The organism is Bacteroidales bacterium (genome assembly GCA_021648725.1).
Taxonomy (GTDB): Bacteria; Bacteroidota; Bacteroidia; order Bacteroidales; family JAADGE01; genus JAADGE01.
In genome coordinates this window covers 1-57,671 of record JAKISF010000005.1, presented here as the reverse complement: position 1 = coordinate 57,671, position 57,671 = coordinate 1, and the positions used below count along the sequence as shown (strand labels likewise).

Below are 57,671 nucleotides of genomic sequence, written 5' to 3'. Positions count from 1 at the left end.
TAGCAACAGCTGCTCCTACTCCTCCGTTTTTTTTGTGATTTATTAAAATAATTCGGTCTTTTTCTTGATGCTCATTTGCAATTTCGGAAGATGTAAGATTATTTTTTTCTTTTTCAAATATTTCCTGAACTACAAAATCAGCATGATTATACAGTGTTTTAACTAACTCAGTTTTTTTAATTTTAGGATGAGAATAATCTCTATTGTTATCTTGAATATATTTTTGAACAACATCGGAAGTTTTATCTTTTGAGCAATCATTTATTACAATAATTCTGTCAACAAAATTGGGCATATTTTCTATAACAATACCTATTTGAGTTTCTTCGTTATAAGCCGGAACAACAACTGCAACTGTTTTATCATTTATCATTTAAAGATTTTTTTTTATAAGCTTGTTTAAAAATCTAAATTTAAAGAAAAATAAAAAATTCGAGGTAATAACACACCGCTGTCATATCCTCTTGCCCAATCTAAGCGTACAAAATAACCGAAAACTTTACTTCTCAGCCCAAAACCGTATCCGTAAATAACGGGCCATCTGTTTTTATCAATAATTACCGTAACAGGACCTGTTTTTACAGTTTCAGTATTGTAAGCATTTAAGGGGTCGAAAGGAGATAAGCCTGACCATGCAGCACCTGCATCTGCAAAACCGATTATTTGAAAATTATTTAAAAGAGCTGAGTTTAAAGGTCTGTTTGCTAAATATCTTACTATCGGAAACCTAATTTCATTATTAATAACTGCGAAGTTTGTTCCGTTTCGTGCATTTTGAATAAAACCTCTCATATTTGTAGCAACTGCCTGATAAACATATTGTTGTTCTTCATTAATATCAACAGAATTATCAAACTGCATTTTGTTAGGGTTAATAACATACCAATTATCAACACCTCCGAGATAATATAATAATCTGCTTTTTCCGAAAGATGCACTTCCTGCAGCACGTCCTGCGAAAATTAAATTTCTGTGGATTTTTTTATAGAACCTGAAATCAGCACCTAAAACCAATAAGTTTGTATAATTCTGATCTACTTCTTGATAAAATTCGGTAAATATTTTAAAGCGAGTTCCGTCATATAAATTTGTGCCTAAACTTTTAACATCATCATAATTGTATTCTAACTTAGCACCTGAAAAAAATTGATATTGTGAAGGCTCAGCCAAAGTTGCCATATCAGTAGATAAAAAAACTACCCTGTCGTGTCTTAAACTTAATGTTGCTTTTACCGATGCTACTTGACTGAAAGGATATTTTAAAATATACATCCCCTCATTTGAATACATCTTCCATAAGTAATAGTAACCGTAGCTGTTTGTGAGCTTATTGGTATATGTTTGACGATGATAAATATATTGCCTGTCAATTTTGTATTTTAAATTTTCAAGACTGAACAAATATTCATAGCTGTCTAAATTTGCACCAAGCCTAACACCGCCGGTAACTCTGTAATCTTCAAATAAATCATAAATCCCTATTTTGGTAAAAATATTTACCCCCGGCACAAAATAAAAAGCACTTCCGGTAAATGCTTGGTATGAACTGTTCAGTAAACCGAAATCTACTTGTTGGACAATATGATTTGTATAGAAGTTTGTAAGATAATTATATGTAGGTAAAAATTCGGAAGAATCCTCATTAGTTTCAAGCGCAGTATCAATAATAGGATTTAATTTATAGTATTCTATGTTTCTTTCGGTTTCAAAAACATAATTATTAATATCAACGGGAATGCTGTCAGGATGTAATAAATTTGAAGGCGGATTATTTCTTAGACTGTCTAATCTTAATTGCTGAATTCTTTCATTTTCTTTCTCTATTTTATTGATGCTGTCTTTATATTTTACTTTTTCCGTAAATATTTTTCTGAAATACGTTTTCGCTACATTCTCTTTTTCTTGATAACTGAAAATATCGTTATAAATATGAAATCGGTTTCTGTTAAAAATCAATTCTGCGGAAGATTTATCTTTTTTATTTATATCATAACTTTCAATATTTGACGTGTAATCAGTTGTTAGATAGTCGTTTGTAAAGTAACGATAATGTATTGCCGTATCGATATAACTTACGGTACTGTCATATTCTATAATTTGTCTTCCTATAATTCCTGTTTTATCAGTTAAGCTTGAATATTTGTTTTCTTTTACCTCAATAGGATGTGTATCGTTAAAATACGGAGTATTTGTTAACCTGAAAAACTCATTTTTTTTAATATCATAAATAAATAAATCTTTCGGGCTGTAATAATCATTATTTTCAAAAATATTATCCCTGTCGGAAGAAAAAATTATCTTTCTTGATTTATCAACAAACTCCGGATTTAAATAAACATAGTTGTCATTTGTAATTCTATCAAAATTTGAAGCTGAAACATTATAGATGTAAATATCTGTTTGTGCATCTTTTACGGCAGAAAATACTATTAAAAACCCGTCATCCGAATAATCGGCTGAAAGTATTTTATCAAAGTACATTATATTTCTTCTTTTTAATTCATTATCCTCAACATTATACATATACATCCGCAAACGACCTTGCTCTTCAATAAAAAAAGACAACAATTTACCGGAAGGATGCCATGCAAGAACAGGGTAAGAATAATCTGTAATTTGGTCTAATTTATGACCTTTTTTTATAACAGTTTTTTGCTTGCCTGTTTTTTTATCGTAAAGGTAAATTTTGAACTTCCCTGATTGATTTGCAACATAAGAGATATACTTGTTGTCAGGACTTATTTTTACTCTTTGGTAAACTGTGTTTTTCTTTCCTTTTAAAATATCTGTTGACTTATCCGGCAATATTGTTTCTTCCGTGAAACTGTCAAACCTTTCTGCATAAAAATTTTTCCAAACAGGAGAAAGTTCTTTTATTGAAAGCCCGAGAACATACTTAAAACCCAAATCAGAATTTTTATTAATTCGGGTAAGATAAATAATGCTCGGAATAACATCTTTTCCGTATGCTTCTCCTATGAAATACCAAAAAGAATGTCCGGCAAATTTTGCATCTTCGCCTATTAATCGGTTTATTTTTTTAAACTTCTTTGAACGAAAACCGTCTTTTATTCTGTTCTCAATTTCAAAACTCCATTCTTCACTTAAATAACTTATTAAGCCTTCTTCGTACCATTCAGGAAGTTCAATTAATGTGGAATTTGTAAATTTCTTTGTATAACTTCCGCTGTAAAGCATGTCATTAATCAACACTTTTGTTATACCTTCAACAATTTGTTTTTCAAGGTTCTTTTTATCTCCTTCATAATAAATAAAAACTTTATTATCAATTATTTTTGTAACACCTCCTATATTTGAATTTTCATTTCCCGAGTCATAACCGACATTACTTTCCCTAAAATCCGACAAACTTTTATAACATAAAAAAATTAACCTCTTTTGAATACCGTAACCGAAAAAGTTTTCAATATCCGGAATTTTAACTTCTGCAATTCCGGCAATTTGCATGCTTAAACTGTCGCCGTTTTTATAAAAATATGTATCAAATTTATCGTATCTGTGATAACGCCAATACTTATTCAAATATTGAACTCTGTTTTTACCGAAAGTCATTTGATGCCCGTTATAAAACTGTGCATCAACAACTTTTGCGGAAAAGAAGAATAGTAGAATTAAAATAAATTTATATTTAACGATAATTTTCAATCTAAAACTGTTTAATTAGCTTATTATTTGAGAATGTACAAATTTAATAATTATTGTGAGATCATTATAATTTTTAAACAATTACATAAAAATTCAATTTAAAAATGAACAGAGAAAGGGAAATAAAAATTACTGATGCCGTAATAGGATATACTTCCGGAAAAACATCAAACATATTACTTTCCGACATAAATTTATCTGCACATAAAGGAGAAAACATTGCACTAATAGGCGTTAACGGTTCGGGTAAAAGCACATTATTACATACAATTGCAGGCTCTCATAAATTACTTTCGGGGCAAATAAAAATTAAGGGTAAACTCATTGAAAATTATTCGGCAATTGAGTCTGCAAAGAAGTTATCAATAGTTACTTCAGAAATTATTAATACCCGTTTTTTAAAAGTATTTGATTTGGTAAAATTAGGAAGGTTTCCGCATCAATCTTTTTCAAAAAAGCAATCAGAAAATGATATTAACATAATACAAGAGGCTCTCTCTATAACCGGCATTTTACATTTAGCAGAAAAAAATATTAGTGAAATAAGCGACGGAGAAAGGCAAAAAGTAATGATTGCAAGAGCATTAGCACAAAACACAGATATTATATTGTTGGATGAACCTACTGCATTTCTTGATATTGAAAATAAATATACAGTTTATAATATACTTTCAGAAACTGCTGCAAAACAAAACAAAACAATTATTTTTTCAACGCATGATTTAAACATTGCCTTAAAACATGCCGATAAAGTTTGGTTAATAAAAGACAAAACAATATACGAAGGAGCACCTGAAGATTTAATTTTACAAAATGTTTTTAATAATCTTTTTAGTACCGGCAATGTTTATTTTGATAAAAATAAAGTGGAATTCTCTGTTAAGTTTCAAAACAAATATCCGATAAAGCTTATAAATAATTCAAGCTCAGAAACTATTAATAAGCTAACAATAAATGCACTAAACCGAAAAGGATTTTTTATTGACAATACCTTAAATAAAATAACGATTAACATAACAAAAAAGAAACAATGGGTAATAAATTCAGATAAAAAAGATATTTCATGTTTCTCAATATACAGTTTAATGAAGAAATTGCTTGAAATAATTAAATAATTCTAACTTAGCATTCTAAATATTTTATAAACTAAAGAAATAAACCATCATGAAAAAGAAATTAATGATTTTAGGAGCATTTATGATGCTTGCTACTATGGGATTTTCCCAGTTTGAAGTAAAAATTAATCCGATTAGTGCTTTATTCGGAAGTATTCCTATTTCTGCCGAATATATTGTTTCTGACAATATAGGAGCCGAAGTTGCTATAGGATACAGATTTGGAGATAATACCAGCGGATTAAACTCAAAAGTGCTTTTTAAGTATTATTTTAGCCCCGATAAAGGCGGAGATAAGTTCTATACTGCCCCTTATTTTAACTATACAAACTATGGCGGTTCTACTGTTGATATATTTGGAACAGGTTCATACAGTTATAAATATACTGCAATAGGTGTTGGTCTGGCATTGGGATATAAATGGGTTGCTGACGGCGGTTTTTTAGCTGATATAGGTTTTGGGGCAGGTAAAAACTTTGCCGGAGGTTTTGAGTATGATGACCCGACATATACATTTGATACAGATGTATTCCCTTTAAACTTTTTAACAAGAATTTCTATCGGTTACAGGTTCTAATATAAAAGAATAAACTTTTTAAAGCTGTCTAAAAAGGGCAGCTTTTTTTATTTTAAAGCATAAGCAATCAATATTCCAAGATAATTGCCTACGGCATATCCTATAATTCCTACCGTTAAACCTGAAATAATAATATCTTTATTCTTTAACTTTGCTGCAACAACAGGAACAAAAGGGGGAGAAAAGATAAGTGATGTCATTGTAATTATTGTTGTATCAGCATCAATTCTGAAAATTGCAGAAAATATAAAATTTAGAATTGTTATTCCGAATACTACATAAACAACATAAAAAAAGATTTCAGCAGAAATATTACCGATTGCTGTTAAATCACCCATTGAGGCAACTACTAAACTGAATATTAAAATAAAATAAATACCCACATGAAAAGTTTTAGGTATCTTATTAATTCTCGGAACTAATGCCAAAGCAATTCCCAAACTTGTAATTGTTAAAATAGCAACAACGGTAGAAAAATCTTTCGGCACAACCATACTTAAACCTGCACCCGCAGCAACAATCAGTACCGATAAACCAACTCCTTTTAATATGTTCGGAATATTCTTTTTAGTTAACAAATCATCATAGGTTTCTAATTCGGCAACTAATTCTTCTTGCTTTTTTGCATCTGTTTCGTTGCCGATTTTGTATTTCGGAAGAAACAATAAACCGAAACGTTGAAACACAGATAATGCAAGTATTATAAAAATTGTGCATACCAACATATCGTAAGTATGTGTTACTATAAACAAATCAGAATCAACATTTAAAGCAGTTTTTATAGCTGCCATATTTGGAGTTCCGCCTGTATAAACACCTGTTAATAAACCTGATACTTGCCAGCCGTTTCCAACATCACCCATAAAAATAAAATAACCTGAAACTACGGTAATAATAACTGCAATACCTACCAATAATCCTGAAAACATAGTTTTTCCCGCAACTTTTAACCATTGCCTTACATTTGTTGAAAACAATAAAAGCGGAATTGCCAATAAAACCGAAACTTCCGAAAAAGGTTCTTGTATGCTTTTTACATCTTCAGGCATTAAACCCGAATTTCCTAAAACAAGACCAAAGAAATAAGCAATTAAAACAGACCCGATTTTGTTCATTGCAGAAAACTTCTGTGTTAAAAACAAAATAACCGCAGGGAAAAAGATGTAAAAAACAATTAAAAGTATCATATAATTTAAACTTTAAGATTCATCAAGAGTTGCTCTTTCAAAAGATTTGTTTCTGTCAAATAAATAACGATAGGTTGAAAAAGTTCTGTATTGTTTTCCTCCCGAGTTTTCACAAACTTTAATCATTTTCGGATTAAAATCACCTATCCAAGTATAAATTAAATCTTCATATCGGTTTAAAGGAACAACATTTTCTTCTGCAAATTTTATCATTGCACCCTCAACACCTTTACCGTGAAAATCGTGAGCAACACCAAAAACTAAACCATACATTGTTGTGGGCGGTTTTATTTTTTTATATAACAAAAATTTCAATTTCCCGAATAAATTCATTTTTCCGTTCAAATATTTGAAGATTTGATTAAGCTCCGGAAGGTTTATAAACATTCCCACAGGTCTGTTATCATAAAAAGCAAAAATCATAATATCGGGGTCAATAACCGGCTTTATTGATTTTAACATCTTTACTGCAAAGGGTAATTCCAGCTTTTTAAAGTTTTTTCGTGTATGTCCCCAACCGTCGTTATAAACATCAACAAAATTTTGTGCAACAACTTCTAATTTAACACCTCTTATGTTTCGACATTCAAAGTTCGGGTCTTTTACAAGTTCTTTTGATTTTATTATAAAAACATCTTGTGCGGGGTCGCTCAATAAACGATGATACATTAATTGGTTGTAATAAACTTGAAAACCGTAAGTTTCAAAAAGCGAAACGTAATACTCCGGATTATAATTCATTGCATAAGTATTGGGTGCAATAAAATTTTTAACCAATAAACCCCAAAATTGGTCACGTTCACCAAAATTAATGGGTCCGTCCGTTGCTTGCATTCCCTGTTCCTCTAACCAGCTTTTAGCCGTATCAAACAAAAGGTTTGCAACCTCCTGATTATTAACACATTCAAAGTATCCGACACCTCCGGTGGGTTGTTTATATCTTTTTGAATATTTAGGATGAACCCAAGCGGCAATTCTTCCTGTTAAATTATTTTTATCATCTTTCAGAATCCAGCGTTTTGCATTATTTCCGTTATAAAAGCTGTTAGTTTTCTTCTGGAATTTCTTTTCGATATCATTTTCTATATGCGGAATATAGTTTGAATCATTTTTATAAATAATTCTCGGAACTTGATGAAATTGCTTGATTGTTTTATTATCTGTAACTTCTTTAATAATCATAATTTCTTTTTTTCAGATTTATGATAAAACAATTATAACAATTATATTGAAATTTAAAAAACAAAGTTTTAATAATTATTACCGATAAGCTTTAATTAAGATGTCAAAAACAATATTTTATGATACTTTTAATATTGACTGTCAATAATAATATCTCTATAAATTCTTCGTGTAAATATGCAAGCTGCTGTGTTTATTACCGAAGTTATGAAGACGCTATTCCGAACGGCTTTGTTGTTATGTTGTCCTACGTTGGACCTGCATCTAATGTAACTTCGTTTACTTGGTCGGCGTAGTCGTATTTTAGTTCTTGGAGGTGTGGCATTTTTGTTGTGTTGCCGTGGGGGTCGTAAATATACGAAATATCTTGTAAAATATCACGGACTTAAACAGAAAATACTAATGTACTTTTAATAGTTGAAAACTATTGTATTTTTAGGTCGAAGTCATAGAATACGCCCAGCGAGACAATAAAGAAATATTTATTATTGAAGATGCTCACAAACAATTTAGTGATGAAAAGTTTGTTGTTCAACTTCGTAAATCAACTCAGTATTTTAAAGTATTAAACAAACATATTTTATTGCTTCCACCATTTTTTAAACTTCCCGTAGAACTTGAAAAATATGTTACGGTAATTAATATGCCTTTGCCAGATAAATCAGATTTAGAAAAGCGTTTAAGAGTTGTTTTGGGAAAAGGGAATGCCATAAATGAAGACTTGCAAAAATTACTATTAGATGCAACAGCAGGATTAACAGATACAGAAGCAGACTTAGCATTTAAGCTTGAATATGGGAAAACCTGCTGATATTCACATAAATCCGAACGTTAAATACAAATCTTACAAAAAGAAGAAACTAAATACAAAAAAATAGTATCTTGCAAACTTGAAAGATGAAAAGAGAAAAGTTTTTATGAATCGTTTTTCAAATAATTAAAAATTAAAAAAATCAATTCGGAAATAACTTTTCGGGGAGAATTATTAACAAATAAACTTAAAAAAGAGTCAACCTATTTCAGTATAAGACACTTTATTATACAGAATCCAACCAAAAACAAATGTCAGTGTAATTACATAAAAAACCAGCACATAAATCCATTTTCCGCCAAATTTTGGAGTTGGAATTGAAGTTAAGTTTAATGCTGACAGAATCATTAAAAGGATATAAATAACTACTGAGAAAGTAGAATGCTCGAATAAACTTTCAAATAGAAACAGGAAAGCAAGAATAAGCACATTATTATCAAGTGCCAGTCCTTTATATGTTTTACTGTCGATAAGACCATAAATATTAAAGTAACTCAAACGTATAGTGCTTGTAGCAATAATTACAAAAGCTCCGGGCATAAACCATATACTGTAATTTCCGTAACTTAAAAGTATTATTGCAGGTAAAACTCCAAAACTCACAATATCAATCATTGAATCAAGTTGAGCTCCAAAAACACCTTGTATTTTTGTCCTGCCTTTCAATTTTCGGGCAATAATTCCGTCGTACCAATCGAACAGGACTGCCCAAAGTACTCCAATTATTGCTGCCGGAAAATTTCCTTTTATTGCAAAAAATATTCCTAATACAGCACTCAATAATCCAAGTAAAGAACAAATATTAGGTAAATCTTTGGCAAAAGTAAGCATGCCCGGCTGCTGTTTGTCATTCATCTTATTCGGTCTTTAAATACATTACATTTTTCAATGCTTCAATAAGCTTACTGTTTTCCTCATTGGTGCGACTTGCGATTCGAATATATCGGGTTGCATCAGGTTGAGTTTTTCCAGCACTATCTTTTATATAAATATTGTATTCAATAAAAAGGCGTTTTGTTACTTCCGGTCCACTTAAAGCAGTATCGGGCAAACGACAAAAAATATAGTTTGCATCGGGTTTAAAAACGGTCATCCCTTCAATATCCGACAGCTTTTTATAAAAAATATCTCGGTCTGATTTAACCCGTTCGCAACTGGCTTCAAATTCATGTTTATAACGTGGCAAAATACGCAGAAACTCTTCGGCAAATCCATTGATATTCCAAATATGAATGCCATTTCGAACTGCAGTTGCAAATTCCAGGTTAGCCGTTAACAAATATCCAATCCTTAGTCCGCAAATTCCATAAGCTTTACTCATGCTTTTAAGAATAGCCATATTGGCGTATTTATCAATATCTTGTTCCAGACTTATCTGTTCTTTGTTGTCAGTAAAATCAAGAAAAGATTCATCAATAATCAGCATGCAATTATGCATTTCCAGTTTCTTTGCAAGTCGAATTAAATCGGCTTTCGGCACTAACATCGATGTAGGGTTATTGGGTGTTACCACAACAGCCATGTCAGCTTTAGCTTTAATAGCTTCCGCAGCAAACTTATCTACATCCAGCTGAAAGGATGGAAACTCAAGCGGAAATTCGACTACACACCCTTTAGGTGCCACATTTGCATATTCATTAAATGAAGGTACCGGAACTATTATTTTTTTTGCTAAATGACCGGATAATATTTTTATAATTTCAGCAGCACCATTTCCAACAACAATTCTTTCAGTGGGCTGCTGTATTATTTCACCAATTAGTTCGGCAAGTGCATCTTGTGCCATGGGGTAATTCAACACTAAGTTCTGAATGTTGTCTTTAAGGTGGGCAAATACCGCTTTAGGCGGGAAATAGAGATTGTATAAATAGGCATGGTCGGTAAAATTATGCCGATAATAGCCACCGTGTTGTTTTGATATGTATTCGTATTTCTCCGCCTGTGTTTTATAGGTATTTCCCATAATATATTAATTTGAAACACTATGCATAAGTCTTTTCTAACTTAACCCGTGTTTTTAATTCTACCGGAAAAAGTTTTTCTGCTTCAGCTAAATCATTTATAGTATCAATCTCGTACCACGGTTTTTGGTCGAACAAAACCGATTCAAACAACAGGCTTTTATCGGCAACCATTTCAGTAAAAACGGTTTCGTAGTAACAATTAACACTACCCTCAGAAATATATTGGTTTAGCTTCATAACAATTGCCCGCCACGATGAAAGCGAGAAGCTGTAAATATTAACTGTTTTATAACGAATATCAGTATATGTATCTGTTGTGCCTTTATGGAACTTAGTTACCTGATTTTGTTTATTAAGAGAAACCGTGGTTCCGTCTAACCAAGGTTGCATTTTTGCTACGGCTATTTTACCGGGCAAAACCATTTCATCAAGCAGGGAGGTATTTAAAACCAAATCACTTTCAAGCAGTACAAAAGGCTCATTAATAATATTGCGTGCCATCCAAAGCGAATATATATTGTTAGTTGTGCGGTATAAGGGACTATGAATGTACTCAATACTTAAGCCACCTGAATGATTACCCAAAATATCCGTAATACATTTACTTTTATAGCCGGTAACAACTACAAGACGTTTAAATCCTTGTTTTTTCAAGTTACTGATAAGTCGCTCAAGAATTGACTTTTCATTTACAAGGGTTAGGCATTTGGGAGAATTTTTTGTTAAAGGGAAAAGACGACTGCCTGTACCTGCCGCAAGAAGTAATGCTGTAGAAATACGATTGTTACCATAATAATTGTCTGAATTAATATTCATACTTTATTCAATTGGTGTCATCAAAAAAAAAAAACGAAAACGCTCGACTATAAGCACTTAGGTGCACTAAAAGTTAGTACTTTGACGGGACTGGTTACTGATAACTCAACTATAAGTATGAAGTCTGCAAATGTGATGAAAGATTGCTTAAAAAAGCACATCAACAAAAATGATAGTACATGATTGAAATCAAAAGATTTTTAATCCACTACAAAGGTACTTAAATAAATCAGATATAACTAATGTAATTCCCGAAAAAAATTAAGACAACAGTCTAAGTTAAAATTATTAATTAAATTTGGACAAAATTTTATACTGTCACTATACTTCGTACAAGAAAACAAAATTAGCTAACAATAAAAGAATATAACAGTCAATGCTTTTTAACTCAATAGATTTTGCAATATTTTTACCGATTGTATTTTTTCTGTACTGGTTTATAACTAATAAAAACTTAAAATTTCAAAACTTTCTCATAGTTGTTGCAAGTTACATTTTTTATGGTTGGTGGGATTGGAGATTCTTATCATTAATATTATTCAGCACATTGATTGATTACACAATTGGACTTAAACTATCGAAAGAAAATAACCAACCAAAAAGAAAAATATTACTTTGGATAAGTTTATTAGCTAATCTCGGGTTTCTTGGATTTTTCAAATATTATAATTTCTTCTTAGAAAATTTTGTAACAGCATTTAGTTTCTTTGGGCATCCTGTTAATCCGCAAGGATTGAATATTATACTACCTGTCGGAATTAGTTTTTATACATTTCAAACCCTTAGTTATACTATAGATGTTTATAAAAGAAAACTTGAACCGACAAAAGATTTCATTGCATTTGCCGCATTTGTCAGTTTCTTTCCTCAATTAGTCGCAGGACCTATTGAAAGAGCAACAAACTTACTGCCTCAATTCTATAAAAAAAGAAAATTTGAATATAACAAGGCTGTTGACGGACTAAGGCAAATTTTGTGGGGCTTATTTAAAAAAATTGTAATTGCTGATAACTCGGCACAAATAGCCAATGAAATATTTAATAATTCAGCAGATTATTCCGGAAGTACACTAATTGTAGGTGCTTTATTTTTCACATTCCAAATATACGGAGATTTCTCCGGTTACTCAGATATTGCAATAGGAACAGCAAGACTGTTCGGTTTTAACCTTAAACAAAACTTTGCATTTCCTTATTTCTCAAGAGACATTGCAGAATTTTGGAGGCGGTGGCATATTTCATTATCAACTTGGTTTCGAGATTACTTATATATTCCGTTAGGCGGTAGCCGCGGCGGAATTTGGATGAAAATCAAAAATACATTCATTATTTTTATCGTAAGCGGATTCTGGCACGGTGCAAATTGGACTTTTATTGTTTGGGGAACATTAAATGCCTTATATTTTTTGCCTTTGCTTTTGCTGAACAAAAACAGAAAAAATACAGATACCGTTGCACAAAATCGATATTTACCGAATATAAAAGAACTCCTTCAAATGGGAACAACTTTTGGCTTAACAGTTTTGGCTTGGATATTTTTCAGAGCAAAAAGTATTGACCATGCTTTAAGTTACTTATCAACAATTTTTTCAAAATCAACTTTAACTATCCCTAATTTCTATAATCTTAAATTAGCTTTATATACACTTATTTTAATTTTCGCATTTATGTTTGTTGAGTGGATTGGGCGTAAAGAACAATATGCCCTTGCAAATATTTCCGGCATTAAGAACAAATATATAAGGTATTCATTCTATTTCAGTATAATTTTAATAATTATGATAATGGGTAATTTTAATGAAAATCAATTTATTTATTTCCAATTTTAACATGAAAAAGTTTATTATTAAAACATCAATATCATCTTTAATAATTCTTGTTATTCTAACGTCTGTTAATTATTGGGGTGACGGTGCAATGTTATTTCACGGAAATTACGAAAAAAAAATTGCTTCAATTCTTTCCGAAGGAATGAATGCTACAAATATTTCAAATTATGATGACCGAATTCTTCAAAAAGAAATAATAAATAACATACATTATAAACCCGACATTGTAATAATAGGTTCAAGCAGAACAATGTTACTGAACAGTAAACTTTTTCCGAATAAAGTTGTTATTAACAACAGTGTAACCGGTGCAAGCATTGAAGATATTATTGCAATCTATCAAATGTACAAAACTCAAGAAGTACTCCCCGACAGAATAATAATCGGAATTGACCCTTGGTTGTTAAATGCAAACAATGGTCAAAAACGATGGCTTTCGTTAAAAAAAGAATTTTACAGCTTTACCGGTTACAAAGACAATCAGCTAATTGACAATCGTTTATCTCAACTATTCTCTTTTTCATACTTTCAGGCATCATTCAGAAACTTGCCGAATATAATCAGAGGTAAATCTGCCCCTGTTGCAACAAATAATGAATTAAACGATACAAATACTAAACTGACTGACGGTTCATTAGTTTACGGAAAAGACTATAGAGAAGCTTCTTCCGTTGAAATTGAAAACAAAGTAAAAAAGTTTATCTCGGGCAACATATATTCTATCGAAAACTTCAATAATATTTCAGGTGAAATATGGAGTAATTTTAATCTGTTATGTAAAGATATTCTAAAAAACAATATTGAACTAAACTTTTTTCTGACACCATATCATCCGTTGGTTTATAAAAAAGTCAAAGAATCCTATCCGAAAGTAACAGAAACGGAAAACAAAATTCGTAAATATGCCGCAGAAAATAAAATAACATTATTCGGTTCTTTTAATCCGTCGATTTTGCATATTAAAAAAGACGGATTTTATGACGGAATGCACTGTAAAGAATTTGCTATAAAAAAGATAATCAGTATTCAGAAAAAAAAACATGACCAATCATAATCCTGAAACCGGCAAATAAACATTCGTTAAACAAACAATTTTTCATTACTTTTATAGCTTAAATATCTCAATAATTACGATGAATATAGAATTTAATAAAAACGAAGATTTTAATAAATTAGCCGTTTCTGATTTAAAACAACGATTAACTGATGTTTTTCTCGGAGGAGGTAAAAAAAAGATTGAAAAACTGCATTCAAAAGGTAAAATGACTGCCCGAGAACGAATTAATTATCTTATTGACAAAAACAGCAGAACAATTGAAATAGGAGCATTTGCCGGAGAAGGCATGTATAAAGAATACGGAGGTTGCCCGTCAGCAGGCGTAGTTGTTGTAATCGGCTACATTAAAGAACGAATGTGTGTAATTGTTGCAAATGACGCTACGGTAAAAGCCGGTGCCTGGTTTCCGATAACCGCAAAAAAGAACTTACGTGCTCAAGAAATTGCAATGGAAAATCATATCCCAATTATATATTTAGTTGACAGTGCAGGGGTGTTTTTACCGATGCAAGATGAAATTTTCCCCGACAAAGAGCATTTCGGGCGAATTTTCAGAAATAATGCAAAAATGTCGGCTATGGGAATTATACAAATTGCTGCCGTTATGGGAAATTGTGTTGCCGGCGGTGCATATCTTCCCGTTATGTCCGATGAAGCAATTATTGTGAAAGATACCGGAACAATTTTTCTTGCAGGTTCATACCTTGTAAAATCTGCAATAGGTGAAAATGTTGATAACGAAACGCTCGGCGGAGCAATTACACATACAGAAATATCAGGTGTTGTAGATTATAAAGCAGATAATGATAAAGATGCACTTGATAAAATAAAAAGTTTAATTGATAAAACTTGTAACAGCGAAAGAAAATACTGTTTAAATAGAAAGAAAAACATTGAACCGAAAAAAGACCCAAAAGAAATATACGGCATTCTTCCTGATAACAGAGAGAAGCAATACGATATGAGAGAAATTATTGAGCGTTTGGTTGATAATTCAGAGTTTGAAGAATATAAAAAAGACTACGGGAAAACATTACTTTGCGGTTATGCCGAAATTGAGGGCTGGCCTGTCGGAATAGTTGCAAATCAAAGAACAATTATAAAAAGCAAATCCGGAGAAATGCAATTCGGCGGTGTAATTTATTCTGACTCTGCTGATAAAGGTGCTCATTTTGTAATGAACTGCAATCAAAAAAAAATACCTATAGTTTTTTTACATGACGTAACAGGCTTTATGGTAGGAAAACGTTCGGAACACGGCGGAATTATAAAAGACGGTGCAAAAATGGTAAATGCAGTTGCAAACTCTGTTGTTCCTAAATTCACGATAATAATAGGAAATTCATACGGTGCCGGCAATTATGCAATGAACGGAAAAGCATACGACCCCAGGCTAATTGTTGCTTGGCCTTCTGCAAGATTAGCAGTAATGAGCGGTGCAAGTGCCGCAAAAACTTTACTGCAAATACAAATTGCTTCATTAAAAGGAAAAGGGGAAAAAATTTCAGAAAAAGAGCAGGAAGAATTATTATCTGAAATTACTGAAAGGTACAATAAACAAACAAGTCCTTATTATGCAGCAAGCCGTTTATGGGTTGATGCCGTGATTGAGCCTACGGAAACAAGAAAAATAATTTCAATGGGTATTGAAGCCGCATCTCACAATCCAATTTCGGAAGATTATAAAACAGGAGTGATAAGAACATAAAAAAACGCAGTTTATTAAAGCTGCATTTTTGAATTATTATATTGAGGAAATTTAATATATTAAAACCGAAAGCCGAAAGTAACTTTAAAAAATTGTTTTTTGTTTTCTGCAATTGCTTGCGGCTCTGTTATGTTTCCGATTGGATTATCAGGAAAAATATCAGTTGCATTATATAAATTTAATTTTTCTGTTGTCGGTAAAAACGAGTATGAAAAATCAATATAAGAATGCTCTGATGCAAACCCTAAGCCTCCCGAATAAACCGATTTTGCATTACTAAAACCTTCATCGGCTGAATAAGGACTTGAATAAAGTGCATAACCTCCTCTTACTTTCATAAATCCGAAGTTAAATTCTGCACCTGCTCTTATGTTATGTGTTTCTTTATAGATGTTTCCTATTCTGTTATTTGCAGTACCGAAATCGTTACCGGAATCATCGAAATATGAATTTCTTAATTCGGCTGAAGAATAATCAACATACTCATAATCAAGACTTAATATCATAGGGACAGTAAAAAACTTTCCTATCTTATACGAATCTAAAATAAAAGCAACTCCTGCATTTGCTCTGAATGGAGTTTTTAATCTCCATTCAAAAATATTGTCATCAGATTCAGAATTATATTCAGAATTACCGTCTGCATCAGCAACAGGATATCTTACATCCATAGACGTAAAGTATTCATCGGTAAAATCATATAATGTTGAAGTATGAACTGCACCGCCTATTCTTAAAAACTTTACAGGCTGAAAGATCATTCCGAATTTAGCATTAATTCCGCTGCCCTCGGTATAAAGCGTTTCATTAAATTCAATTCTGTTAGGGTTTACTAAGGTGCTGTCTCCCGGACTTTCGATAATTTCTGCATTAATCGCAGGGAAGTTTGTTTCGGTATAAGTAGATTTATATTTATAATTTACTGAAGTAAAACCTATTGTACCTCCGAGATATAAAACATCATTAATATTTGTCCCTAAAGTAAAACTAAATTCTCCTACACCTCCGCTTGTTCTTATTTCTTTAGTTTGAGTAAGTCCGTATGTTCCGTCATCTGTTAAAAAACTCCAATATTCTCCGGTGGTTAAATCTTGATTGTACAGCCATGTATTCCATGCTAAATCTTCTCTGAAAATACTTGCTCTGTCATTATTTTCGTTATAAATCATGAAATCTAATATTGAACCGTTTTGATTATCTGCCGAAACATAAGTTTTATTTCTGAAATCGTTAAAACTGTTATATGCCATACCTAAACTGAATGATTTTATTATTCCGTTGGTTTTAATTGTATTAACATAGGCAATATTTGAAAAATTAAAACCTATTTTTCCGTCATTTATAGTGTTATCTGAAAGTGTTGCTTTTGTGTTGCTTACAATAAAATTGGGTGTAAATGCAACTTGTCTTGAGTTAAATACGGCAATTCCGGCAGGGTTTATCATTAATGACGAAAAATCTGCACCTACTGCCGATAAGGCATTTCCCATAGCTTCGGATTTTGCCGTACTTGAATAAAATTGTTGACTGTATCTCAGAGCTTCAATATGATTTTGAGAAAAAACCGTAATCATAGCAAAGATAAAAACAGATATCGTTATTATTGTTTTTTTATACATAATGTTTCTTTTATAAGGTTTTAGTTGGTATAGTTTTCCTATTAATATTGATTTTGTGTCAATACTTTTAAGAAAACAGTATCAAGCCGATATCGACTTGACACTATTATGATTTTTATTACCTTCCGGATCTTGAAGAAGAACTTCTTGAGCTGCTGCCTGAACTTCGTGAACTGCTGCCTGAACTTCGAGAGCTGCTGCCGCTGCTGTAACTTGACCGGTTGCTGCTTCCTGAACTTCCTGAACTTCGTGAACTATTGCCCCCCCTGTTATAACTTGATCTGTTGCTGCTTCCTGAACTTCGTGAGCTGCTTCCGCTGTTATAACTCGGTCTGTTACTGTTACCGGAACTTCGGCTGCTGTAATTTGAACTGTTACTGCTTCTCGGTCTTGAATAAGAGCTGTTACTGCTTCTGTTAGAACTGCTGCTGTAACTTGAGCGAGAACTGTTACTCGGTCTGTTATAACTTGAACTATTTCTGTTATAATTATTACTTCTTGAATTAATATTCGAATTTGTTCTTGTGTTTGAGTTTCTGTTATAATTCGTATTATTGTTTCTTATTGAATTTGAATTTCTGTTATAGCTGTTATTTGTGCTGTTACCGGAACTTCTGTTAATTGTTGAATTACCTGTTCTGTTTCCGGTATTTCTGTTATAAGAATTACTTGTACTGTTTGAACTTCTGTTTATAGTTGTTCTGTTCGAATTTGTTCCGGAATCATATCTGTTGTTTGTTGAATTTGAATTAGTTCTGTTACTATTTCTGTTAATTGTGCTGTTTCCCGGATTGGTTCTGTTATTCAAATTTGAATTTGTTGTATTTCTGTTATTTCTGTTAACAGTATTGGTTCCTGTGTTTGTTACTCCCGGATTTATTCTGTTTCCGTCCGATCTTCTTATTGTTGTGTTTCCGGTATTAGAATTTGTACTGTTTCTTATCACATTTGTTCTTGTGTTATAATCAGGATTTGACCCTACCGTGCTGTTTCTTATTACGCTGTTTCTGTTTGTTCCGTTATTTGTTCTCACAGATGTTCTGTGTCTGTTTCCGTAAGCATAGTTATTGTTGCTGTAACCGTATGATTGTGAGTAAGAGTTTCCATAGTATCCTCCGTATCCGTAAGAACTTCCGTATCCGTAATATCCGTCATAATAACCATTTCGATATCCGTGATTATATCCGTGATTATATCCTCTTCCGTAACCACTGTATCCGTACCGTCCCCACGAACCGTAATAGTATGGTCTGTAATAACTATAGTTCCAGTAGCTGTATGGAGAATAGTAGTTGTAGTATGAATAATAGCTCGGATAATAGTAAGAATCCCAACCTCCGTAACGATAATAATCGTTATAATAGTCTGACATTATATATGTGCTGCCGTGAAATCTTCTGATTCTTGAAGAATAAGAAGGGTAATCATTGCTTATATATACATTAACATCACTATCTCCGTCATTATCTATAACATATGTAACATCTCCCTGATTGTCATCTGTATAAACAGTAACATTATTTTCGGCAGAATTTTCATCGGCATAGTTGTCATATACTCCTTCATCATTATTATTTTCTACAACAGTTGTGTTATTATCATCTGTGATAACAACTGTTGTTGTTTTTGAAGAAGGGTACGCATCATCATAATAATGCACTACTCGAGTTGTTGTACAAGAACTCAGAATAAAAAGTGCGGGTGCGATTAATAATAAAATTTTTTTCATTTTAATTTCCTCCTATTTAGTTTGATTTATATTTGATTTTTTTATTTCAATTATTATATTCCAAAAATTATACCACAGTTCTGAATCGTGTATTAACAAGGACAATGCGTAAATTTTACATTACATGAATTTAGTATAATTAACAATGCAAAAAGTAAAGAGCAGAGCTTATTTTGTATTACAAAGTTTACCAAAACTGTTAATATCTTTGTTAATAATTATTTTTCTGAGAAAATTCTTCAAAATATAACAACTCTGTCTTTCGGAAATTTTTCTCTTACATCCGGAGGTAAAATCAAATCTTTGAATTTATTTGAAAAATCTCTTGTTTTCTCCGAAATTAAATTTTGAATTTCTTCAATTGCCTCGTCACCCACTGCATACGGGAACATATCAGAAACAAGCATTTTATCTTTCAAGAAAAAACCTGCAATTTGATACTCTTCTGATGTTTGCACATTCTTATTTTTAACCATACAAGTTTTTAATCTTTCTTCAATAACAGCCTCATTATCGAAAACAACATTAAGGTTTGATCGAAAAGAACTTAAATAGTTTTGAATTTTCTCGGTACTTTCTTTTGACATTTCTGATGATAATTTTTTGATACATTCAGAACACAGTGCATATTCAAAAATCATTTTAAAAGACTTTGTTTTTTCGTTGTATTTAAATGCCTTTTCAATTACGTAACCATTTTCATACTTTAAAATATTGCCCTCACAAAAAACACATTTTTCAAAAAGGTTACCTGTTTTATCTGAAAAAAAGATGTTGTTTATTTTCATGATTTTCGATTATTTTCTTTAATTCTTTTTCCGATTGCTGTCCATTGTTCCTTTGTAACAGAATCAAGCCAATTAAATTCTCCGGCACCGCCGAGCCATTCTCCCCCGTCAATTGTTACTACTTCGCCGGTTATATATCCTGAAAAATCAGATATTAAATATGTTGCAAGATTTGCAAGTTCACTATGCTCTCCTACCCTTTTTAACGGAATTTTATTTATTAACTTTTCTTCAAACGAATTGTCGGGAAATAATCTGTCCCAAGCTCCTTTTGTAGGAAAAGGTCCGGGTGCAATTGCATTTAACCTTATTTTATATTTACCCCATTCGGAAGCTAATGACCTGGTAAGATTTAAAACACCTGCTTTACTGATTGCTGACGGAACAACATACCCCGAGCCGGTAGATGCATAGGTTGTTACAATATTCAATACAGTACCCGGCATTTTGTTTTTTATCCAATACTTTCCCATTGCGAGCGTAAAATTATATGTTCCTTTCAAAACAATATCAACAATTGTATCAAAAGCTTTGTAACTTAACAATTCGGTCGGACTGATAAAATTACCGGCAGCATTATTTAATAAAACATCAATTTTGCCGAATTTTTCAATTCCCTTATTAATAACATCTTCGTTTTGAAATGGTTTCCTTACGTCTGTTTGCACGGGTAAAACAGGATTACCGAATTTTTCTGAAATTTCTTGTGCTGTTTTCTCTAAAATTTCAAACTTCCTGCTTGTTATGACTAAGTTTGCTCCGAGTTCAGAAAATCTTTCTGCCATTGATTTCCCCAAACCTGTACCTCCGCCGGTAATTAAAACTGTTTTTCCTTTTAAAAGGTTCTCTTTATACATAAAAATTTATTAACTTTAAAACTGTATAAAAATACATTTTTTTTCGCTTCATATCATAAAAATTCTAAATTTGGTGAAAATTTATTTTAAATTATGATTCAAGAAAAACAAAAAAAAGACTATTATGCACCGATGCATACAGCTGAGCATATACTAAACGGAACTATGGTGAAAATGTTCGGTTGTGAACGTTCGGAAAATTGCCATATAGAAAGAAAAAAATCAAAATGTGATTTTAAATTAGAGCAAGAACCTACGGAAGATGAGATAAAAAAACTTAATGACACTATTAAAGAAGTTATTAATAAAGAATATGACGTAACAGAAAGTTTCATGAGTTTTGATGAAGCTGATAAAAAATTCAATCTTAAAAGGATAACAAAAGAACAAAATCCGACCGTAAGAATTATAAGCGTAGGAGATTATGACGATTGTCCGTGCATTGGAAAACACATTTCAAATACAAGGGAAATTTCAAATTTCAGAATAACAACAACTTCTTATAGTGACGGTATTTTCAGAATAAGGTTTAAAATATAAATTTTATCATTAATAACTTATTAGCCCTTTTAAAAAATGGATATTTGGAACAGAATACTTATAAATTTAAAACAAAAAAAGAATTTAGTACTTCTCATAGTTGTTGAAAACAAAGGCAGCAGTCCGGGAAGGCAAGGGTTTAAAATGCTGGTTGTTAATGACGGTAAAAGATACGGTTCAATAGGCGGAGGTGCAACTGAGCATAAAATGGTTAACAGAGCTGAAAAAATGTTAGCAGAAAACATTACCAAACCCGAAATACATGAACAAATTCACAGAACAGATGATGAAATGCACAGTTCAGGAATGATATGTTCAGGAGAAAACAAAGTTATTTTATACCCTCTTTATGATATTCATATTGATAATATTCAAGAAATTGCCGGGCATGCAATTTTAAAAGATGAAATAACGGTTAAAATCAGCACTGCCGAATTTCGCTCTAAAGCCGGGGCTACAATTCCGGGGCAGTATGAGTTTGTAAATAATATATATAAAGAAGTTATAGGTTATAAACATTTTGTATATATAATAGGAGGCGGACACGTGGGGCTTGCATTATCAAAACAAATGAAAATGTTAGATTATTACGTTAAAATTTATGATAACAGACCGGAACTTGACACACTTGTTGCAAACAAAGATGCAAATGAAAAACATATAATAAAATATGACGATATTGAGAGTTATATTCCGGAAGGAGAAAATATTTATATTATTATTGCAAGTTTCAGCCATGCAAACGATAAAAAAATACTTTCAAAATTATTAAACAAAAAAGTTGCATACCTCGGTATGATGGGCAGCAAAAATAAAGTAAAAGAAATTTACTCTTTACTCGAAAAAGAAGGTTTTAAAAAAGATGACTTCAAACATGTTTCTGCTCCGATAGGCGTAACAATTAAAAGCGAAACACCCGCAGAAATTGCAGTAAGTATTGCTGCTGAAATTATTCACATTAGGAATACAAATAAATAATCATTCCCTCTATCGAACTAAATTTAAAAACACAAAAAAACCGACAAAATAAACTTGTCGGTTTTTTTATTTTCAAAACAATAAGATTTTAGGGTATTGAGATTGAAATTTTATCAATTTCCCATGTGCTGGCATCAGTTGCGGAGCTTCTATATTTAAATGCTAAAAATACGCTTGCACTTCCTCCGAATGCTGAAACATCAACATCTCCGGAGCTAACCCATGTCCAATCGAAACCGGAAGGATAATTTATTCCGGTTAATTTTGTCCATGTTCCGCTTGTGTTAGGATTACTTGTTCCGTCATAATCAGTACACATATATACTTCAACATCGTTGGTTCCGTTTGATGTTCTATAATTCCATGCGTGACGGAAATTAAGCACAATATTCTGATATCCGGACAAATCAATTGCATTTGAAATTAACCAGTCTTCGTTAGCAAAATTTCCTCCGTCATACCCGCTCATTACGGCAGCATCAAAAGAAGAACTGTATTCCCAGATTTGATTATCGCCGATAACACTGTACGCATTAAAAGCTCCCAAGTTTCCTTCAAATGTTTCTTGAAATACGGCACCGCAACGACTGTTATTAAAAACAACTTCGCTCGGATCTCTCAGGGTTAATTGAAATTGGCCGTTATAAATACTTAGTACGGCAATCATGTTTCCGTTACCGGTTGCAATTGTGTCTCTTGCAAAATCTGCATAACCGCTTGTTCTCACAGTAACAGAATTACCGTCACAATCTTCAACAGGAATATCTCTGTCTAATTGAAATTCGGCATCTCCGTATGTTTCTCCGAGAGAATTCAAACCGAACTGAACATCTTTTAAAATAACCAATTGATTAACATAAGAAGCATTAGGTGCCGCTAATGAAAAAGTTTTAGGTTTTATCGGTATTCCGCCTTCAGATTTAAATAAATAATCTTTAATCATAGGCTCTTCAATTCTGCCGATACCGCCTTCATATTCAGCTCCTAATTGTACTACTCCTCCGTATTCTCCGAGATATAAGCCGTTGCACTTTACAAAAATCAAATCACCGATGTGATATGTATTATGTAATTCATAAGCATTAAGGCTTATTTCAATTCCTGCCGTACTGTCCTGAATTACAATTGATTTGTAGAAATTTCCTGTTTTATCGTTTGCAATAACTGTTCCTGAGATAACAACATTTGTATCTAAATAGGTTAATGCTCCCTCGTATAAGTTTACTAATTCGGCAATAGTTGTTGTTGCCTCAATGTCAGTATTGTAAACGGCTTCATCCGGTTCATTAAATTTATTATTAATACATGATGATAGTAAAACCATGCTTATAATTATAAATAACGTAATTTTTATATATTTTGTCATAATATTTATTTTTATTGTTTATTCTGTTTAGCACAACGTGTACCGATAAAATTTACATCATTTCCGGAATTAATTCTTAACTGATAATTTCCGGAAAATTTACTTAATATCGCACTTATTGTTCCGTTACCTGCCGGTAAAGAATCATTTTTAAAATCTACATATTCACTTGTACTTAAAATTATACTGTTTCCGCTGCAATCAGATATTGACCTTTCGGCATAATGTTCGCCCGCAGCAACATAGGTTTGCTGAGGATCATCAAATTGCACATTTTCAATTTTAATAAGTGAACCTATTAAAGAATCAGCATTTGCTAAATTATCAAGTGTGATTACCATCGGTTCAGCCGGAGTTCCGCCTGTTGAAATATCAATATAATCATCAACTTCCACGCTTTTAATTCTGTCAATCGCAGTATTTGAGCCAAGTTTCATTACATCATAATCCATTCCTAAATAAAGACCTTTACATTTAACATAAACCATTTTCCCTATCGGATATTTTTCATAAAGATAGGTTTGGTCAATTTCAATTCCTATTCCGCTTTTTCCTTCTTGTATAAATAATTCTTTATAAAAATTACCGTTTTCGTCACTTGAAATTACGACACCTTTAATAATAATGTCCTCTGTAATTAAAACAGGTTCGTTTACATACATTGCTCTTAGCTCAGAAATTGAAGTGTTTGCCTGCCAAGTTGTAACATATTCGGGAGTAACATCAAAATTTTCTTTTACACATCCGTTTATTATAACAAAAACAGATGCGAAAACTATAGTTATTTTAATAATATTTTTCATATCGATATATAATTAATTTAAAATCTGAAATTTATGTTTAAATAATACTGTAAACCGGAAAAATAATAATATTTCGGCGGAAATTTATCATAGTTACCCAAATCTAATCTGGCTTGCTCGTAACCTCCGGTAATTATATCTGTATTATTTAATATATTAGTAACATTTAAACTTATGTTCAAATAATATTTATAATCAAACCTGAAAGATTTTCCTATAAATGCATCAACAGTAAACGAATCCGGAAGCCTGTCTTGTTCAATTAAAGCGGTATATTCATCGGTAGAGTGGTCAGTATATTTTACGGCATCAACAGTTCTGGTTAAAGCACTGAATGAAAGGTATCTGTCTGCCAAGTAATTAGCACTTACTCCTACCCTCCAATATTTCGGAGCAAAGTATTTAAATCCTGCCGAATAGGCTGTTTGAGGAGTTCCTCCTATTAAAAAGCCTTCAGCATAAACTGTTTCTTTATTATACTGTACTTCGGCACTATTATCAACATAAATACTGAAACTCGGGCGAGATGTCCACCTGTAATAACCTAAAGACCCTACACCGTAAACAGATAAACCCGGCAATATTGTATATTCAGCACCGAGTTCAATACCTTGATGCGTTTTGTTAATTCCGGTCATTACAAAATTTACAAAATTGTTATATTCGTCAAAATAAAAACTTCTTACTTCTGTTTGGTCTTTAAATTCGGTATAAAAAACATCAAGAGTTGCTTTTAGTTTTGAAGATTGCAAAACATAACCTCCTTGTGCAGAAAGAATAGTTTCACTTGTTAAACCGTCAACAATTTGATTTCTTGTTCTGGGAGATACAAATGCGTTTCTGAAATCAGGAGCTTTTGTTAAATATGCAGCATCTGCGTGTAAAAAATGCATACCGGATATTTTATAAGTAGAACCGAATTTTACACCGTAATTAATAAAAGCCGGTTTTTCTGAATCTCCGAAAGAATTATCAGGAAATTTTCCGTTTTGCATATTACCTGTTCTCCAAAAATTTGTATAAGAACCGTTTCCTGTGAAATAAAAGTCAAATTTATTCAAACTGTAAGATGCTTGTGCCCATAATTCCGAATAATTAACGGTGGCATAATAGTCATTTCCGAAAACTTCTCCTACTTCATCAATAATATTATTAGGATATCTGATATCATTGAAATCAACACCTTCTCCGGCTAAATCTCTGCTGGCATATTTATCTATATCAACAATAAACTCTCCTCCTAATAAATCAAGCAAGGTTTTATAATGTCGTGCTTTATAATATCTGTGTTGAATTCCTGCTGTTACTTTAAAATTATCATTCAACATTTTTTTATAAACAGAATTAAATTGAAATTGGTTATTTTCATTTCTTCTGTCTTCAACAATAAACTGAGATTTTCTTCCTGTCAATGTATTTCCGACAATTCCGTCAGCATCATAAATAGTATCAAAGCTGGTATAATTTGCTTGATACATTGCATCCCAATCTATTTGTCGTTCACCGTTTTGGAATTCCTCAGTTCGTCTTGTAATTGCATCTTCACCTGTCATATAACTCGGCAAATATCTGTAATAATCAGGTCTCGGGTCTGCTCCTTCATACCAATTTAAAGAAGTTTTATTATATTTTCCTCTTGAGTAAGACAGTGATGTTTGTAATTTGCTTGAATTATCAATATCCCAATAATGCGTAAAAATAAACATCGGTGTATGAGAGTCTGTAATTTTTGCATTTCTTTTTTCCCCGTCTTGCCACCCCCAATTAGGATTATATTTTTTATGTCCGTTATACAATCCGCTTGTTAAATCATAAACTTCTTGTGTTGTTGCACTTCTTCCGCCTCTTTTTGAAGGAGAACCGAACGCAACAATACCTATACTGTGTTTATCGTTAAACTTTTTTTCGGCTGCCGCAAAATAGGCATAAGCGTCATAAAAAGTTCCTTCAGTATAACCTTCTTCCGCATATCTTTTTGAACCCGAAAAAGCAAATGCCCAACCATTCTCCATCATCCCGGTTGAATGTAAAAACATTGCTCTGTGATAATAGTTTCTGTTTGTGAAAGAGTAAGTAAACTTCGTTCCTACTCTTATTTGCGATGCTCTGGTGTTAATATTTGTTGATCCGCCTATTCCTCCGAAACCGAAATCAATCTCAGCAATTCCTTTATGTGTTTCAGAATTTCTCACGGCATCATTTAATCCTCCCCAATACGCCCAAACTGCACGCCCTGATTCCATATCATTAGTTTGCACACCGTTCATGTGTAAATCAGAATATTTATTGTCATATCCTCTTAACCTGAATCTCATAGGACCGAAAGTATATCCTGCTGTTGATAAAAACACATCTCTCGAGCCATGTAAAATTCCTGACACATTTGTTTGCAAATCATCATCACCTCCGCTTAATTCATCATTTGAAAGTTCAATAATCGCATCTTCTCCGCCTATGTGATTTTCAGACATCAAAATTTCTCCGAGGTTAACATCTGAACTTCCAATCTTAATTTTTTGGGAAAAATTATCAAAATCTGCAAAAGACAGTTTTAATGAATATGTACCTTCCGGAACATTTAAAAGCTCAAATTTACCTGTATTATCAGTTTTTGTACTAAATTCAGTTCCTTGTAAACTGACAATTACACCGGACAAAGCTTTTTGTGTATCTTTGTCTTTAACTGTTCCTGAAATTTTGCTTTGTGCATATATTGTTGAAAATGCAAAAACAAAAAATAGGGACATAAAAAAAAGTCTTCTCATAATCTCTATTTTTGTATATTAAATTTTTATTCTAATTTTGAATTCTTTTTTAAAAAGGGTGGCAAATATAATATTTTATATATAAATACTAAATTATTAAAAGATGTTTAATAAAATCTTAAAAACTAAAACAATATTTATTCTTTTTTCAGCATTAATTTTTACGTCTGAAATACAAGCTCAAAAAAAACAATATAAGGTTGCATGTGTCGGGTTTTATAATCTTGAAAATCTTTTCGACACTATAGACTCTCCTGACACTTACGATTATGAGTTTCTGCCGAGCGGAAAAAAAGTATGGACAGGTGAACGATACTATAAAAAGCTGAATAAAATGGCTGATGTTATTTCGCAAATAGGTGATGAAGTTATAAAAGGAGGACCTCATATATTAGGTGTTTCTGAAATTGAGAACAGAAGTGTTTTAGAAGATTTAATTAAAATGCCGCAATTAAAATCTTCGAATTATGGCATCATTCACTATGATTCACCGGATGAGCGTGGTATTGATGTCGGTTTAATATATCGAAAAGATTACTTTAAAATATTACACACAAGTTCTCATGTATTAAAATTCAGTTTTGATTCAACAGACGAAACAAGGGCACAACTTGTAGTAACGGGTATTTACGACGGAGACACTCTTAATTTTATTGTAAACCACTGGCCTTCAAGAGGCGGCGGACAAAAAATAAGTGAGCCTAAAAGAAATGCCGCAGGCGACTTGTCTCGTTTGTTAGTTGACTCCATTTTATTTTTAGATACCGATGCAAAAATAATTGTTATGGGTGATTTAAATGACAACCCTGATAATGAAAGCGTAAAAAAACATCTTTTTTCAAACAGGCATATTAACAAACTTAAACCCGGAGAACTTTTTAATCCGTATTACAATGTGTATAAAAGAGGTGTCGGCACAACGGCTTACAGAGATGCATGGAGCTTATTCGATCAATTAATAATTTCGCAAGGGCTGATTTCAGAGGATAGGAGTTCTTTTGTTTACTGGAAAACAAATATTTTCAGAAAAAAATTTATAATAAGCACCGAGGGAAGATATAAAGGTTACCCGAAAAGAACTTTTTCTTTTGATTTATTTCAAAACGGATACAGTGACCACTTTCCGGTATATTTATTTTTAATTAAGGAAAAATAAAAATTAAATATTTATTGATTATCCAATTTTATTTTTCTAACTTTGGAAACTATTTTAAATATTTTTTATTCACTTAAATTTTTATAAAATGAAAAAACGTTTACTATTAATTGTTATTATCGCATTTGCTTTTTCAGGAGCAAACGCACAGATTTTATCTGAAGATTTTGAATCTACAGCAGGTGACGGAACAGACATTGTATTAACAGGGTGGACTAACTCTGCTGAAGTCGGCACAAGAGCATGGCAAACTAAATCATACAGCAATTTATATGCTCAACTAAGTTCATACGGATCGGGAGAAGTAAACCAAGGCTGGTTAATTACTCCTTCTTTAACTTTAGACGGAACTAATGACTTTTCTTTTGATGTAAATATCGGCTACTGGACACATGTCGCATTAACAGTTTTTATTTCTACCGACTTTGACGGTTCAAATATTGCAGGAGCTACATGGACAGATATTACAAGTAATTTTTCTATTCCTACAACACCAACAGTCGGATACGGAACATTTGCAACAGCAGGAACAATGAGCTTATCTTCATATACCGGTACAGCTTATATTGCATTTGTTTATGACGGAGATGATACAGGTGCAGGTGAAACCACAACAGTCCAAATTGATAATATTCTCGTTACAGGAACAGTTTCTGTTTCTGAAATAAACAGTAATTTATCAATTTATCCTAACCCTGCAACTTCAGTGTTAAATATTAACAGTGATTCTAACATTAAAAATATTGCAATTTCTAATGTTATAGGTCAAAGGGTTATGAATGTTAATGATATTAACGCAAATAATTACAACTTGAATGTCAGAAACTTAACAAACGGAGTTTATTTAATCAATATTGAAAATATTGACGGTACTTCAAGTATTGCTAAATTTGTAAAAAAATAAAACCTTAGGTTTTAAAAGCAAAAAAAGACGTATCATTAAAAGGTACGTCTTTTTTTATTAAAAAATAATATCTTTGCATTCATATTTTAATTAAATCAATATCACAAAATGAGAAAACTACTATTTTTTGCAATACTCTTTCTATCTTCTAATTTAATTTTTTCACAAGCTCAGCCTCCCTCCGATTTGTCGGGAAGTGCTTTAAGAACCTGGCTTAAAACCAATTGGTATGACGGGTATCATAATACATTAGGATATGACAATGCTCGTAAACAAATGTACAGTTATATTGACAAGAAATCAGACGGACAAGTTTATTGTGTTTATACAGGATTTCATCAAACGGCAAGTAACACAACATATTTGAATCCTATTAATTGCGAACATACAATTCCTCAATCTTGGTTTGGCAGTGCTGATCCTATGGTTTCGGATATTTTTCATCTTTTCCCTACACACGGAGATGTAAACGGAGCAAGAGGCAGTTTGGATTTTGCAGAAATAAATGATAATTCAACAGACAAATGGTATATTGTAAACGGTTCAAACAGCGGTTTAACCGTATTAACCTCAACACCTACATCAAATATTGATGCATACAGTGAGCTAAATACAAGTTCAAACTTTGAACCGAGAGAAGACCATTGCGGTGATGTTGCAAGAGCAGCATTTTATTTTTACACTATGTATCCGACACAAGCCGGTTCCATAACCGGTTTAGCAAGTTTACAAACTTTGTACGATTGGCACTTACAAGATCCGGTTGATGCTTGGGAACTTCAAAGAAACGACAGAACAGAAAGCAGTCAAGGAAACCGGAATCCTTATATTGATTATCCCGAAATTGCCTGCAGAGCTTGGAACTTAACATGTGTAGTAGGAGTTGATGAACTTAATAAAGAAATTACGATTATCCCGAATCCGAGTTCAAACTACATCGAAATTAACTCGAAAGGCCTAACAATGAAAACAATACACATTTATAACTTAATAGGAAAGAATGTTTTAAGTTTTGAGAATTTACAACAAAATAAATTTAGCTGTAATATAAGTATGCTCAACACCGGAATCTATTTTATAGAAATAACAGACATTAATAATAAAAAAATACTTAAGAAACTTATTAAAGAATAAAATACAAGTTTCATATAATAAACTCAAAGCCGACTTTCTAAGAAAATCGGCTTTTTTTTCTATATTGCGTTTTCTAAAAATTTATTAAACTTGATAACATGAAACGATTATTATTTACAACAATATTTTTAAGTTCTGTTTTATTTTCTTTCTCGCAAAATAAGAAACTAACAATTGAAGATGCCGTTACAGGGCAATGGCGACAATTTTATCCTGAGCACATTAACGGAATTCAAACTTATGCAGAAGATAATTTTACTTATGTAAAAGATTATAAAGAAATTATTTTGATTAATAAAAAAGGGATAAGTACAAAATCACTTGTTAGTCTTGAGCAAATTAATTCTGCATTAAAAGAAACCGGGAATAATGAGATTAAATATTTCCCATATTGGGACTATTCTTGGTTAAGTGCAAATCAATTATCTTTTAAAGCAAACGGGAACTATTATATTTACAATTTAAAGAATAAGAAATTTGATTTCAGCATTGTTATTCCGAAAGAAGCTAAAAACATAAAACCCTGCGAAGCAAATAATTATGTTGCTTACACTATTGATAACAATTTATTCTTTTCAGACTCAAAATCAAAAACTGTTCCTGTTACGGAAGATGCAAATAAAGGAATAGTAAACGGAAATTCATATACTCACCGTCAAGAATTCGGAATTGATAACGGTATTTTTTGGTCTCCTTCGGGTAATTATATTGCTTTTTACAGAAAAGACGAAACTATGGTTGCTGATTATCCTCTTGTTGATATTACTACAAGAATTGCAACTTTAAATAACACAAAATATCCTATGATTGGTGAAAAAAGCGAAGAAGTTACTCTCGGAATTTACAACTTAAAAACCGGGAAAACTGTCTTTGCGGATGTTACGGACTTTTCAAACGAACGTTACCTGACAAGCATAACTTGGGACTCTAATGAGAAATATATTTATATAGGAGTTTTAAACAGAGGGCAAAATCATCTTAAATTAAATAAATATGATGCTTCAAACGGAAAGTTTATTAAAACACTTTTTGAAGAAAAAAATGACAAATATGTAGAACCCGAACATCAATTAATTTTTACCGACGATATGGAAAATCAATTTATTTGGTACAGCGAAAAAGACGGATTTAATCATTTATATTTATATGATACCGAAGGTAAGTTAATACGACAACTTACAAAAGGGAATTGGATTGTAAAAGATTTTCTCGGTTTTGATTCTAAAAATAAAGACTTTTTTATTACTGCAACAAAAAACAGCCCTATTGAAAATCACTTGTATAAAGTTAACTTCACAACCGGAGCAATTAAAAAATTAACAAATGAAAAAGGGGTTCATAATGTTGTACTGTCAAATTCAAAAAAGTATATCTTTGATTCTTATTCAAATACGAAAACACCAAACAACAACTTAATAATTGACAATAAAGGAAAAGTTATTACAAACATACTTTCGGCAAAAAATCCTTTAACAGAATATAATCTCGGAGAAATAACATTAGGTACGATAAAAGCAGCTGACGGAAAAACAGATTTACACTATAGATTAATTACACCTCCCGATTTTGATAAAACTAAAAAATATCCCGTAGTTGTTTATGTTTACGGAGGTCCTCATGCACAATTAGTTACAAACTCATGGCTCGGAGGTGCACGTCTGTGGAATTTTTATATGGCACAAAAAGGCTATATCATGTTTACCATTGATAACAGAGGCTCCGACAACAGAGGTTTTGAATTTGAAAGCATAATTCACCGGCAATGCGGACAAGAAGAAATGAAAGACCAAATGAAAGGTATTGATTTTCTGAAAAAATTATCTTATGTCGATTCAAACAGAATAGGAGTTCACGGGTGGAGTTACGGAGGATTTATGACAACTTCTTTAATGATAAATTACCCGGAAACCTTTAAAACAGGAGTTGCAGGCGGACCCGTAATTGATTGGAAATATTATGAAGTTATGTACGGAGAACGTTATATGGACACACCCGAAGAAAACCCCGAAGGTTTTGAAAAAACAAGTTTACTGAATAAAGCAGGGGAATTAAAAGGACGGTTATTAATGATTCACGGTTACCAAGACCCGGTTGTTGTCCCGCAAAACAGCATTGATTTTATAAAATCATGTATTAATGCAGGAACAGATATTGATTATTTTATTTATCCTGAAAGTGAACATAATATGCGAGGAAAAGCACGAGTTCATCTTATGAAAAAGATAACGAGGTATTTTGATGATTTTTTATAGTTTTTATGTTTTACAATAGGAAATATATTCATAATATTATATACTTTCGTAAACTTAAATTTAAAACCACAAAAATTATTAGTTATGAAAAAATTATTAGTAAGTGCATTAATCTCAGTTTTTGCATTTTCTTTTACAAATGCACAAGAATCAACATTTTCGGAAGGAGATAAAGTTATCAATTTAGGAGTTGGTTTGGGAAGTACTCTCTATACAGGAAGTGGTTTTTCAACAACCGTTCCTCCTATTTCTGCTTCTTTTGAATACGGAATATTAAATGATGTATTAGAAAAAGGATCCGTTGGTGTGGGCGGATACTTAGGATATACTGCTGCAAGAGCAAGATATAACTGGTTTGGAGACATATACGGATATGACTATACAAGCTTTATAATCGGTGCACGCGGAAGTTTTCACTATCCGTTAGTCGAAAAACTTGATACTTATGCAGGTATGATGCTTGGATATAATATAGTAAGTGTCAGTGAAATCGGTGATGTTTCTTTTGGAACTTCAACAACCGGGAGTGATATTGCATGGTCTATGTATTTAGGCGGTCGTTACTGGTTCAATCCTAAAATAGCAGGAATGGTAGAATTAGGTTACGGAATTGCTTATTTGAACTTAGGCGTTGCGTTTAAACTATAAAAGAGTACTTAAAAATAAAGAATGCCGATTTATATTTTTAAATCGGCATTCTTATTATCTAAACTTCATAACTTTGTTAAATAAAACAAACCGGCTCCTATAATTGCCGGAACAGCCAAGTTAATAATCCACAGTAATGCTGTTGCAGCAATTATTCCCGGAATATTTATCGAAAACATTCCTATAAAAAAAATTGCTGCACTTCCTCTTATTCCTATTTCGGTTAATGTAAAAGAAGGTATTATTGAACTTATAAAATATGTAAGAGCAACCGAAATAAAAGAATTAAAGAAGCTTATTTCAACATTAAATAATACAAGTAAGAAATAAAACTGGCAGGAAAAAACAAAATACCTCAAAGAACTGAGAAACAACACAATAGCAAGCTCTTTCTTCTTATAACTTGTTAAAATTTCTATTGCTTTTATAAACTTCTCAGATTTATTAAACCTATTAAGCAAAGCCTCAATAAAGCGTAAATTAAACAATACAAATAAAGTTAAAAATAAAACAAAAATTGCCGTTACCTTTATAAATAACAGTGAGTTTGGGTTAATATTTTGAATTTTATTATCATAAAGAAATAAAAAAGTAATTCCTGCAATAACACCCGCTAAAATTGTTATTATCATTTGGCTTAAACTTCCGGTTGCAGTTGCAAAAACTCCTTTTGCTCGGTTTTCTTTTTTCAGCACGAAAATTCGCCCGACTAATTCGCCGGTTCTGTTCGGTGTAAATATTGCAAATGTAATTCCTGAAAAAACAGCTTTTAAAGATTTAGAGTAAGAAATTTTTTCAACATTTTTTAACAGAAATTTCCATTTTATTGTTTCAACAAACCAATTAACAGGCATCAATAAAATTACAACAGCAAAAAACAGTACTTGATAACTATCAAATTCAGGAAAGTTAATTTCAGAAATATTATTTTGCTTTAATTTATACAATATGTACCATAAAGACAATGATACAATTACCGTTTTCAAAATAAAAATTAATACCTTTTGAACTTGTTTTTTTTGCACCGGAGCTTTTTAATCAACGTTATTTTATTCAAGAATAATTTCTTTAACTCTTAATTGCAATGAAGTAACTCCTCTGAATTCGTTTTTATCAATAGAATAACAAATTGAAAACTTCTCTTTATTTGAAATAGGTTCAAAATAATCAGGAGCTAATGAAAATGCGATACCCGACATTACAACACCGTTGGTATCAACCACTTCCAGTTTTAAATGCTCTTTATTACTTCCTACTTTTTTTGAAGTTCCGGTATCAGAAACACCCTTTGTAATAAAAACCGGCGACATATTTCCCGGACCGAAAGGAGCCATCTGACGCATAATATTATAAAATTTTCTGTCAATTTCTGAGAACCTTAATTCGGCATCAACATTAACTTGCGGTATTAATTGTTCAGGAGTTATATTTTCTGTTACATATTTTTCGATACAATCAGAAAACTTCTCAATATTTTCAAGTTTCAATGTTAAGCCGGCTGCAAATTTATGTCCTCCGAAACTTTCTAAAAGATCACTGCAAGAATTTATTGCATCATATATGTTAAAATCTGAAACAGAGCGTGCCGAACCGGTTGCCATACCGTTTGATTCGGTTAAAACAACAGTCGGTCTGTAATATGTTTCGGTTAATCTCGAAGCAACAATCCCTACAACACCTTTGTGCCAATCTTTATCATACAGAACAGTTGATTTTCTGTTCTTTAAATCAACACAATTTCCAATTTTCCGTAATGCTTCATGAGTAATATCTCTGTCAAGATTTTTTCGTTCGGTATTATAAACATCTATTTTTTGAGCAATTTCGTTTGCCAAATTACTATTTTCAGAAATAAGCAACCTAACAGCATCATTACCGGATTTTATTCTTCCGGCTGCATTTATTCTCGGACCTATTTTAAAAACACAATCAGAAATACTCATTTCATTATCTCTTACTCCGGAAATTCTTTTTATAACTTCCAAACCTTTTAAAGGGTTCTTGTTTAATTTTATTAATCCGTAATAAGCTAAAATTCTGTTTTCTCCTATTACGGGAACAATATCTGAGGCAATACTTACTACAACTAAATCTATATATTTCTCTAATTCTTTAAATTCTATTTGGTTCCGATTAGAATATGCTTGTAAAAACTTAAATCCTACACCGCAACCGGATAAATTTTTGTCAGGATAGTTACAATCTTCTCTTTTAGGATCTAAAACCGCATAAGCATCAGGGATTTTTTCTCCGGGGGTATGATGGTCACAAATAATAAAATCTATATTTTTTTGATTAGCGTAGTCAATTTTTTCAACGGCTTTTATTCCGCAATCTAAAGCAATTACCAAGCTAAAATTATTATCTGCGGCATAATCAATACCTTTGTAGGAAATTCCGTACCCTTCACTGTATCTGTCGGGTATATAAAAATCAATATTCTCGGAATAATTTCGCAAAAATGAATAAACCAAAGCAACGGAAGTTGTTCCGTCAACATCATAATCGCCGTAAATTAATATTCTTTCACTTTTTGAAACAGCTTCATTTAAGCGTTCTACAGCTTTGTTCATGTCTGTCATCAAAAACGGGTCATGCAATTTCTCAATTTCAGGACGAAAAAATGCTTTTGCCTCATCAAATGTTTTTATTCCTCTCTGAGTCAACAAGCTTGCAAGAGTATTATTAATATCTAAAACCTCCTGCAAATGTTTTACGATTTCCTCATCTCCCGAAGGTTTTATAATTACTTTTTTGTTCATTAATATTTATTTAATCTCTCAATATATATTCATCAACCGACTCAAATGTTTCAGCATTCACAACTTTAACTGACACTTTTTTTCCTTCAATATATATTAATACTAATACTTGTTGTGTAGTAAATCCGCTTACTGAATTTGCCCAAGGGGTATTTTTGTCTTGTGCATAATACGGTGCACCTGCCGAACCGTTATTAATTTGCCAAATAGTTCTTTTTCTTTTAATTTTTTCAAACTCGTATTTTTCAGGATAAATATTAACATCCGGACTAATTTTTACTTTGTTGTAATTATGCTCGTCTCCGGTCATTAATGCAACTACTTTCGTACTTTTATTAATTAAAATATCTAAATATTCATCCCTTCTTTCAATTATTCCTTTTTTAACAGGTTCTCCGGCAACATAAGGTCTGTATTTATTATTTCCGTTATACCACATATCATCTTTTACATGTCCGCCGTTAGGAAAAGCAGGTGTGTGTTGGGTTACAAAAACATGGTCGATATCTTCATCTTTTTCTAATTCTGAAATAGTTTTCTCTAACCATTCTAATTGCATATCCATAATATAAGCATGCAAGTTACCGCTTGTTCTGTTGTTTCGCTTTAAAGACGGAGCATACCAATAATCCGAATTTAGAACTATAACAGCAATATTATCATAAATATAATAAAAAACTGTTTCATCATAAGGAGGAAAGTCTGTTTTATTCGGGTTCGGATCATAATATGCACCATCTTCGCTTTTCGGTCCGTTTTTCGGATTTACAAAGTTTGTTGCAAATATTGCAGATGATGATTCTGTTTCAAAAGGAAATCCGTCAATTGCAGCTCTCCAAGATCCTTTTTCATTTACGAATATTTTCCCGGTAACTTCATGATTTCCGATTCCGGCAATGATCGGATAATAATGTGCAAAAGGTTCAATTGCTCTTTTCCAGTTGGCATATTGAAGGTTAATGTCTCTTTTGTCGTGAGAATATCCGTTAACCATATCTCCCGTAAATTGCATAAATGCAACATCCTTAAAGTTCGCTAATGCAGCAATCTTTCTCATTATATAAAAATTAGTTCCGAATAAATTGCGTTCTCCTCCGCCCTGACCTGCACGAGAATCACTTGTATATGCAAAAACAAAAGGCTTTCTTTCTCCTTTTTTGTGTGCAGTTTTAAATCTATATTCCTGCGATAAGTTTCCGTATTTAACTTTATATTTATATTCGGTTGAAGGTTTTAACCCGGTTATTTTTATTTCGTGGTGTTTGCATTCTGCTTTATCAGAAAAAGATTTTCCGTTAACAACAATATTTGTTTTAATCTTAAAATTTGTTTCAAAGGAAATTACGACACCTGTTTCATTTATTAAATTTACGAACGGTCCTTCGATAACAGTCGGAATTATTTTAAACCCTGCCTTTGTTTTCTCAAAAGCTATAAACCCGTCATAAAGTAACTCTCCTTTATTATTTGCTACCCTATAACCGAGAGTACCGTTCCCTTTCTTCTCCCATTCCGACATATCATATTTTCCTGAAAGGTTATCCTGAATATTAATCTCAGTTTTTCCGTTTTTAATGCTTGCCGTCTTCTTAAACCAAACAGGCATCGGATGCTTCGAGTCTGTATAGTCAATTAATCCGTAATATAACTTCCCTTCAAAATCATTACTGCCGAAATAAAACTCAATTCCGTTTTTTGTTCCCTTAGGATTACCCTGCATATTTTCAAGGGACATAAAAGAATCATATTTTTTAGCATAAAACTTTTTTCCGAGAAGTTTATGATAATAATTTCCGCTTTCATCAATAAATATATCAGAATAAATATCAGGCACTTTGCTTTGAGCATAAATGTTTGTCAGAATAAAACTGAATCCTAAAAAAAGCAACAATTTATAAACCTTCATCTTACAATTTTATTTTTTTAATTAATATTTCGTAAAGATATAAAGTCTATTGTTTTTGCATGAATATATTAATGTAATATTACACTTTTTCTTTAAACAATAATTTTAACAATTTGAATTTATAATTAATTTCAATAATTCAAACAATATTTTTTTAAAAAGCTTGTTAAAAATGTAAATTTGCAGATTAAATAAAACATAACACTTTGAAAAGGTCTCTTCTTTATTTATCTTTATTTGTATTTTTTGTTGTAGTAACACAATCTTGTTCTACTGAAAAAAATACTGCAATGACAAGATTTTATCATAACACTACCGGTTATTTTAATATATACTTTAACGGATACGAAAATTTTAAAAAAGGACTGGAAACAGTTGAGAATACTTCCGAAAATTACACCCAATTATTACCTGTTTATAAAAATGAACGTGAGGATATAATAAATTCAATCTCCGGTGATATGGATGAATCTATAAAAAAAGCCGTGAAGATGATAAAGATGCATTCAATAACTGTAAAGCCGGAACGGAAACAACCAAAAAAAGGTAAGCATGCATACAAAATGACCGAAAAAGAAAAAGAGTTTTACAGAAAAAGTGAGTATAATAAATGGGTAGATGATGCATATTTATTAATGGGAAAAGCACATTACTACAAAGGAGATTACATAGGCAGCTTAAGGTCGCTTCACGTAATATTAAATAAATTCAGAAAAGAAGAAATAAGATTTTATGCAATGTATTGGATTGCTCGTTCACACAGTGCACAGAGCAATTTTAATGAAGCCGGTAATTATTTAAAACTGATAATTGAAGATAATACACACCCGAAAGATTTAAATTTTGATATTGATATGGCTTATGCAGACATATTTATTAAACAGAAAAAATATGACAAAGCATTAGAAAAACTTAAATATTTGGCAAAGCAAATTAAAAGAAAAAAGAAAAAAGCAAGAATTACATATTTAACCGCACAAATTTATCAAAAAATAAATAAGGGAGATAAGGCAATTAAATTGTTTGAAGAAGTTATTAAAATGAACCCGCCCTACGAAATGGTATTCAGTGCTAAAATTAATATGGCAAAATCTTTTATTAACAGTTCTGAAGGCTCTGAAAAAATCAGAAAAATTTTGACAAAAATGTTAAAAGATGAAAAAAACATTGATTTTCAAGACCAAATTTATTATGTTTTAGCCGGAATCGAATACAAAGAAAACAACAAGGAACAAGCAATTAATTATTATAAAAAATCTGTTGCAAAAAGCGTTTCAAATAATAATCAAAAAGCCCTCTCATATCTCGCATTAGCAGATATTTATTTTGATAAAAGATTTTATCTTCCCGCAGGGGAATATTATGACAGCACAATGAGTGTTCTGAATAAAAAATACCCCGACTATGACTTAATCTCAAAAAAAGCAAATAACCTAAAAGACCTTACAGATAATTTAAAACTTATTAACTACGAAGACAGTATTCAAAGAATTGCAACAATGGATTCTGCAAAAAGAATTGCTTATATTGAAAGAATTATAAAAAAACTTATTGCTGACGAAAAATCAGCTCTGAATAGCGGAAATAACAGAATGTATGATCAATTTAACAGAGGCGATTATAATCAAAACCAAGCCAAAGGAAAATGGTATTTTTATAACCCGCAAGCAATAAGCATCGGAAAATCAGAATTCCAAAAAATTTGGGGTAAACGCAAGCTTGAAGACCATTGGAGAAGAAAAAACAAACAAGTTATTTCGGAAAATGATGAGGAAGAGGAAACAGCAAAAGTTGACTCCGGACGTGTAACCGACAATAAAAAAGTTGAATATTATTTGCAAGATTTACCTTTGACAGATTCTCTCATTGCATTATCTAACGAACGAATTGCAAAAGCATATTTTGATGCAGGTGTTGTTTATGAACGAAAAATGGAAGATTATCCTGAAGCAGAAAAATCATATAAAACTTTAAATAAAAGATTTCCTGAGAATGATTTAATTATTGAATCATATTTTAACTTATATTTACTAAATTTTACTAAAACAAAAAACAAAACTGAGGCTGAAAAATACAGAAATAAAATTCTGAATGAATTTCCTTACAGCAAGTATGCTAAAATTCTTTCCGACCCTAATTATTTAAACAAACTGAAAGAAAACAAAAAGAAAATTGATGACTTATATTCTGATGCGTATAATGCATATAAATCTAAAAAATATAATGAAGCAATTTCAAAAACAGAAGAAGCATTCAATGTTTCAGACAATAATCATTTATCTGCAAAACTTCTGTATATTAAAGGCATGTCGAAAGGAAACTTGGGGAATTATTCTGATATGAAATCTATTTTGGAAAAACTTGTAAAAAAACATCCAAAAGATGAAATTACTCCTAATGCACAAGCAGTATTAGACCTTATAGCAAGCGGTAAATATGATCCTGACTATTATTTGAAAGGGCAAGACAGCACATATTTTTATACGGTAGTTACCGAAAACAGTAAAACTGCCGATAAAATCAAGTATCTTTTAACAACATTTAATGCCGTAACATTTCCGAAAGGCAAGTTTAAAATAATACTTGAAAACTTAGGTGAAAATAACAAAGCAATAATTATTAAGCCTTTTAAAAATGAGCTTGCGGCTTCCGAATACAAAAACAAACTTATTGCAGAAGGCAAATACAATGACATTCCGTTTTCTGATTATGAACATTTTATTATCTCTCAAACAAATTTGCAAAAATTAAAAAAACTGCCTATTATTGAAAAGTATATGAAATTCTACAAAGAAAATTATAAATAAACCACTTAAAAATTAGTATTTCATAAAAACTGCAAGTAAAATCACAGTGTAAATATTAATAAAAATAAAAAATGACATTATTAGCCATTTCAATTGCTCCTATTATACTTATTCTTATTTACATTTACAGAAGAGATAAATACGAAAAAGAACCTCGAAAACTATTAATTAAAACTTTTATCTTCGGAGCATTAACTGTTTTGCCTATTTTTTTCATTGAAACTTGGCTCGGCAATTATTGGAATAACAAATATAATTTTCCGAGCAACCAAATGTTAACGGCAGCATACAATGCCTTTATTGTTGCAGCCTCAACCGAAGAAATTTTCAAATACTCAGTATTCATACTTGTGATATGGAAAAGCAAAGACTTTAATGAAAAATTCGACGGAATTGTATATGCCGCATATATTTCACTCGGTTTTGCCGCAATCGAAAACATTATGTATGTTCTTCAAAACGGAGCGGGAACAGGAATAATGCGAGCATTCACAGCTGTTCCTGCACACACAATGTTCGGAATTTCAATGGGTTACTTTCTTGCATGGGCAAAATTCAGACCTCAAAAAAGAATATTATACCTTATTTTATCTCTTACTGTTCCTATTGTTTTACACGGGTTTTATGATTTTATAATTATGTCGCAACATACCGTTTTATTATTATTTTTTATTCCTTTTTTAATTGCAATGCTTGTTATGGCATTTAAGCAAATGAAACATCTGTCAAATATTTCTCGTTTTAAGCCGGAATAAAGTTTTTGAATCATATTTTTTTATTCCCCTTTTTTATATACTTTGTGTAAACATATTTTTTAACTAGGGCTTGCTGAAAAGCTCAGATGTGCGCCTATTTTGGATTTTGTGAGATGTAGATGTATATAAATACTTCAAATTGAACAAAATACAAAAGAGATGTGCAGCTGAGCAGCAAAAAATTGGTAGTTTTATCAAAATAAGTGCAAGGGTTTCAAGATATTTTATTCAAAAACCTTGCACTTTATCACAAAAATACAAATATAAAGTATTGAATTACAATATATTTAACGTTTTTCAGCAAGCCCTAACTAAATTTATTTATATGTCAGCCCCAAAAACAATTATTTGCCTTATTGCAATGATTTTAGGTATTGTCGGAATTCTATGATACTTTATTGACATTCCGTTTGTAACTGAATATAGTTATTGGCTTGTTGTTGCCGGTTTTGGATTGTTAGCAGTCGAAACCACATTCAAAGGAATTTAGACATCAAAGCTGCTTTTGCAGCTTTTTTTATACATCAGAAATTTGCTGTTACAGTCCTCTCTCCCACTCTTCCCGTAAATCGGCAAGTTGCGGATTATTTAAAACTTCATTTATTTTATGCAAAAGAGAAGCCTTGTCTTTTGAAAGAATTCCTTTCAGCACCAAATAATTAGACGCATGGTCACTTCTGAAAACTGTCTGCTCTAATTCGGTGTTTTTCAGAAAAATACCCATTTCTTCAATAAGTTCAAGTTTGTTAAGCATCGTAAATTTTCCGGAATAACGATTTGTAAAGTGAGCTTCTCCCAAAGGCAAACTTAACACCAAAGTTGATGCATACTCAGGTTGAACCTCATTTAAAACTTTTGCAGAATTAACGGCATGTTGTCGGCTCAGTTCTTCACCGCCCAAACCGTTTAAAATCATTACGGACAACTTTATTCCGGCTTCTTTTGCTTTCAATAAACCCTCTATGGTTGATTTATAGGTTTCGCCTTTATTTATGTGTTTTAAAACCTCATCATCACCCGATTCTACACCGACATAAGCCAATTCTAATCCGGCAGATTTTAGTTCTTTTAATTCGGATAATGTTTTTTTTACAAAATCGGAAGGACGAGCATATATTGAAATTCGTCTTATTTTAAGGAACTTGTCATTTATTTCATTTAAAATTTGCAATAATTTACCGGCAGACAAAACCATTGCATCGCCGTCTGCTAAAAATACTTTATTAAACTTTAAAGATGAATTTGCAACTTGCTCAATTTCTTGTTTAACAATGCCAAACGGTTTAACTCTGAAAGATTTGGAAGCATACATCTCGCAAAAAGCACATTTATTCCAAGAACAACCGGAAGTTATCTGCAAAATTAAAGAACGTGCCTCGGAAGGCGGTCTGAATAAGGGTTGTTCGTATTGGATAGGAAGATAAAACATTGTAAAATTATTATCTTAAATAAGATTCAAATATAGCCATAAAAAAAGCCTCAACAAAATTTGTCAAGACTTTAAGTGGGTGGAAGATGGGACTCGAACCCACGACCCCCTGAACCACAATCAGGTGTTCTAACCAACTGAACTACAACCACCGTTTTTAAGAGTTTGCAAATATCTGATTATTTCATTTATTATGCAAACAAATTTTCATCTTTTTTTAATGATTCCAAAAACCCTGCTTTTTAACAACTTCTAATAATGATTTGGAAAAATGAATGTTATTTGCTTTTGTATATCGCTTTTCGGTAAACACTTGAGCCAATGTTTCTGTTCCGTTTTCTTCAATCAGCTGTTTTGCTGAATCAGATGCTTCAAGTTCTTTATATATTTCATTAATATCATATTCGGTAAAATCATCATATTCTTCATAATGAATTACGGCTCTTTCGGGCAAACGACTTGTCAAACCGGGTGTTTCATTCGGATAACCCACAGTTAAAGTTGTTACCGGAATAACGCCTTTCGGTAATTTTAAAATATCAATTATTTTTTCTGCCGTATAGTTCGTTGTCCCCATATAGCAAATTCCTAAACCTTCGGCTTCGGCTGCTAATGCACAATTTTGAGCCGTAATTGTTGCATCTATACTTGCCGTATAAAACCATAAAAAATTATCATAGCCGGGGTTTGCTCCTCTCATTTCACACCATTTATTAAAACGATTTAAATCAGCACAAAATGTTAAAATTAACGGTGCTTGTTTTACCGCCTCTTGGTTAAAGTGTAAAGGCAACAGTTCTTCTTTTTTCTTTGCATCTTCTGTAACAATTACGCTGTATGCCTGCATACTGCCCGTATTTGATGCACGGATTCCGGCTTCTAATATCCTGTCAATTACAACCTTATCAATTTTTAGGCTTTTGTATTTTCGTATTGACTTATGATTTAATATTATATCTCTCATTCTTACTTATTTAAATTTCAAACTTTTAACTTTAAGGTTTTATCTCATTAATTCTTCAATTCCTTCTCTCAAAATTTCTATTTCGCCGCCGGTGCAATCAACAACCGTTGATGCTTCAATTTTTCCGTATCCTCCGTCAATAACAACTTCAACTGTATTTTTATATTTTTCTTCAATCAATGAAGGGTCAGTCATATATTCAATTATATCATCATCGGCATGAACCGAAGTTGACAAAATAGGATGGTTTAATTTTCTTACAATAGTTCTTACAATTTCATTATCAGGAATTCTGATACCGATTGTTTTTTTACTTTTTCTGAAAAAATTAGGGATATTATTATTTGCGTCTAAAATAAAAGTGAACGGACCGGGTAAATTCTTTTTAATAATTTTAAATGTACTGTTACTAATCGGCTTTGTGTATTCCGACACACAACTTAAATCTCCGAAAATAAAAGAAAAATCAGCATCTTTTAATTTAATGCCTTTAAGCTTCGCAAGATTCTCAACAGCTTTTCGATTATTCATATCACAAGCAATACTGTAAACAGAATCAGTAGGTATTATAACCAAACCTCCGCTTTTAAATATTTCAAAAACCTTATCAATTTGCTTTTCGGAAGGATTTTCTTCGTAAATCTTCAATAACATAATCTGTATTTTTATAATTGTGCAAATGTAGCAATCTTAATAAATGAAAAAAATGATGTATGCCTATTTTATTATGTCAAGATATAATGTTGCTAAACACAAAATAAAGAGATATATAAAAACATTATTTTGCATGAAAAAAAATACTTTTGAAACCTAAAATTTAAAACCTATTAAAATGAACAGAATAAAAATCTTAAGAGTTCCTGTTTTAGTACTTCTGTTTTTAGTGTTTGCAGGACCGGCATTCGGCACAAATGAAGATGACATTAAATCGATTATTGAAGTCCAACAATACAACAGAGCTATCCATATTATGGCAATGTTATTAGTCGGTTTCGGATTTCTGATGGTTTTTGTCAAAAAATACGGAAGATCGGCTCTCACAGCAACTTTCTTGCTTGTAAGCACTGCATTACCTCTTTATTTCGCAATCAGTGATTCCGGCTTATTCAGTGAACCGGGCGGGGAAATTAAAACTTTAATCCTTGCAGAATTCGGTGCGGCAAGTTTATTAATTGCTGCCGGAGCAATTCTCGGTCGTGTAAAAATGTATGAATACTTAATTCTCGGATTATTATTTATTCCGTTTTATATGTTAAATGAATGGGCTGTTGCAGAAAACGGTTTCGGTCTGGTAAACGGCGGTTTTGCAGACACAGGAGGTTCAGTAGTAATTCACGCATTCGGTGCAATTTTCGGTATTGCTGCTGCATTTTCTCTTACAACTAAAAGAGAACTTGAAACTCCGATAAATGCAAATGCTACAAGCGATAGGTATTCAATGCTCGGAAGTATGATTTTATGGTTATTTTGGCCCAGCTTCTGTGCAGCACTTGTTCCTACGGCTGAAATTCCTCATGCAGTTGTTAATGTTTTTCTTGCTTTAAGCGGTTCTACAATAATTACCTATATTCTATCTGTATCCGTAAGAGGAAAAATAAATATTGCAGACATAGCAAATGCGGCTTTAGCCGGCGGTGTTGCAATCGGTTCAACTTTTGACCATGTTTCTCACGGCGGTGCAATTTTAATCGGTGCAATTGCCGGCGGTATCTCTACTTTAGGTTTTGCTCTTTTACAAGAAAGACAGAAAAAAGTTTTCAAATCAGTTGATACATGCGGAGTTACTAATCTTCACGGTTTACCGGGATTATTCGGCGGTTTGGCTGCAATATTTGTTGTTGACGATTTGAGTGCGGGAAGTCAACTTTCCGGAATAGGTATTACGATTATAATTGCTGCAACTTCCGGAATCATAGCCGGAAAAATCATCTCCCTTTTCGGAAGAAGGAAAGAACCGTATATTGATTCGGAAGAATTTGAAGATGCCTAAACATAAATATTTAAAATTATAAAACCCGATATTAATTTGTCGGTTTTGTTTTATATTTCAAGATTGAAAATTATTTTTCCTTAACATTAAAATATTTGACATTGAAAAAGCAGTTTATTCTAATATTATTTTTTCTGTCAAATGTTAATATTTATTCACAAAATACATCTTCATATTATAATTCTGCAAATTATTTATACGGCTCCGAACTAAAAAAAGAATTACACAATATTATTAAAAACCATAAGCAATTTCCTTATACAAGCAAAGAAACAGACGTTTGGGACATTTTAAAAGAAAGTGATAAAGACATTTTAAATTCAAAAAATATAATTTTATTTTATTCAAGAAAATCAGTAAACGCAGAACAAGAATATAATAGCGGAAACGGTTGGTCAAGAGAACATATTTGGTCAAAATCAAGAGGTCAATTCGGGAATAGACCCGGAGCAGGAACAGATGTACATCATATTCGCCCTGCTGATATCAAAATAAATTCATCAAAAAACAATCGCTGGTTTGCAAATTGTGATAATACTTTCCGAAATAAAGAAAAAGCAGTAAATCTATGTAAAAACAAATGGACAGTTGAACCCGATGAGAATATAAAAGGAGATATTGCCAGAATGTTGTTTTATATGGCAGTAAGATATGAAGGAGAAAAATACGAACCTGATTTAGAACTGATTAACTATATCCCGAAAGACAGAAACTCAAAATTACCATTTTATGCATATCTTCCCGATCTTTTAAAATGGCATAACGAAGACCCAATTGATGAATCTGAAAAAAGACGAAATAATATTATTTATAAATATCAAAAAAATAGAAACCCTTTTATTGACCATCCGGAATTTGCTGAATTAATTTGGAATGAGAAGGGAGTAATAAACAGCAATGATATATTGAAGGACTATTTAGTATTTTATTTTTTAGGAAAAAAAGTTTTAATTCCGAAAAATATAGAATCTTTTAAGGATGAGAAATCAGCTTTAAGAACAGGAACACACATATTTTATGAATTGTTGAAGAAGTAATATAAACTTCGGTCGCATCAATATTTACTATCTTTCAGTCCTTCTTCAATCTTTTTCTTAAGGTTTTGAAGATATAAAAAATCATAAAATTACATTTCATTATTTTTGTGTACTTTTGTAATCTATGAAAAAAAAATCTGCATACATCATTATTTTTCTGATTATTTCGGTTTATTCTAAATTATCAGGGCAAAACAATAAACTTTTAGATGCATACTTTGAAAGTATGTTCTCAGGTCAATATAAAAATACGGTAAAAGTTCTCGTATCTCTAAAAAAAGATAATTATAACGATGTTAAAACAAGACTTGCCTCTGCAAATTTCTATATAGTTATGTATCAAACATCGGGAAATCTCGAAAAATTTAATATATTATGTAAAAAAGAAGCCGATTATGTGAACAAAATTTTAACCGAAAAAAAAGACCTTACTTATGATGAAGTTTATCTCATTATTTCTGCAAAGTCAATAATTTTAAAAATACAAATTATCAAGAAGAACTATTTAAAAGTTGCAAAAGAGTTCAGGAAAATCCTAAAATACTTTGAATATGCAACTGAGCATGAGGATAATATAAAAATGAAACTAATATCCGGAATGTATAATTATTATATTGAAACGGCAAAAGAAGATTACCCTATTGCATATCCTGTCCTTATTTTTTTCCCTTCCGGAAATAAACAAAAAGGCTTACGATTGCTTAAAGAATGTACAAAATCTGATGAAAAAAGCATAAGTATCAGAAGCCAACTATTTCTGGCAAATATGTACAGAAGAGATGAAAAAAGCTTCGAAAAATCAAATTATTGGTTCAAGCAACTATTACAAAAATATCCTGCAAATGTTTTTTGGTTAAGCGAATATATTTTTATGCTAAGAGAATTTAATAAACTTAAAGAAGCTGATTTCCAAAAAGAAAAACTTCTGAAAATAATATCAGAAAGTAATCAATTAACAGAAGAACAGATACTGCATTTAAAAAATTTATAGCAACTAATTTTACTTCGCATTTATAAAAAGAATAAACTTCCTGAACATTTTTTAATTATAATGCAACCTTTTCTTAATATGCAAAGTCAATAACACGAAAGCAGATGATTGATTTAAGTAAAATAATTGAACAATGCAAATCTCATGACAGAAAAGCCCAAAAAGAATTATACGATGTATATTCTCCGGTCTTATTCGGCATTTGCATAAGATATTCAAAATCAACAACTGATGCAGAAGACATTTTGCAAGAAGGTTTTATAAAAATATTTACTAAAATCAATAATTTTAAAGGTAACGGTTCTTTTGAAGGTTGGATGAGACGAATAATTGTGAACACGGCAATTACACATTATCATAAAAATAAAAAACATAAAGATATTTATGATATTACTGAAATTAAAGAAACTGATGTTGAAGGATATCAATATAATTCGGAAGAATACACAAAAGAAGAATTATTATCAGTAATTAACAATTTGCCGGAAGGTTATAAAATGGTGTTTAACCTATATGCAATTGAAGGCTATAAACATAAAGAAATAGGCGAAATGTTAAATATAAGCGCAAATACATCAAAATCACAATATTCAAGAGCAAAAGAAAGAATAAGAGAAACATTGAGCAAAATTTCAAAAATGAAAATTGAAAATGAAAGGAAATAAGAATAACATAGAAGATTTATTTAAAAACGGGCTAAAAGAACATTCGCTTAATCCGTCAAATTCTGTGTGGAAAAACATAAACAGAAAATTAAACATACAAAACTTCCTGAAATTTAAACCGGGAAAATTTAACATCTATTATGCAACTGTAATTATTGCAACTTCAACAATATTGCTTATTAGTACATTTAATAACAGAGCGATTATCGAAGAAAAAAACACAATAACAGAAAACAATCTTTTACTCACAGAAAACAATATAAACAACAATGAAGTAAAAATTCCGGAAATAAAAAATGACAAACAAACAACCAAAATAAATAACCAAAAAATAATAAATACCGGTAAAGAAATAATCAAAAAAACCGAAACAGAAAAAAACTATATTGAAACAAAAGAAAAAACTACAGAAACTGAACACATCACAAAAGCAAAATCAAGCGATGAGGAAAATAATAACGTGATATTAGCCGAACCTATTGCCGATTTTTCAGCAAGCACCTATGGAGCCTGCGTACCTGTTGTAGTGCATTTTACAAACGCATCCGAAAACTGCGACAGCTATCTTTGGAATTTCGGAAACGGGAAAACTTCATCAGAAATTAATCCGACTTTTGTGTTTAGAACTGCCGGAACATACACGGTTACTTTAACTGTAAAATCCGGCAGTATTTCTAACTCTGTATCAAAAGTTATTAAAGTCTTTCCGAAACCTGTTTCAGAATTTATAGTCTCAGACAAAGATAACATTTTTGAAAACGATGAAGTCAAATTTGCAAATCTGAGTACAGGCTATAAATCTTGCTTTTGGGACTTCGGAAATGAAAACACATCAAGTTTCACACACCCCACTAATACATACTATAATTCAGGATTATATAATGTTTCATTAATATGTTTTTCTGAAAATAATTGCTCGGATACTTCAGTATTTTTAAACCTCAGAATACATGATTCAAAATACCAAGTTTTGGCACCTACGGCATTTTATGCTGACTTAAACGGTCAAAATAACGGATATGATAACAACAGAATGTATTCAAATACAATATTTCACCCTGTTTTTAATTATGAAACTTCCGAATACTATTTAAGAATTTTCAATAAGTTCGGAACAATTGTTTTTGAAAGCAGAAATCCCGATTTCGGTTGGAACGGATACTATAATAATAAACCTGCACCCGATGCAGTATATGTTTGGGAATGTTCGGGAAAATTTGCAGACGGTGAAGCCTTTATAAAATCAGGAAATGTTACTCTTTTATATTTAAAATAATCAATAATTTTTTCAATACCTGTTTAAAAGTCGTAAGTTTTTTGCTTGCGGCTTTTTTTAGCCTATATCACTAAGTTTCTTTAAAAGGTCAACTTGTAAAATCTTAAACATCTTTCCTTGTATCGAAATAATTCCGTCTTTTTTAAATTCTGACAAAATTCTGACGGCATTTTCCATAGACATCGAAGACAACTCCGCAAGTTCCTTTCTCGTCATTCCCAAATTAAACTCATCAGAATTATAAATTTCATTCCTTAAATATAAAAGAGTATCGGCTAATCTTCCTCGCAATTGCTTGCGGCTTATATCACTTATTTTTTTGTAAACATAACTTCCTGAATTACTTATAGCTTTTGTTAACTCAAACAAATATTTAGGATTATTTATTGCTAAATCACTCAACAATTCAGAATTAATCATGCAAACCATTGTATCATCCATTGCCGCAACTGAGTATTTATAAGATTTATCTCCGAATAATGTTTGCAAATCAATGTACTCACCGGCTTTAATTAACTTCAATATTAAATTTTTCTTACCCTCAATGTACAACTTAACAGTTCCTCTTGCAAGATATAACGCATGAGTTGCATCCGTTCCTTGCTTGCATATTGTTTCTCCTTTTTTGAAATTAATAATCGTACAATTATTCTGGATCGAGTCAATATCAGAATCTTTTAATAAGTTTAAATATTTCCACTTATAAGGACACTTCAAACAGCTCTCAGGTTTAGAAATTTTAGGCATAATAAATAATTTTACGCAAATATAATAAAATATATTAATTATCATTATAATTTTTGTTGTATATCAACGTTATTAATGCTATTAAAAATACATTGTTTTATTTTTATATGTAAATTATTAGATAACTTTGCAAAAGATTTAATAATAAAATAATATTGAAAATTTTAACAAATATAATTTATGAAAAAACTTGTAATATTAGGAGCCGGAACCGGCGGAACAATAATGGCAAATAAAATGCGTAAAGTTCTCGAACGCGATGAATGGGAAATCACAATTGTTGATCAATTTAAAACACATTATTATCAACCCGGTTTTCTTTTTATTCCTTTCGGAATGTACACAAAAAAAGATGTAATTAAACCGAAAGCAGACTTTATTCCGATAGGTGTTAATTTAATTTATTCCGAAATAGATAAAGTTGAAGGAGAAAACAACAAAGTACTTCTTAAAGACGGAAATATTTTAAATTATGATTATTTGGTTATTGCAACAGGCGTAAGAATTGTTCCCGAAGAAACTCCCGGTTTAAAAGGTGAATTGTGGCACAAAAACGTTTTTGATTTTTACACAATTGAAGGTGCAGTAGCATTAGCCGAATTTTTTAAAACTTGGGAAGGAGGAGAACTTGTTCTTAACATTGCCGACAACCCTATCAAATGCCCCGTTGCTCCTTTAGAGTTTGTTATGTTTGCTGATGCATTCTTCTCTGAAAGAGGAATGAGAGATAAAGTTAACATAACATTTGTTACCCCGATGGAAGGTGCATTTACAAAACCCCGAGCCTCAAAAGTATTAGGCGGACTTCTTAAAAAGAAAAATATTAATGTAGTTCCTGATTTTTACTTGGAAAGTGTTGATAATGAAAGGAAAGTTATAAAATCTTATGACGAAAAAGAAGTTCCTTTTGATTGTTTGATAACTATTCCTGTTCACATGGGAGACAGCATGGTTGAAAGAAGCGGACTCGGAGATGATATGAATTTTATTTTAACTGATAAATTCAAATTAAACTCAACTAAATTTGACAATATCTTTGTTCTCGGCGACTCGGCAAACATACCTACTTCAAAAGCAGGGTCTGTTGTTCACTTTGCAGCAGAGGTCGTTTCTGAAAACCTTATGTGTGCAATTGAAGGAAGACCGTTCTCCGCAAATTTTGACGGACATTCAAATTGCTATATTGAAACAGGACACGGTAAAGGAGCATTAATTGATTTTAATTACGACACAGAACCGCTTCCGGGTTATTTCCCTTTTCCGGGTATCGGACCTTTCGGGCTTTTAAAAGAAACCAGAATGAACCATTACGGAAAACTAATGTTCAGATGGATGTATTGGCATATTCTGTTAAAAGGAAAAGATATGCCTATTCCTTCGGAAATGTACATGGCAGGGAAAAAAGCATAACCACTTAAACAGAAACATTATGTCAGACAAAAACATACAATATCAAATTAATGAACTAAATGCAAAGGTCGATTTAATACTTGAAGAAGTAATTGCCCAAAGAGGTGCAAGAATCGAAAAAGAAGACTTAGTTGAAGACCTGACAATTGTCGGTAAAGATATGTTCTCACATGCTGTAACATCATTAGACAAAGCAGGAATAGAGCTTGATGGTGAGGCACTTACAGCATTACTAATAAAAGTTGTAAGAAATATCGGGACATTCAACAAGATGATGGATACTTTAGAAAGCATGAACGACCTGGTTAAAGACGCAGCACCTATTGTTAACCAAATGGGCTTAGACGCTATTGCTAAATTTGCCGAATTTGAACAAAAAGGCTATTTAGATTTTATAAAAGAATTAATGAAAATCAGTGATAATATTGTATCTCATTTTACGGTAGAAGATGTAAGAGGTTTAGCCGAAAATGTTGTTTCAATTCTTGAAATGGTTAAGAACATGACACAACCGGATATGTTAGGTGCAATTAATAATGCACTAACTGTTTTCAAAAGCATGGATACAGAAGACATTCAGGAGTACTCAATGTGGAAAGCAATGCGAGCTATGAAAACACCTGAAATGAAACGAAGCATAGGTTTTATGATAACTTTTATGAGAAACCTTTCGGCATCAGTAAATAAAAATGATTAATTAAACAGTTACAACTATTAACAACTAAAAACAAATAAAATGGCACAAAAAGAATATGCAGGAAAAATGATTGACCTTGATGATAACGGATATTTTGTAAACTCCGACCAATGGTCAAGAGAAGTTGCAACAGCAATTGCAGCAGAAGACGGAGATGAATTAACAGACAAACATTTTGAAGTATTAGAATTCATCAGAGATAAAGTAACTAAAGGTGAAAGCCTTACAATACGTTCAATTGGAAAATCAGGAATAACAGACATTAAAAGTTTTTACAAGCTGTTTCCGGGTGCTCCTTTAAAGAAAGCAACAAAATATGCAGGTGTTTCAAAACCTTCAAGTTGTGTTTAGTATTAATTATTATTAATTTAAATCAAAAACTAAAATTATGGCAGAAGAAGTTAAACATCCATTAAAAAAAGTTTTAATGATATGTGCAAAAGGTTCATTGGAAGATGTTCTTGCAACACTCGTTATGGCAAACGGAGCAGTAATGGAAGGCATTGAAACAAAAGTTTTCTTTACTTTCTTCGGATTAGACGGAATTACTAAAAAAAGAATGAATAAATTGCATACGCCAACCGTAGGTAATCCGGCAATGAGAATGCCCGGCGGTTTACCCTTCCCTACTTGGTTAGGCAGCATACCGGGAGTTGAAGCAGGTGTGTCGGCAATGATGAAAAAACAAATTGATGAACTTGATATTCCCGGAACAGGTGAATTTTTAGAAATGATTGAAGCAGGCGGAGGAGAAATATTTGCTTGTAAACTTGCAGTTGATATGTTTAAATTAAAGAAAGAAGATTTGGCTGATGAAGTAAAAGACATTATCACAATCGGAGAATTCTACGAAATGGCTGACGGCTTACAAACTCAAATTATTTTTACATAATTAGAATCAGTAAAGTTAAATATGAGCCTTCCTGTCCGGAAGGCTTTTTTTCTTCATTAATAATATACCAATCAGTTTATTAATTAATATATTTTTTTATTTTTGTCTGAATTTAAAAATTAGTATTAATCATTTAAAAAATAATCATGTTTAAAGGACATCCAAAAGGATTAATTGCATCAGCCTTGGCCAATATGGGCGAATGTTTTTACCATGATGGCAATTTTAGTATTGTTTTTACAAGCTAAATTTGGACTAAGCGGTACAAATGCCGGTTATATTTACTCCACATTTTATTTTTCTATATACATTTTAGCTTTTGTAGGAGGAATTATTGCCGACAGAACTCGTAACTATAAAGGCACAGTTTTAATAGGTCTGATTGTAATGACAATTGGTTATGTGATTTTGGCAGTCCCGTCCCAAACACCTTCTCCAAACAGAACTCTATTTTTGATTATCGCAATTTTGGGCTTATTTGTTATTGCTTTCGGCAATGGTTTATTTAAAGGAAACCTTCAAGCTTTAGTAGGTCAAATGTATGACCCTGAGAAATACGGAAAAATGATTCCGGTATTAAAAGAGCTTATGCACTTAAAATTGAAAATGCAAGTAGTGAAGTATTAACAAAAGAAAAAGTTGCATTAGTGGCTTGAATTCTGCCATTTAAGGAAACTGCTTTTGACAAGCTAATTCAGAAAATGTTAATAGAAAACCAAAAATGTGTCAGAGTTTGAAATTATGTAGTCCGAGCTTAAAGACCTAAATCAAAAATATTTATTCAACTAATATAATTACACCTAAGCAATGATATTTAAAAACATTTTTATATTTGCATCTCATAAAAAAAAATAGATTTAAATTAAAATATAACATTATGGTTACACAATCAAAAAAACACCCTAAGGGGTTAATGATTCTGTTCTTTACAGAGATGTGGGAACGCTTCGGTTTCTATTTAATGCTGGGGATTTTTACATTATACATGCTAGCCGGAGACGACAGTGCATTTCCGGGATTAGGGATGAGTCCTGCAGAATCAGCAGATATTTACGGAACTTATTTAGCATTAGTTTATCTTACTCCTTTCTTTGGGGGCTTAATAGCTGACCGTTTATTAGGTTACAGAAAATCTATCTTTATCGGCGGTATTTTAATGGCAGCCGGTTATATGAGTCTTGCAGTACCTAACCTGTATGGTTTCTTTGGTGGATTACTATTAATTATACTGGGTAACGGAATGTTTAAACCAAACATTTCAGTTCTTGTGGGACGATTATATGAGAATGATGAATATAGACATTTAAAAGATGCCGGTTTTAACATCTTTTATTTGGGAATTAATATTGGTGCATTTGTTTGTAACTTTGTTGCAGCATATTTACGTATTAAATACGGATGGGGATTTGCTTTTGCAGCTGCCGGGATAGGTATGTTAATTGGGGTTTTATGGTTATTCCTTGGTTCAAAAACTGCACCTTTAATTGCAGCAGCTGATACAATTGCAACTAAAGAAGAAACAAAAGGACAACAATCAATTAAAAGTATTATTATTAAAATGTTTGTTCCTGCATTAATTGCCGGTGCATTAGGATGGTTTATTCCCGGAAATATTCTTGGAGCAGATTCAACGGATGCTTTCTTATTTTTTAGTATTCCAATTGTACTTTTCTATATTAATTTAGTAAAAAGAGCAAAAAAAGAAGATAAAGAACCTATTAAAGCACTACTTGCTGTTATGGGTGTTGTAGTTGTATTTTGGGCAGTATTTCACCAAAACGGATCAGCACTTACGTTCTGGGCAAAAAATAACACAAATCGTGAAATGAGCCAAACTACTGAAAAGATTTTCAATGCTTTGGAATTAACTGAAACAGTGTCAGTTGCTCCGCGTCTTATTGAAAAAAGCGGAATGCACGGAGAGTTTGAAGGTTATGAAATGGGAAACAGTTATTATTTTAGTAATAACTATACAGGAGAACTTCCAAAAGGTAATTTAGGAACTGATGATAAAGGAGATATTGCTATACCGGGGGATATTGCTCAAACATATTCTTATGAAAAATATATTGTTGCTAACAGAAATAAATTTAAAAAACTTATTGACAGAACAAAAGATGATGCTGCTAAAAAAGTTATTATTGATAAACAAAAATTATGGGAAACTAACTTAAGTCAGTTGTTAAGAGAAATTGGTATTACTGATGAAAGCAAATTAGCTTGGAAAGAAATCCCTAAAGAGAAAAAACAACAAATGGGTATAATGAAAATTTGGCCAACTGAACTTCAAGCTTCAATTAACCCATTCTTTATTATCATTTTAACACCTCTTATTGTAGGCCTGTTTACGTTCCTAAGAAGAAGGGGGAAAGAACCATCAACTCCTGCAAAAATTGGATATGGTTTGGTAATAACTTCTCTTTCGATGCTTGTAATGGTTGGAGCTGCACTGGTTTCTGATAGTGGAGATATTAAAACTACTGTTGGTTGGTTATTCGGAGTTTACGGAATTATAACCATCGGAGAATTGTTCTTAAGCCCTATGGGATTATCATTAGTTTCAAAACTAAGTCCTAAACCAATTGCTGCTGTTATGATGGGAGGTTGGTTCTTATCAACAGCACTCGGAAATAAATTATCCGGTGTATTATCCGGTTTCTGGGATTTATTTGAGAAAAAAGAATACTTCTTCCTTACAAATGTTGGATTAACAATGATTGCTGCTGTTGGTATATTTATTTTATTGCCTTGGCTGAGAAGAGTTGTAAAAGAACACACAGGGGAATAATTACTTAAAACTTTAAAATAGTTTTACCGGATAATAAGAAACCCAACAATTATAAAAATTGTTGGGTTTCTTATTATCTCCCGACCTTGACAGCAAACAGCAATTTGCCCCTCTGTATCCCGGTAAAATCAGGATTTTTGTTTTGAAATCGCCAAAAGTGTAGTACTAAAGAGATTAAGCAAAGAGTGTATGCATTGTTTACTGTTGTTATTTCCTTTTGGTTTTCTTTTTATCAAAATGGATTAACTTTAACCTATTTTGATAAAAACTTTACATATTTAACTTCAATCAATTTTACTGTTTTCAGAATTAGTATTGTAGGGGAAGAAATATTCCAATCAATTAATCCGATATTTGTTGTACTGTTAACTCCAATAATTATTGCAGACTACGCAGCAAAGGAATTGAACCGTCAACACCTAAAAAGATTATAATAGGCATGTTTATTGCTGCTTTGGCATATATGATTATGGTTATCGGTTCTTTAGATTTACCATTATTTTCATCAATAAATACTGAAAGTGGAGGAATTCCGCTGCCGAATGCCCAACGTGTAACACCATTTTTGTTAATCGGAACATACTCTATATTAACTGTTGCCTAATTATTTATCAGCCCACTCGGAATATCATTTGTTTCCAAAGTTGCTCCCCCTCAATATCAAGGCATTATGCAAGGTGGTTGGTTAGGTGCAACTGCAATCGGAAATCAATTATTATTTATCGGAGCAATCTTATACGAAAGTATTCCGATTTGGATGACTTGGTCAGTTTTTGTTGTTGCTACGATGGTTTCAATGTTTACAATGATATTTATGCTTAAATGGCTTGAAAGAGTTGCAAAATAACATCATTCTAAGATACTCCCCATTCATTGGACTAAAAAAGGGCAAAGTTAAGGTGGAAATAATTTAACTTTTTGAAAAGATTTTCACAACAAAATTAGTTGAAAATTTCATCTTTAAAAATAATTTTCCTGAAAATTTATTTCCACTTTTGTCAGTATTGAATAAGCTCTGCCGGAGGGCAACTTATTACACATCAGACGATGCTTTATTCGCATGTCGGGAAAGGCTGACAATTTCAGCCTTTCCTTTGTATATGCG

46 protein-coding genes, 1 tRNA gene and 2 pseudogenes (1 of these 49 running past the window's edge) are annotated in these 57,671 nt (G+C 31.8%); 27 read left to right on the top strand and 22 right to left on the bottom strand.

Translation table 11 applies throughout. The features are described from left to right. Both L3J35_03130 and L3J35_03125 read right to left on the bottom strand, forming a co-directional pair. Positions 1 to 373, bottom strand: partial view of a glycosyltransferase family 2 protein gene (locus tag L3J35_03130; GenBank protein MCF6365173.1) — the 5' end (the start) only. 731 nt of this gene lie to the left of the window's left edge; 373 of the gene's 1,104 nt are visible here — the first part of the coding sequence; the start codon lies at positions 371 to 373; its stop codon lies off the left edge, out of view. Positions 374 to 399: 26 nt separating this feature from the next. Next, positions 400 to 3,666, bottom strand: coding sequence for a hypothetical protein (locus tag L3J35_03125; protein MCF6365172.1), 3,267 nt, complete (start codon positions 3,664 to 3,666; stop codon positions 400 to 402). A 104-nt stretch (positions 3,667 to 3,770) separates the two neighbouring features. Between L3J35_03125 and L3J35_03120 the strand changes: the two genes are divergently transcribed. After that, on the top strand, positions 3,771 to 4,781 hold the full coding sequence (locus L3J35_03120) for an ABC transporter ATP-binding protein (GenBank protein MCF6365171.1): 1,011 nt from the start codon (positions 3,771 to 3,773) through the stop codon (positions 4,779 to 4,781). Positions 4,782 to 4,830: 49 nt separating this feature from the next. Beyond that, positions 4,831 to 5,358, top strand: a complete 528-nt coding sequence (locus L3J35_03115; protein MCF6365170.1) for a DUF3575 domain-containing protein — start codon at positions 4,831 to 4,833, stop codon at positions 5,356 to 5,358. 47 nt (positions 5,359 to 5,405) lie between these two features. Here the strand turns inward: L3J35_03115 and L3J35_03110 are convergent, their stop codons facing one another. Beyond that, positions 5,406 to 6,473, bottom strand: coding sequence for a DUF819 family protein (locus L3J35_03110; protein ID MCF6365169.1), 1,068 nt, complete (start codon positions 6,471 to 6,473; stop codon positions 5,406 to 5,408). Positions 6,474 to 6,557: 84 nt separating this feature from the next. Beyond that, complete coding sequence (locus L3J35_03105) at positions 6,558 to 7,727, bottom strand: hypothetical protein (protein MCF6365168.1); 1,170 nt, start codon at positions 7,725 to 7,727, stop codon at positions 6,558 to 6,560. A gap of 583 nt (positions 7,728 to 8,310) precedes the next feature. On the opposite strand from L3J35_03105, the gene L3J35_03100 reads away from it, so the two are divergent. Next, complete coding sequence (locus L3J35_03100) at positions 8,311 to 8,538, top strand: hypothetical protein (GenBank protein ID MCF6365167.1); 228 nt, start codon at positions 8,311 to 8,313, stop codon at positions 8,536 to 8,538. Between the two features lie 198 nt (positions 8,539 to 8,736). Here the strand turns inward: L3J35_03100 and L3J35_03095 are convergent, their stop codons facing one another. From L3J35_03095 to L3J35_03085, 3 genes are read right to left on the bottom strand one after another with little or no spacing between them, the layout of a single operon-like run. After that, positions 8,737 to 9,393: a CDP-alcohol phosphatidyltransferase family protein gene (locus L3J35_03095; GenBank protein ID MCF6365166.1), complete on the bottom strand. Its 657-nt coding sequence runs from the start codon at positions 9,391 to 9,393 to the stop codon at positions 8,737 to 8,739. Position 9,394: 1 nt separating this feature from the next. Then, the gene (locus tag L3J35_03090) at positions 9,395 to 10,501 is read right to left on the bottom strand and encodes a histidinol-phosphate aminotransferase family protein (GenBank protein MCF6365165.1); all 1,107 of its coding nucleotides are present in this window, start codon (positions 10,499 to 10,501) and stop codon (positions 9,395 to 9,397) included. A gap of 19 nt (positions 10,502 to 10,520) precedes the next feature. Continuing rightward, positions 10,521 to 11,318, bottom strand: a complete 798-nt coding sequence (locus tag L3J35_03085; GenBank protein ID MCF6365164.1) for a phosphocholine cytidylyltransferase family protein — start codon at positions 11,316 to 11,318, stop codon at positions 10,521 to 10,523. Between the two features lie 376 nt (positions 11,319 to 11,694). Between L3J35_03085 and L3J35_03080 the strand changes: the two genes are divergently transcribed. From L3J35_03080 to L3J35_03070, 3 genes are all read left to right on the top strand, one after another. Further along, complete coding sequence (locus L3J35_03080) at positions 11,695 to 13,146, top strand: MBOAT family protein (protein MCF6365163.1); 1,452 nt, start codon at positions 11,695 to 11,697, stop codon at positions 13,144 to 13,146. A 1-nt stretch (position 13,147) separates the two neighbouring features. After that, positions 13,148 to 14,200: a hypothetical protein gene (locus L3J35_03075; GenBank protein MCF6365162.1), complete on the top strand. Its 1,053-nt coding sequence runs from the start codon at positions 13,148 to 13,150 to the stop codon at positions 14,198 to 14,200. A gap of 79 nt (positions 14,201 to 14,279) precedes the next feature. Further along, entirely contained in the window at positions 14,280 to 15,911 is a 1,632-nt protein-coding gene (locus tag L3J35_03070; protein MCF6365161.1) for an acyl-CoA carboxylase subunit beta, read from the top strand. A 59-nt stretch (positions 15,912 to 15,970) separates the two neighbouring features. Here the strand turns inward: L3J35_03070 and L3J35_03065 are convergent, their stop codons facing one another. The 4 genes from L3J35_03065 to L3J35_03050 all read right to left on the bottom strand — a co-directional run bounded on the left by L3J35_03065 (position 15,971) and on the right by L3J35_03050 (position 20,904). Continuing rightward, positions 15,971 to 17,530: a hypothetical protein gene (locus tag L3J35_03065; GenBank protein ID MCF6365160.1), complete on the bottom strand. Its 1,560-nt coding sequence runs from the start codon at positions 17,528 to 17,530 to the stop codon at positions 15,971 to 15,973. A 118-nt stretch (positions 17,531 to 17,648) separates the two neighbouring features. Continuing rightward, complete coding sequence (locus tag L3J35_03060; GenBank protein MCF6365159.1) at positions 17,649 to 19,259, bottom strand: hypothetical protein; 1,611 nt, start codon at positions 19,257 to 19,259, stop codon at positions 17,649 to 17,651. A 239-nt stretch (positions 19,260 to 19,498) separates the two neighbouring features. Continuing rightward, positions 19,499 to 20,047: a hypothetical protein gene (locus L3J35_03055; protein ID MCF6365158.1), complete on the bottom strand. Its 549-nt coding sequence runs from the start codon at positions 20,045 to 20,047 to the stop codon at positions 19,499 to 19,501. After that, a complete protein-coding gene (locus tag L3J35_03050) occupies positions 20,044 to 20,904 on the bottom strand; it encodes an SDR family oxidoreductase (GenBank protein MCF6365157.1) in 861 nt (286 codons plus the stop codon). The genes L3J35_03055 and L3J35_03050 overlap by 4 nt, the downstream gene beginning before the upstream one ends. Before the next feature lie 93 nt (positions 20,905 to 20,997). Between L3J35_03050 and L3J35_03045 the strand changes: the two genes are divergently transcribed. Continuing rightward, complete coding sequence (locus L3J35_03045; GenBank protein ID MCF6365156.1) at positions 20,998 to 21,444, top strand: hypothetical protein; 447 nt, start codon at positions 20,998 to 21,000, stop codon at positions 21,442 to 21,444. A 36-nt stretch (positions 21,445 to 21,480) separates the two neighbouring features. Beyond that, a complete protein-coding gene (locus L3J35_03040) occupies positions 21,481 to 22,422 on the top strand; it encodes an XdhC family protein (GenBank protein ID MCF6365155.1) in 942 nt (313 codons plus the stop codon). 88 nt (positions 22,423 to 22,510) lie between these two features. Here L3J35_03040 and L3J35_03035 read toward each other — a convergent pair whose 3' ends face one another. Genes L3J35_03035 through L3J35_03025 form a run of 3 tightly spaced genes read right to left on the bottom strand, consistent with a single transcriptional unit; the run spans position 22,511 to position 27,356 of the window. Continuing rightward, positions 22,511 to 23,788: a DUF5689 domain-containing protein gene (locus L3J35_03035; GenBank protein MCF6365154.1), complete on the bottom strand. Its 1,278-nt coding sequence runs from the start codon at positions 23,786 to 23,788 to the stop codon at positions 22,511 to 22,513. A gap of 11 nt (positions 23,789 to 23,799) precedes the next feature. Next, positions 23,800 to 24,591, bottom strand: coding sequence for a DUF5689 domain-containing protein (locus L3J35_03030; protein ID MCF6365153.1), 792 nt, complete (start codon positions 24,589 to 24,591; stop codon positions 23,800 to 23,802). Between the two features lie 17 nt (positions 24,592 to 24,608). Then, entirely contained in the window at positions 24,609 to 27,356 is a 2,748-nt protein-coding gene (locus L3J35_03025) for a TonB-dependent receptor (GenBank protein ID MCF6365152.1), read from the bottom strand. Positions 27,357 to 27,459: 103 nt separating this feature from the next. Here L3J35_03025 and L3J35_03020 point away from each other — a divergent pair, with 103 nt between their 5' ends. The 5 genes from L3J35_03020 (at position 27,460) to L3J35_03000 (ending at position 33,450) form a co-directional block, all read left to right on the top strand. Then, positions 27,460 to 28,512, top strand: coding sequence for an endonuclease/exonuclease/phosphatase family protein (locus L3J35_03020; protein MCF6365151.1), 1,053 nt, complete (start codon positions 27,460 to 27,462; stop codon positions 28,510 to 28,512). Between the two features lie 88 nt (positions 28,513 to 28,600). Beyond that, positions 28,601 to 29,416, top strand: a complete 816-nt coding sequence (locus tag L3J35_03015; GenBank protein ID MCF6365150.1) for a choice-of-anchor J domain-containing protein — start codon at positions 28,601 to 28,603, stop codon at positions 29,414 to 29,416. 108 nt (positions 29,417 to 29,524) lie between these two features. Further along, a complete protein-coding gene (locus L3J35_03010) occupies positions 29,525 to 30,550 on the top strand; it encodes an endonuclease (protein ID MCF6365149.1) in 1,026 nt (341 codons plus the stop codon). Between the two features lie 98 nt (positions 30,551 to 30,648). Then, positions 30,649 to 32,802, top strand: coding sequence for a S9 family peptidase (locus L3J35_03005; protein ID MCF6365148.1), 2,154 nt, complete (start codon positions 30,649 to 30,651; stop codon positions 32,800 to 32,802). Positions 32,803 to 32,886: 84 nt separating this feature from the next. After that, a complete protein-coding gene (locus L3J35_03000; GenBank protein ID MCF6365147.1) occupies positions 32,887 to 33,450 on the top strand; it encodes a hypothetical protein in 564 nt (187 codons plus the stop codon). A gap of 65 nt (positions 33,451 to 33,515) precedes the next feature. Here L3J35_03000 and L3J35_02995 read toward each other — a convergent pair whose 3' ends face one another. The 3 genes from L3J35_02995 to L3J35_02985 are packed head-to-tail and all read right to left on the bottom strand — an operon-like array spanning position 33,516 to position 38,118. Beyond that, positions 33,516 to 34,475: a flippase-like domain-containing protein gene (locus L3J35_02995; GenBank protein ID MCF6365146.1), complete on the bottom strand. Its 960-nt coding sequence runs from the start codon at positions 34,473 to 34,475 to the stop codon at positions 33,516 to 33,518. Between the two features lie 24 nt (positions 34,476 to 34,499). Continuing rightward, positions 34,500 to 36,212 carry a single-stranded-DNA-specific exonuclease RecJ gene (recJ, locus tag L3J35_02990; GenBank protein MCF6365145.1) on the bottom strand — a complete coding sequence of 571 codons (1,713 nt, stop codon included), beginning with the start codon at positions 36,210 to 36,212 and terminating at the stop codon, positions 34,500 to 34,502. Positions 36,213 to 36,222: 10 nt separating this feature from the next. Beyond that, positions 36,223 to 38,118 carry a metallophosphoesterase family protein gene (locus L3J35_02985; protein ID MCF6365144.1) on the bottom strand — a complete coding sequence of 632 codons (1,896 nt, stop codon included), beginning with the start codon at positions 38,116 to 38,118 and terminating at the stop codon, positions 36,223 to 36,225. A 290-nt stretch (positions 38,119 to 38,408) separates the two neighbouring features. Here L3J35_02985 and L3J35_02980 point away from each other — a divergent pair, with 290 nt between their 5' ends. Next, positions 38,409 to 40,925 (top strand): tetratricopeptide repeat protein, encoded by a 2,517-nt coding sequence (locus tag L3J35_02980; GenBank protein ID MCF6365143.1) that lies wholly within the window; start codon positions 38,409 to 38,411, stop codon positions 40,923 to 40,925. Positions 40,926 to 40,996: 71 nt separating this feature from the next. After that, complete coding sequence (locus L3J35_02975; GenBank protein ID MCF6365142.1) at positions 40,997 to 41,680, top strand: PrsW family glutamic-type intramembrane protease; 684 nt, start codon at positions 40,997 to 40,999, stop codon at positions 41,678 to 41,680. A gap of 538 nt (positions 41,681 to 42,218) precedes the next feature. Here L3J35_02975 and L3J35_02970 read toward each other — a convergent pair. The 4 genes from L3J35_02970 to L3J35_02955 all read right to left on the bottom strand — a co-directional run bounded on the left by L3J35_02970 (position 42,219) and on the right by L3J35_02955 (position 44,727). Continuing rightward, complete coding sequence (locus L3J35_02970; protein ID MCF6365141.1) at positions 42,219 to 43,109, bottom strand: radical SAM protein; 891 nt, start codon at positions 43,107 to 43,109, stop codon at positions 42,219 to 42,221. A 77-nt stretch (positions 43,110 to 43,186) separates the two neighbouring features. Continuing rightward, positions 43,187 to 43,262: transfer RNA gene (locus L3J35_02965), tRNA-His, on the bottom strand. 64 nt (positions 43,263 to 43,326) lie between these two features. After that, positions 43,327 to 44,073, bottom strand: a complete 747-nt coding sequence (locus L3J35_02960; GenBank protein MCF6365140.1) for a nitroreductase family protein — start codon at positions 44,071 to 44,073, stop codon at positions 43,327 to 43,329. A 39-nt stretch (positions 44,074 to 44,112) separates the two neighbouring features. Next, positions 44,113 to 44,727 carry a threonylcarbamoyl-AMP synthase gene (locus tag L3J35_02955; protein MCF6365139.1) on the bottom strand — a complete coding sequence of 205 codons (615 nt, stop codon included), beginning with the start codon at positions 44,725 to 44,727 and terminating at the stop codon, positions 44,113 to 44,115. A gap of 178 nt (positions 44,728 to 44,905) precedes the next feature. Here L3J35_02955 and L3J35_02950 point away from each other — a divergent pair, with 178 nt between their 5' ends. From L3J35_02950 to L3J35_02930, 5 genes are all read left to right on the top strand, one after another. Next, the gene (locus L3J35_02950; GenBank protein ID MCF6365138.1) at positions 44,906 to 46,063 is read left to right on the top strand and encodes an ammonium transporter; all 1,158 of its coding nucleotides are present in this window, start codon (positions 44,906 to 44,908) and stop codon (positions 46,061 to 46,063) included. A gap of 101 nt (positions 46,064 to 46,164) precedes the next feature. Then, complete coding sequence (locus tag L3J35_02945) at positions 46,165 to 47,100, top strand: endonuclease (protein ID MCF6365137.1); 936 nt, start codon at positions 46,165 to 46,167, stop codon at positions 47,098 to 47,100. Positions 47,101 to 47,224: 124 nt separating this feature from the next. Further along, positions 47,225 to 48,091 (top strand): hypothetical protein, encoded by an 867-nt coding sequence (locus L3J35_02940; protein ID MCF6365136.1) that lies wholly within the window; start codon positions 47,225 to 47,227, stop codon positions 48,089 to 48,091. A gap of 104 nt (positions 48,092 to 48,195) precedes the next feature. Next, positions 48,196 to 48,756, top strand: a complete 561-nt coding sequence (locus tag L3J35_02935; GenBank protein ID MCF6365135.1) for a sigma-70 family RNA polymerase sigma factor — start codon at positions 48,196 to 48,198, stop codon at positions 48,754 to 48,756. After that, complete coding sequence (locus tag L3J35_02930) at positions 48,743 to 50,032, top strand: PKD domain-containing protein (protein MCF6365134.1); 1,290 nt, start codon at positions 48,743 to 48,745, stop codon at positions 50,030 to 50,032. The genes L3J35_02935 and L3J35_02930 overlap by 14 nt, the downstream gene beginning before the upstream one ends. A 57-nt stretch (positions 50,033 to 50,089) precedes the next feature. On the opposite strand, the gene L3J35_02925 is transcribed toward L3J35_02930, so the two are convergent. Beyond that, positions 50,090 to 50,779: a Crp/Fnr family transcriptional regulator gene (locus L3J35_02925; protein ID MCF6365133.1), complete on the bottom strand. Its 690-nt coding sequence runs from the start codon at positions 50,777 to 50,779 to the stop codon at positions 50,090 to 50,092. A gap of 180 nt (positions 50,780 to 50,959) precedes the next feature. On the opposite strand from L3J35_02925, the gene L3J35_02920 reads away from it, so the two are divergent. From L3J35_02920 to L3J35_02890, 7 genes and pseudogenes are all read left to right on the top strand, one after another. Then, a complete protein-coding gene (locus L3J35_02920; GenBank protein MCF6365132.1) occupies positions 50,960 to 52,189 on the top strand; it encodes an NAD(P)/FAD-dependent oxidoreductase in 1,230 nt (409 codons plus the stop codon). A gap of 19 nt (positions 52,190 to 52,208) precedes the next feature. Next, complete coding sequence (locus tag L3J35_02915) at positions 52,209 to 52,886, top strand: DUF1641 domain-containing protein (protein ID MCF6365131.1); 678 nt, start codon at positions 52,209 to 52,211, stop codon at positions 52,884 to 52,886. Positions 52,887 to 52,925: 39 nt separating this feature from the next. After that, positions 52,926 to 53,237, top strand: a complete 312-nt coding sequence (locus L3J35_02910) for a TusE/DsrC/DsvC family sulfur relay protein (GenBank protein MCF6365130.1) — start codon at positions 52,926 to 52,928, stop codon at positions 53,235 to 53,237. A gap of 37 nt (positions 53,238 to 53,274) precedes the next feature. Further along, the gene (locus tag L3J35_02905; protein ID MCF6365129.1) at positions 53,275 to 53,778 is read left to right on the top strand and encodes a DsrE/DsrF/DrsH-like family protein; all 504 of its coding nucleotides are present in this window, start codon (positions 53,275 to 53,277) and stop codon (positions 53,776 to 53,778) included. A 146-nt stretch (positions 53,779 to 53,924) separates the two neighbouring features. Beyond that, positions 53,925 to 54,336: pseudogene (locus L3J35_02900) on the top strand (MFS transporter). A 319-nt stretch (positions 54,337 to 54,655) separates the two neighbouring features. Continuing rightward, positions 54,656 to 56,566, top strand: a complete 1,911-nt coding sequence (locus L3J35_02895; protein ID MCF6365128.1) for a peptide MFS transporter — start codon at positions 54,656 to 54,658, stop codon at positions 56,564 to 56,566. 155 nt (positions 56,567 to 56,721) lie between these two features. Then, a pseudogene (locus L3J35_02890) lies at positions 56,722 to 57,413 on the top strand (MFS transporter). The last annotated feature ends 258 nt before the right edge of the window (positions 57,414 to 57,671 follow it).

Coding starts and splice junctions, on each gene's coding strand:
- L3J35_03120 (MCF6365171.1), top strand. CDS start 3,771: ATGAACAGAGAAAGGGAAATAAAAATTACTGATGCCGTAATAGGATAT.
- L3J35_03115 (MCF6365170.1), top strand. CDS start 4,831: ATGAAAAAGAAATTAATGATTTTAGGAGCATTTATGATGCTTGCTACT.
- L3J35_03110 (MCF6365169.1), bottom strand. CDS start 6,473: ATGAACAAAATCGGGTCTGTTTTAATTGCTTATTTCTTTGGTCTTGTT.
- L3J35_03105 (MCF6365168.1), bottom strand. CDS start 7,727: ATGATTATTAAAGAAGTTACAGATAATAAAACAATCAAGCAATTTCAT.
- L3J35_03095 (MCF6365166.1), bottom strand. CDS start 9,393: ATGAATGACAAACAGCAGCCGGGCATGCTTACTTTTGCCAAAGATTTA.
- L3J35_03090 (MCF6365165.1), bottom strand. CDS start 10,501: ATGGGAAATACCTATAAAACACAGGCGGAGAAATACGAATACATATCA.
- L3J35_03085 (MCF6365164.1), bottom strand. CDS start 11,318: ATGAATATTAATTCAGACAATTATTATGGTAACAATCGTATTTCTACA.
- L3J35_03080 (MCF6365163.1), top strand. CDS start 11,695: ATGCTTTTTAACTCAATAGATTTTGCAATATTTTTACCGATTGTATTT.
- L3J35_03075 (MCF6365162.1), top strand. CDS start 13,148: ATGAAAAAGTTTATTATTAAAACATCAATATCATCTTTAATAATTCTT.
- L3J35_03070 (MCF6365161.1), top strand. CDS start 14,280: ATGAATATAGAATTTAATAAAAACGAAGATTTTAATAAATTAGCCGTT.
- L3J35_03065 (MCF6365160.1), bottom strand. CDS start 17,530: ATGTATAAAAAAACAATAATAACGATATCTGTTTTTATCTTTGCTATG.
- L3J35_03060 (MCF6365159.1), bottom strand. CDS start 19,259: ATGAAAAAAATTTTATTATTAATCGCACCCGCACTTTTTATTCTGAGT.
- L3J35_03055 (MCF6365158.1), bottom strand. CDS start 20,047: ATGAAAATAAACAACATCTTTTTTTCAGATAAAACAGGTAACCTTTTT.
- L3J35_03050 (MCF6365157.1), bottom strand. CDS start 20,904: ATGTATAAAGAGAACCTTTTAAAAGGAAAAACAGTTTTAATTACCGGC.
- L3J35_03045 (MCF6365156.1), top strand. CDS start 20,998: ATGATTCAAGAAAAACAAAAAAAAGACTATTATGCACCGATGCATACA.
- L3J35_03040 (MCF6365155.1), top strand. CDS start 21,481: ATGGATATTTGGAACAGAATACTTATAAATTTAAAACAAAAAAAGAAT.
- L3J35_03035 (MCF6365154.1), bottom strand. CDS start 23,788: ATGACAAAATATATAAAAATTACGTTATTTATAATTATAAGCATGGTT.
- L3J35_03030 (MCF6365153.1), bottom strand. CDS start 24,591: ATGAAAAATATTATTAAAATAACTATAGTTTTCGCATCTGTTTTTGTT.
- L3J35_03025 (MCF6365152.1), bottom strand. CDS start 27,356: ATGAGAAGACTTTTTTTTATGTCCCTATTTTTTGTTTTTGCATTTTCA.
- L3J35_03020 (MCF6365151.1), top strand. CDS start 27,460: ATGTTTAATAAAATCTTAAAAACTAAAACAATATTTATTCTTTTTTCA.
- L3J35_03015 (MCF6365150.1), top strand. CDS start 28,601: ATGAAAAAACGTTTACTATTAATTGTTATTATCGCATTTGCTTTTTCA.
- L3J35_03010 (MCF6365149.1), top strand. CDS start 29,525: ATGAGAAAACTACTATTTTTTGCAATACTCTTTCTATCTTCTAATTTA.
- L3J35_03005 (MCF6365148.1), top strand. CDS start 30,649: ATGAAACGATTATTATTTACAACAATATTTTTAAGTTCTGTTTTATTT.
- L3J35_03000 (MCF6365147.1), top strand. CDS start 32,887: ATGAAAAAATTATTAGTAAGTGCATTAATCTCAGTTTTTGCATTTTCT.
- recJ (MCF6365145.1), bottom strand. CDS start 36,212: ATGAACAAAAAAGTAATTATAAAACCTTCGGGAGATGAGGAAATCGTA.
- L3J35_02985 (MCF6365144.1), bottom strand. CDS start 38,118: ATGAAGGTTTATAAATTGTTGCTTTTTTTAGGATTCAGTTTTATTCTG.
- L3J35_02980 (MCF6365143.1), top strand. CDS start 38,409: ATGACAAGATTTTATCATAACACTACCGGTTATTTTAATATATACTTT.
- L3J35_02975 (MCF6365142.1), top strand. CDS start 40,997: ATGACATTATTAGCCATTTCAATTGCTCCTATTATACTTATTCTTATT.
- L3J35_02970 (MCF6365141.1), bottom strand. CDS start 43,109: ATGTTTTATCTTCCTATCCAATACGAACAACCCTTATTCAGACCGCCT.
- L3J35_02960 (MCF6365140.1), bottom strand. CDS start 44,073: ATGAGAGATATAATATTAAATCATAAGTCAATACGAAAATACAAAAGC.
- L3J35_02955 (MCF6365139.1), bottom strand. CDS start 44,727: ATGTTATTGAAGATTTACGAAGAAAATCCTTCCGAAAAGCAAATTGAT.
- L3J35_02950 (MCF6365138.1), top strand. CDS start 44,906: ATGAACAGAATAAAAATCTTAAGAGTTCCTGTTTTAGTACTTCTGTTT.
- L3J35_02940 (MCF6365136.1), top strand. CDS start 47,225: ATGAAAAAAAAATCTGCATACATCATTATTTTTCTGATTATTTCGGTT.
- L3J35_02935 (MCF6365135.1), top strand. CDS start 48,196: ATGATTGATTTAAGTAAAATAATTGAACAATGCAAATCTCATGACAGA.
- L3J35_02930 (MCF6365134.1), top strand. CDS start 48,743: ATGAAAGGAAATAAGAATAACATAGAAGATTTATTTAAAAACGGGCTA.
- L3J35_02925 (MCF6365133.1), bottom strand. CDS start 50,779: ATGCCTAAAATTTCTAAACCTGAGAGCTGTTTGAAGTGTCCTTATAAG.
- L3J35_02920 (MCF6365132.1), top strand. CDS start 50,960: ATGAAAAAACTTGTAATATTAGGAGCCGGAACCGGCGGAACAATAATG.
- L3J35_02915 (MCF6365131.1), top strand. CDS start 52,209: ATGTCAGACAAAAACATACAATATCAAATTAATGAACTAAATGCAAAG.
- L3J35_02910 (MCF6365130.1), top strand. CDS start 52,926: ATGGCACAAAAAGAATATGCAGGAAAAATGATTGACCTTGATGATAAC.
- L3J35_02905 (MCF6365129.1), top strand. CDS start 53,275: ATGGCAGAAGAAGTTAAACATCCATTAAAAAAAGTTTTAATGATATGT.
- L3J35_02895 (MCF6365128.1), top strand. CDS start 54,656: ATGGTTACACAATCAAAAAAACACCCTAAGGGGTTAATGATTCTGTTC.